At 56.0% G+C, this 56,390-nt stretch carries 55 protein-coding genes, 3 tRNA genes, 1 pseudogene and 1 riboswitch (2 of these 60 only partly in view); of the genes and pseudogenes, 23 read left to right on the forward strand and 36 right to left on the reverse strand.

Going from position 1 to position 56,390, the window contains the following annotated elements; translation table 11 throughout:
• The 4 genes in view from terL to F6V25_RS08045 are tightly spaced (at most 15 nt apart) and all read left to right on the forward strand, a layout consistent with a single transcriptional unit that may run on beyond the window.
• Positions 1-1,279, forward strand: partial view of a phage terminase large subunit gene (terL, locus tag F6V25_RS08030; protein ID WP_151128102.1) — the 3' portion only. 356 nt of this gene lie to the left of the window's left edge; 1,279 of the gene's 1,635 nt are visible here — the last part of the coding sequence; the start codon falls outside the window, past its left edge; it ends in the stop codon at positions 1,277-1,279.
• A 15-nt stretch (positions 1,280-1,294) separates the two neighbouring features.
• A complete protein-coding gene (locus tag F6V25_RS08035) occupies positions 1,295-2,026 on the forward strand; it encodes a phage tail fiber domain-containing protein (protein WP_151128103.1) in 732 nt (243 codons plus the stop codon).
• Between the two features lie 12 nt (positions 2,027-2,038).
• Positions 2,039-2,680, forward strand: coding sequence for a hypothetical protein (locus F6V25_RS08040; protein WP_151128104.1), 642 nt, complete (start codon positions 2,039-2,041; stop codon positions 2,678-2,680).
• A 13-nt stretch (positions 2,681-2,693) separates the two neighbouring features.
• On the forward strand, positions 2,694-4,787 hold the full coding sequence (locus tag F6V25_RS08045) for a hypothetical protein (protein ID WP_151128105.1): 2,094 nt from the start codon (positions 2,694-2,696) through the stop codon (positions 4,785-4,787).
• 81 nt (positions 4,788-4,868) lie between these two features.
• Here F6V25_RS08045 and F6V25_RS08050 read toward each other — a convergent pair.
• From F6V25_RS08050 to F6V25_RS08115, 15 genes are all read right to left on the reverse strand, one after another.
• Positions 4,869-4,945: transfer RNA gene (locus F6V25_RS08050), tRNA-Met, on the reverse strand.
• 83 nt (positions 4,946-5,028) lie between these two features.
• Complete coding sequence (locus F6V25_RS08055) at positions 5,029-5,796, reverse strand: SPOR domain-containing protein (protein WP_151128106.1); 768 nt, start codon at positions 5,794-5,796, stop codon at positions 5,029-5,031.
• A gap of 11 nt (positions 5,797-5,807) precedes the next feature.
• The gene (gene argS / locus F6V25_RS08060; protein ID WP_191966144.1) at positions 5,808-7,496 is read right to left on the reverse strand and encodes an arginine--tRNA ligase; all 1,689 of its coding nucleotides are present in this window, start codon (positions 7,494-7,496) and stop codon (positions 5,808-5,810) included.
• A gap of 40 nt (positions 7,497-7,536) precedes the next feature.
• Positions 7,537-7,665 (reverse strand): hypothetical protein, encoded by a 129-nt coding sequence (locus F6V25_RS17405; protein ID WP_274596125.1) that lies wholly within the window; start codon positions 7,663-7,665, stop codon positions 7,537-7,539.
• 31 nt (positions 7,666-7,696) lie between these two features.
• Entirely contained in the window at positions 7,697-7,990 is a 294-nt protein-coding gene (locus F6V25_RS08065; protein WP_246167000.1) for an FtsB family cell division protein, read from the reverse strand.
• Positions 7,991-7,994: 4 nt separating this feature from the next.
• Complete coding sequence (locus F6V25_RS08070; protein ID WP_151128108.1) at positions 7,995-8,930, reverse strand: UDP-glucuronic acid decarboxylase family protein; 936 nt, start codon at positions 8,928-8,930, stop codon at positions 7,995-7,997.
• Positions 8,930-10,288 carry a UDP-glucose dehydrogenase family protein gene (locus F6V25_RS08075; protein WP_151128109.1) on the reverse strand — a complete coding sequence of 453 codons (1,359 nt, stop codon included), beginning with the start codon at positions 10,286-10,288 and terminating at the stop codon, positions 8,930-8,932. Before F6V25_RS08075 ends, F6V25_RS08070 begins: the two co-directional genes overlap by 1 nt.
• A gap of 68 nt (positions 10,289-10,356) precedes the next feature.
• On the reverse strand, positions 10,357-11,199 hold the full coding sequence (gene rsmI, locus F6V25_RS08080; RefSeq protein ID WP_149306257.1) for a 16S rRNA (cytidine(1402)-2'-O)-methyltransferase: 843 nt from the start codon (positions 11,197-11,199) through the stop codon (positions 10,357-10,359).
• Positions 11,200-12,471, reverse strand: coding sequence for an N-acetylmuramoyl-L-alanine amidase (locus F6V25_RS08085; RefSeq protein WP_151128110.1), 1,272 nt, complete (start codon positions 12,469-12,471; stop codon positions 11,200-11,202).
• A gap of 203 nt (positions 12,472-12,674) precedes the next feature.
• Entirely contained in the window at positions 12,675-13,256 is a 582-nt protein-coding gene (locus tag F6V25_RS08090) for an LOG family protein (RefSeq protein ID WP_151128111.1), read from the reverse strand.
• Positions 13,257-13,335: 79 nt separating this feature from the next.
• Positions 13,336-14,046, reverse strand: a complete 711-nt coding sequence (locus F6V25_RS08095; protein ID WP_151128112.1) for a hypothetical protein — start codon at positions 14,044-14,046, stop codon at positions 13,336-13,338.
• 265 nt (positions 14,047-14,311) lie between these two features.
• Complete coding sequence (gene mutS / locus F6V25_RS08100) at positions 14,312-16,924, reverse strand: DNA mismatch repair protein MutS (protein WP_151128113.1); 2,613 nt, start codon at positions 16,922-16,924, stop codon at positions 14,312-14,314.
• Between the two features lie 222 nt (positions 16,925-17,146).
• Positions 17,147-17,824 (reverse strand): outer membrane protein, encoded by a 678-nt coding sequence (locus tag F6V25_RS08105; protein WP_151128114.1) that lies wholly within the window; start codon positions 17,822-17,824, stop codon positions 17,147-17,149.
• Positions 17,825-18,091: 267 nt separating this feature from the next.
• On the reverse strand, positions 18,092-18,331 hold the full coding sequence (locus tag F6V25_RS08110; RefSeq protein WP_151128115.1) for a hypothetical protein: 240 nt from the start codon (positions 18,329-18,331) through the stop codon (positions 18,092-18,094).
• A 78-nt stretch (positions 18,332-18,409) separates the two neighbouring features.
• Positions 18,410-18,682, reverse strand: coding sequence for a cytochrome c3 family protein (locus F6V25_RS08115; RefSeq protein ID WP_151128116.1), 273 nt, complete (start codon positions 18,680-18,682; stop codon positions 18,410-18,412).
• A 225-nt stretch (positions 18,683-18,907) separates the two neighbouring features.
• Here F6V25_RS08115 and F6V25_RS08120 point away from each other — a divergent pair, with 225 nt between their 5' ends.
• A complete protein-coding gene (locus F6V25_RS08120) occupies positions 18,908-19,462 on the forward strand; it encodes a Slp/YeaY family lipoprotein (protein WP_151128117.1) in 555 nt (184 codons plus the stop codon).
• An 87-nt stretch (positions 19,463-19,549) separates the two neighbouring features.
• On the opposite strand, the gene wrbA is transcribed toward F6V25_RS08120, so the two are convergent.
• The gene (gene wrbA, locus F6V25_RS08125) at positions 19,550-20,161 is read right to left on the reverse strand and encodes an NAD(P)H:quinone oxidoreductase (protein ID WP_151128118.1); all 612 of its coding nucleotides are present in this window, start codon (positions 20,159-20,161) and stop codon (positions 19,550-19,552) included.
• 498 nt (positions 20,162-20,659) lie between these two features.
• Here wrbA and F6V25_RS08130 point away from each other — a divergent pair, with 498 nt between their 5' ends.
• Positions 20,660-21,355, forward strand: a complete 696-nt coding sequence (locus tag F6V25_RS08130; RefSeq protein ID WP_191966129.1) for an XDD4 family exosortase-dependent surface protein — start codon at positions 20,660-20,662, stop codon at positions 21,353-21,355.
• A gap of 96 nt (positions 21,356-21,451) precedes the next feature.
• Positions 21,452-21,733, forward strand: coding sequence for a PilZ domain-containing protein (locus F6V25_RS17520; protein ID WP_151128120.1), 282 nt, complete (start codon positions 21,452-21,454; stop codon positions 21,731-21,733).
• A gap of 113 nt (positions 21,734-21,846) precedes the next feature.
• On the opposite strand, the gene F6V25_RS08140 is transcribed toward F6V25_RS17520, so the two are convergent.
• Entirely contained in the window at positions 21,847-22,152 is a 306-nt protein-coding gene (locus tag F6V25_RS08140) for a YceK/YidQ family lipoprotein (RefSeq protein ID WP_275095491.1), read from the reverse strand.
• A 356-nt stretch (positions 22,153-22,508) separates the two neighbouring features.
• On the reverse strand, positions 22,509-22,946 hold the full coding sequence (locus F6V25_RS08145; RefSeq protein ID WP_151128122.1) for a hypothetical protein: 438 nt from the start codon (positions 22,944-22,946) through the stop codon (positions 22,509-22,511).
• 560 nt (positions 22,947-23,506) lie between these two features.
• Here F6V25_RS08145 and F6V25_RS08150 point away from each other — a divergent pair.
• Together F6V25_RS08150 and F6V25_RS08155 are read left to right on the forward strand one after the other, a co-directional pair.
• The gene (locus tag F6V25_RS08150) at positions 23,507-24,076 is read left to right on the forward strand and encodes a hypothetical protein (RefSeq protein ID WP_151128123.1); all 570 of its coding nucleotides are present in this window, start codon (positions 23,507-23,509) and stop codon (positions 24,074-24,076) included.
• Positions 24,060-24,431 carry a polysaccharide deacetylase family protein gene (locus tag F6V25_RS08155; protein WP_151128124.1) on the forward strand — a complete coding sequence of 124 codons (372 nt, stop codon included), beginning with the start codon at positions 24,060-24,062 and terminating at the stop codon, positions 24,429-24,431. Before F6V25_RS08150 ends, F6V25_RS08155 begins: the two co-directional genes overlap by 17 nt.
• A gap of 269 nt (positions 24,432-24,700) precedes the next feature.
• Here the strand turns inward: F6V25_RS08155 and F6V25_RS17270 are convergent.
• The 4 genes and pseudogenes from F6V25_RS17270 to F6V25_RS08175 all read right to left on the reverse strand — a co-directional run.
• Positions 24,701-24,934, reverse strand: a pseudogene (locus tag F6V25_RS17270) (tyrosine-type recombinase/integrase); the annotation flags it as partial.
• A gap of 628 nt (positions 24,935-25,562) precedes the next feature.
• Positions 25,563-25,660 (reverse strand) — tRNA-Sec (locus F6V25_RS08165).
• Between the two features lie 162 nt (positions 25,661-25,822).
• Positions 25,823-27,496 carry a diguanylate cyclase gene (locus tag F6V25_RS08170; protein WP_191966130.1) on the reverse strand — a complete coding sequence of 558 codons (1,674 nt, stop codon included), beginning with the start codon at positions 27,494-27,496 and terminating at the stop codon, positions 25,823-25,825.
• Between the two features lie 227 nt (positions 27,497-27,723).
• Positions 27,724-28,077: a hypothetical protein gene (locus F6V25_RS08175; protein ID WP_151128126.1), complete on the reverse strand. Its 354-nt coding sequence runs from the start codon at positions 28,075-28,077 to the stop codon at positions 27,724-27,726.
• Positions 28,078-28,149: 72 nt separating this feature from the next.
• A riboswitch (cyclic di-GMP riboswitch) is annotated at positions 28,150-28,225 on the reverse strand.
• A 273-nt stretch (positions 28,226-28,498) separates the two neighbouring features.
• Between F6V25_RS08175 and F6V25_RS08180 the strand changes: the two genes are divergently transcribed.
• Both F6V25_RS08180 and F6V25_RS08185 read left to right on the forward strand, forming a co-directional pair.
• Positions 28,499-28,837: a cytochrome c3 family protein gene (locus tag F6V25_RS08180; protein WP_151128127.1), complete on the forward strand. Its 339-nt coding sequence runs from the start codon at positions 28,499-28,501 to the stop codon at positions 28,835-28,837.
• Positions 28,838-28,992: 155 nt separating this feature from the next.
• Positions 28,993-29,853, forward strand: a complete 861-nt coding sequence (locus F6V25_RS08185) for a diguanylate cyclase (RefSeq protein WP_151128128.1) — start codon at positions 28,993-28,995, stop codon at positions 29,851-29,853.
• Between the two features lie 18 nt (positions 29,854-29,871).
• Here the strand turns inward: F6V25_RS08185 and F6V25_RS08190 are convergent, their stop codons facing one another.
• Positions 29,872-31,851 (reverse strand): asparagine synthetase B family protein, encoded by a 1,980-nt coding sequence (locus F6V25_RS08190; protein WP_151128129.1) that lies wholly within the window; start codon positions 31,849-31,851, stop codon positions 29,872-29,874.
• A 318-nt stretch (positions 31,852-32,169) separates the two neighbouring features.
• On the opposite strand from F6V25_RS08190, the gene F6V25_RS08195 reads away from it, so the two are divergent.
• Positions 32,170-34,014 (forward strand): carbon starvation CstA family protein, encoded by a 1,845-nt coding sequence (locus F6V25_RS08195; protein ID WP_151128130.1) that lies wholly within the window; start codon positions 32,170-32,172, stop codon positions 34,012-34,014.
• A gap of 70 nt (positions 34,015-34,084) precedes the next feature.
• On the opposite strand, the gene F6V25_RS17525 is transcribed toward F6V25_RS08195, so the two are convergent.
• Positions 34,085-34,936, reverse strand: a complete 852-nt coding sequence (locus tag F6V25_RS17525) for a cytochrome c3 family protein (protein ID WP_151128131.1) — start codon at positions 34,934-34,936, stop codon at positions 34,085-34,087.
• 125 nt (positions 34,937-35,061) lie between these two features.
• Positions 35,062-35,643 carry a DUF4337 domain-containing protein gene (locus F6V25_RS08205; protein WP_151128132.1) on the reverse strand — a complete coding sequence of 194 codons (582 nt, stop codon included), beginning with the start codon at positions 35,641-35,643 and terminating at the stop codon, positions 35,062-35,064.
• Between the two features lie 651 nt (positions 35,644-36,294).
• Between F6V25_RS08205 and F6V25_RS08210 the strand changes: the two genes are divergently transcribed.
• Together F6V25_RS08210 and F6V25_RS08215 are read left to right on the forward strand one after the other, a co-directional pair.
• The gene (locus F6V25_RS08210; protein ID WP_151128133.1) at positions 36,295-38,100 is read left to right on the forward strand and encodes an Eco57I restriction-modification methylase domain-containing protein; all 1,806 of its coding nucleotides are present in this window, start codon (positions 36,295-36,297) and stop codon (positions 38,098-38,100) included.
• Positions 38,097-39,221, forward strand: a complete 1,125-nt coding sequence (locus F6V25_RS08215; RefSeq protein WP_151128134.1) for a DNA cytosine methyltransferase — start codon at positions 38,097-38,099, stop codon at positions 39,219-39,221. The genes F6V25_RS08210 and F6V25_RS08215 overlap by 4 nt, the downstream gene beginning before the upstream one ends.
• Position 39,222: 1 nt before the next feature.
• Here the strand turns inward: F6V25_RS08215 and F6V25_RS08220 are convergent, their stop codons facing one another.
• From F6V25_RS08220 to surE, 8 genes are all read right to left on the reverse strand, one after another.
• Positions 39,223-40,080: a hypothetical protein gene (locus F6V25_RS08220; protein WP_151128135.1), complete on the reverse strand. Its 858-nt coding sequence runs from the start codon at positions 40,078-40,080 to the stop codon at positions 39,223-39,225.
• Between the two features lie 2 nt (positions 40,081-40,082).
• The gene (locus F6V25_RS08225; protein ID WP_151128136.1) at positions 40,083-41,756 is read right to left on the reverse strand and encodes a hypothetical protein; all 1,674 of its coding nucleotides are present in this window, start codon (positions 41,754-41,756) and stop codon (positions 40,083-40,085) included.
• Positions 41,757-41,769: 13 nt separating this feature from the next.
• Positions 41,770-42,297 carry a DNA-3-methyladenine glycosylase family protein gene (locus F6V25_RS08230; RefSeq protein WP_191966132.1) on the reverse strand — a complete coding sequence of 176 codons (528 nt, stop codon included), beginning with the start codon at positions 42,295-42,297 and terminating at the stop codon, positions 41,770-41,772.
• 374 nt (positions 42,298-42,671) lie between these two features.
• A tRNA-Arg gene (locus F6V25_RS08235) sits at positions 42,672-42,748 on the reverse strand.
• Positions 42,749-42,827: 79 nt separating this feature from the next.
• The gene (locus tag F6V25_RS08240; protein ID WP_149306232.1) at positions 42,828-43,343 is read right to left on the reverse strand and encodes an adenine phosphoribosyltransferase; all 516 of its coding nucleotides are present in this window, start codon (positions 43,341-43,343) and stop codon (positions 42,828-42,830) included.
• A gap of 224 nt (positions 43,344-43,567) precedes the next feature.
• On the reverse strand, positions 43,568-44,548 hold the full coding sequence (locus tag F6V25_RS08245; RefSeq protein ID WP_151128138.1) for a sigma-70 family RNA polymerase sigma factor: 981 nt from the start codon (positions 44,546-44,548) through the stop codon (positions 43,568-43,570).
• Between the two features lie 17 nt (positions 44,549-44,565).
• The gene (locus tag F6V25_RS08250; RefSeq protein ID WP_149306230.1) at positions 44,566-45,228 is read right to left on the reverse strand and encodes a protein-L-isoaspartate(D-aspartate) O-methyltransferase; all 663 of its coding nucleotides are present in this window, start codon (positions 45,226-45,228) and stop codon (positions 44,566-44,568) included.
• 61 nt (positions 45,229-45,289) lie between these two features.
• Positions 45,290-46,039: a 5'/3'-nucleotidase SurE gene (surE, locus tag F6V25_RS08255; RefSeq protein ID WP_151128139.1), complete on the reverse strand. Its 750-nt coding sequence runs from the start codon at positions 46,037-46,039 to the stop codon at positions 45,290-45,292.
• A 391-nt stretch (positions 46,040-46,430) separates the two neighbouring features.
• Here surE and F6V25_RS08260 point away from each other — a divergent pair, with 391 nt between their 5' ends.
• Positions 46,431-47,417: an NAD(P)H-quinone oxidoreductase gene (locus tag F6V25_RS08260; protein ID WP_151128140.1), complete on the forward strand. Its 987-nt coding sequence runs from the start codon at positions 46,431-46,433 to the stop codon at positions 47,415-47,417.
• 229 nt (positions 47,418-47,646) lie between these two features.
• Complete coding sequence (locus F6V25_RS08265) at positions 47,647-48,180, forward strand: YkgJ family cysteine cluster protein (RefSeq protein WP_151128141.1); 534 nt, start codon at positions 47,647-47,649, stop codon at positions 48,178-48,180.
• Between the two features lie 6 nt (positions 48,181-48,186).
• On the opposite strand, the gene F6V25_RS08270 is transcribed toward F6V25_RS08265, so the two are convergent.
• Entirely contained in the window at positions 48,187-48,897 is a 711-nt protein-coding gene (locus F6V25_RS08270) for a hypothetical protein (RefSeq protein WP_151128142.1), read from the reverse strand.
• 51 nt (positions 48,898-48,948) lie between these two features.
• On the opposite strand from F6V25_RS08270, the gene F6V25_RS08275 reads away from it, so the two are divergent.
• Complete coding sequence (locus tag F6V25_RS08275; RefSeq protein ID WP_151128143.1) at positions 48,949-50,130, forward strand: class I SAM-dependent rRNA methyltransferase; 1,182 nt, start codon at positions 48,949-48,951, stop codon at positions 50,128-50,130.
• A 36-nt stretch (positions 50,131-50,166) separates the two neighbouring features.
• Positions 50,167-50,472 carry a HigA family addiction module antitoxin gene (locus tag F6V25_RS08280; RefSeq protein WP_151128144.1) on the forward strand — a complete coding sequence of 102 codons (306 nt, stop codon included), beginning with the start codon at positions 50,167-50,169 and terminating at the stop codon, positions 50,470-50,472.
• Positions 50,473-50,480: 8 nt separating this feature from the next.
• On the opposite strand, the gene F6V25_RS08285 is transcribed toward F6V25_RS08280, so the two are convergent.
• Together F6V25_RS08285 and F6V25_RS08290 are read right to left on the reverse strand one after the other, a co-directional pair.
• On the reverse strand, positions 50,481-50,861 hold the full coding sequence (locus F6V25_RS08285) for a tautomerase family protein (protein ID WP_151128145.1): 381 nt from the start codon (positions 50,859-50,861) through the stop codon (positions 50,481-50,483).
• Positions 50,862-50,913: 52 nt separating this feature from the next.
• A complete protein-coding gene (locus F6V25_RS08290) occupies positions 50,914-51,219 on the reverse strand; it encodes a hypothetical protein (protein ID WP_151128146.1) in 306 nt (101 codons plus the stop codon).
• Between the two features lie 306 nt (positions 51,220-51,525).
• On the opposite strand from F6V25_RS08290, the gene ltaE reads away from it, so the two are divergent.
• From ltaE to F6V25_RS08315, 5 genes are all read left to right on the forward strand, one after another.
• On the forward strand, positions 51,526-52,557 hold the full coding sequence (gene ltaE / locus F6V25_RS08295; protein WP_218043535.1) for a low-specificity L-threonine aldolase: 1,032 nt from the start codon (positions 51,526-51,528) through the stop codon (positions 52,555-52,557).
• 139 nt (positions 52,558-52,696) lie between these two features.
• Positions 52,697-54,025 (forward strand): glycerate kinase type-2 family protein, encoded by a 1,329-nt coding sequence (locus tag F6V25_RS08300; RefSeq protein WP_151128147.1) that lies wholly within the window; start codon positions 52,697-52,699, stop codon positions 54,023-54,025.
• Entirely contained in the window at positions 54,022-54,702 is a 681-nt protein-coding gene (locus tag F6V25_RS08305) for a metallophosphoesterase family protein (protein WP_151128148.1), read from the forward strand. The genes F6V25_RS08300 and F6V25_RS08305 overlap by 4 nt, the downstream gene beginning before the upstream one ends.
• 58 nt (positions 54,703-54,760) lie before the next feature.
• Entirely contained in the window at positions 54,761-56,047 is a 1,287-nt protein-coding gene (locus tag F6V25_RS08310; protein ID WP_151128149.1) for a putative DNA modification/repair radical SAM protein, read from the forward strand.
• A protein-coding gene (locus tag F6V25_RS08315) for a TIGR03915 family putative DNA repair protein (RefSeq protein WP_191966133.1) crosses the window boundary here: on the forward strand, positions 56,044-56,390 show its start. It continues 460 nt past the right edge of the window; the window shows 347 of its 807 coding nt (coding positions 1-347); it begins with the start codon at positions 56,044-56,046; the stop codon falls past the right edge of the window. Before F6V25_RS08310 ends, F6V25_RS08315 begins: the two co-directional genes overlap by 4 nt.

The raw sequence follows: 56,390 nt of genomic DNA on the forward strand, positions 1-56,390 counted from the left end.
CGACGATCCGCGCAACCCGTCCGTGGTGGCCTACGGTATCAACAGCAACCTGACCGGCGGCCGCGCCGATGAATTTATCAACGATGACGTGGAGGTGCCAAAGACGATCCGCACCCCGGCGTTGCGCGAGGCGATCCGCGAGAAGTTGAGCGAGGAAACGCATATTTTGGTACCGGGCGGGAAGATCCTCTATGTCGGTACCGACCATTGCGTGGATAGCATCTATAAGGAGCAGATCGAGGACGGTGCCGACCTTTTGGAAATCCCCCTTTTCCGCAAGGGGATCACCCATATCTCGAAAGATGGGCTTTCCGACAGCTTTCTTTTCGACTTCCGGGTGCAGACGGCCAGCGACCTGTATGTGTGCATCGGGATCAATAAGCCCCGCCTGTTGGGCGATGATGAATACCAGGTGCACGGCCTGCGGGATTTCAAGGGCGGGTTCATCAAGCTGAAAACCGCGCCCGCGCCTGATGAACGGGTCAGCATCTACAGCGGGAACATCTGGCCGAAGCGTTTCACCCGGGCGGAAATTACCTTCCGTATCAAGCGTTGCCGCACCTGGGGAGAGTGGGACAGTCAGTACATGCTTAAGCCGGCGCAGTTGACGAAGGTGCGCCTCGACCCGGCCCGCATGATCCCCTATGACGCCATGCCGGAAATCAGGAGCGCCAACGGCTCTATTTCTCTTTGGATCAACGGCATTCGCATGGTGGGCGCGAAAGCATGGTGGGATTGCTCCCTGGGTAAAGTGAACAGCGACGCCAGCGCTCTGGCGGTGATCTTCACGTGTGCCGCCGGTTACCTGTATTGGCAGGTTGCCCAAGGCATGACCGGGGAGATCGATGAACAATGCCAGCAGGTCGTTCCGGTTGTCAAAGCGTTCCAGTTGCGGAGCATCGACGTGGAAACGAACGGACCCGGTGGATTCGTCCCGGCGATCCTGCGGCGCCACCTTAAGTCCGCCGGCCTGGCCTGCGCCGTAGTGCCGAAGTGGAGCAAGCAGAATAAAAATCTGCGTATCCTGGACGCCCTGGAAACCCCGTTGTCGGGCAGCTTCCTTTATGCTCACCAGAGCGTGCTACAGGGGCCGGTACCGGCGCAAATGCGGGAGTGGGATGCAACTAACCCGGACAATGAGGATGATTATCTCGACGCAGCAAGCGGGGCGATTTCAACTACTCCGGTGAGGATCGGCAACCATGTCCCGCCTGTTGGAGATGCTGGCGACGATTGGCGGCCGGGCAGCGGTACCCACGAGGCCCAGAGTGATTATTGAGAAAGGAGTTTGGATATGATCGAACAGCAGGAGATTTATTTCTCCTACCTCGGAAATGGTGTAATCGCGCAGTTTGCCTACGGCTGCCGGATCTTTGAGGCCAACGATCTGCGTGTGTCGGTGGATGGTGTTGTCAAAGCCCTTGGGGTTGACTACACCATTACGGGTATCGATGACGTCCAGGGAGGGGAAGTTACGTTTGTCGCTGCCGCCATACCCGTGAATGGCGCCGTGGTTGAATTGCAGCGCGTGCTTTCTTACAAGCGGGCAGTGTCGTATATCCAAAATGGTGATTTCAGACCGCAGACGGTCGATGCGGACCAGGACTATCAAACGGCCTTGTTGCAGCAGATGGAATTCACGTTGCGGCGGGTGCTGTTGGTTCCGCCGGACGCGAATGCCGATGATCTTACCTTGCCGCCCCTGGCCACGCGAAAGTCAAAGCTGCTCGGATTCGATATCAATGGTAAATTCGGGCTGTTTGATGCGTCATACACCGTTGTCGTCCAGCAGGGGATAGCAGAGGCGGCGACACTTATTCGTGCTGATGCATCCGCTGGCCCGGTTAATATTGATTTGCCTGAATCCGGCGAGGTCGTTGTCATAAAAACCGATGACACGGCTAACCCTGTGATTATTATTGCGACCGGTGGAAAGACCATTTTGCGGCAAGCGTCGGTTGAGCTTTCCGTCCAGGATGAGGCGCTAAGGCTTAAGGCGGACGGCATGAATTGGTATCGTGTTTAAATAGGGGGGGATATGTACAAATTACTGGCGTTGTTATTCTTCTGTTTTTACGCGGATCACTTAATGGCGGCAGACGCTATCATAAGCCAGGGGAAGCTGGATAAGGCTGTTTTTTGCTTGTACACAGGAGTTTCCAGAGTTCCTGCGTCCCGCACCGTCAACGGCCATCCGCTTTCCGGCAATGTTACAATATCTGCCAGCGATTTAACTAGCGGGGTCTTGCCACGCGGTCAACTTCCTGCGCTCGTTCCTTCGGACGTGGGAGCGGCGGCCCTGGCCGGAAGTTCGACGCAGGATTTTTCAACGGCGAAACTCCTGGCCTTCGGCTATGTGAGCCAGGGCACCGGGAATGCTTCTACCTTGTTGTTCGGGAGAATCCTGCAATTTTACAATGTCAGTGTCGGAGCGGGTTATCTTCAGGTATCAGACGATGTTTCTACCTTCAACTCGATAAGCCTCACAAAGAACCAAGTCGGGTTATATGCCCAAAATAACCTTGTCGGTTCAATCACACCGTCAGGCATTGACGTGACAGGGCACTTGAGCGCCACGGTTGGCGGATTGACAAACCATGGCGCGTGCTGGAAAACGGGGGGAGTCCTCGGGTACTGCTCCACAGTGATAACTTCTGACGGGTCATGCACTTGCAACTAAAAAAGGAGATCGTATGAAACACTTTTTACTTGTCGCCCTGTTCATAACCATGCTGGCCGGATATGCCGACGCCGCTATTCAGGTTATCAGCAAAGAGGGTATTTATACTTCCAAGCCCGATCTTGCCACAGCGGCAAAATCGAAGGACGGCGCCGGGCAAACATTCATTGTCACGTCTGCATTGTCGGCGGTGCAGTCCAATATTTCCAGCGCGACACTCCATGGCTGGCCTGCCGATAGATCCCTGCGGGTTGAAAAGGGAGGTTCCATAAACAACACCACGTCATTCGTCACTTTTGGACATGTCAATATGAATGGGGGGACGTTCGGAGGCACGGGCAGGGTCACCATCAACGGTTCGTTTGAGTCGGGTCAGTACGATGTGTTTCCTGGCGGGGGGCTGGTGACGTTTGGGCCCAAGGCTGCAAAATATATCAACCCGCTGATATTTGGCGCAGACCCTACGGGGGCAACTTCCAGTAGAGCGGCGTTTGTTAAATCCATAGGTGTCGCGCTGCGCCTGGCCCCGCAACTGACGGCCATAGGAGGGGGCGCGCCTTTTGTAACAATAAAACTGCCAGGAGGAAGGTACTCCATCCCTGAACCGGACGGTGTAGTGGTGCAAAACCCAGGGGGGTTTCTCTTCAACCTCGCAGTCGAGTCTGATGAGGGCGCCAATATCGTGGGCAATGCGGCAAGTAATGCTACAGGGACTAATAAGGGGTTCGATTTCCAGGGAAGTGCGTTTAAAAATATATTCAGGAAGTTGGTGTTTAGTGGTTTCGGTACTGCCATAAAGTTTGACAGTTCGAATAGGGACCAAAGCTTTTTGAGTATAGAAAACTGCGAGAGCAATTTTAACGATACATTCCTTGATACGGTTAGCTTTGAAAATTCTCGAAGTACCATTGTCACTATAGAAAAAACAGACGCTTGGTCTACTAGGGTTTTTGTAAAATCGTATACCGATGGCATGACTATAAGTAATAGCTGGATCTATGCAGGTATAAACGGAGTTACATCGCCAGACGCCTTGTTGTATCTTTCGGGTGAAGGTCTGGTAAAACTGGAAAATTCGTTTTTTATCCCAAATATTGGGGAAAATTCATCGTCTGCCCGCTGGATAGATTTTGTCAATGATACGGCGCAGAGTACTGGCGGGAATAGATCACTCCATAACGTGATAGTAACTGGGAGCCGAGTCGGTGCAGAAGGTTCGCGGGCTTTTATATGGACTTATGATAATTCGTCCTTCCCTTTATCGGGCGGTGCCAACACCTCAAGTGTCGTTGTTCAGGACTCATTTTTAGGCGGCGTCGGGGGATATCCGGTTGTCACGTATAAAACCGGGTATCCGGGTAGTGTGAATCTTCGCAACTGTCAGGCTGTAAGATCTAGCAAGATTGTTGCGGTAGATCCGGCAAACACGACGTATCCAAAACCTACCGTCCCAAGCACCGGCCCGGTGGGTCACGTTATTATGATTGACGAAGCTACCCGGTTGTCACAAGCAAATTCCAATAATACTGCTTCGCTCATTGATCCCCTGCTTGAGCCATTTACTTACGATACGACCTCTCAAACAAGTAAGTACAAGCGGAGCATAACAAAGAACATTGACTATCGCCTCGCGGCGGTAAATGCCCCTGGAGCAGGGACAAATAAGGTCAAGGTTACAATCCCCATTTTCTTTGACTCGGCGTCTACCACCGTTCCAAACCGGGATATTTTAACTTTCTTGTTGGTTACTGTCGGTGACGGTTTGGGTTATGCTACGGCACACCCTGAATATCGTTCGACCTCTGTTAGCCTGGTAAGCATGATCGGTGGTTTCAATGGAGCGACGTCGGAGAAAAAAATAATTGTTACACCCATCCAGGACGCCATGGGCGGGGTCAGTTATGGTTCGAGCGCGACTCCCACCGTTTTTTTTGGCACTGGCGATACAGGAAGTGCCGTGATTTCTCCCACCAGCACCACGGGCACGGAAAAAAATATGACATTCGTATGGACGTCTTCCGACCCGCCGGCTTCGTGGGCGTATATTGTGCCAATTTCGGGGATAAGGGAGAATCAGCAGGATAAGGCGCAGTATACAGTATGGTGAGAAGTGCACCAAAGTGCACCACAACGAGTGAACCACAACAAAAAAAGCGATACGGCAAGGTGCCGTATCGCTTGAGTTTTTTGGTTGCGGGGACAGGATTTGAACCTGTGACCTTCGGGTTATGAGCCCGACGAGCTACCAGACTGCTCCACCCCGCGTCAATTGAAGAATCCCATTTATAGTCCAAACTGGATTCGCTGTCAATGGAAAAAATGGTTGATGGCGAAAAAAGCGGTATACGTCAATCCTTGTCCGGGATGACGATGGCTCCTTTGCCGACCTTGCCGGACAGTTCCTTGGCCGCGTCCTGATCCAGCCTTCTGCCGACCCGTACCCGGTACCAGGTACCCTTGTCCCCCTGGTTGGACTCGCTGAGGAAGACGTTGTACCCCTTACCCGCCAGTTTGCTCCGCATGGCCTCTGCCTCGGATTTCAGGCTGTAGGATGCGACCTGCACCGTGAAGCCGCCCGCATCGCGCCGTGCCGGTTTTTCCGGAGCCTTCTCCCCGGCCGGTTTGGCGGCGTCACCGCCGTCCTGCTGGGGCTGCCTGTTCACGTTCGTCGGCATGGCGGCCTGGAGCGGCTGTTTTCCCTTTTCTTCCTTGGTATTGACGCCGCTCCCCATGACGTTGCTCTTCTGGCCGCTGGGCAGGGTCTTGTAGAAGCTCAAAGGGGGCTCGGGCATGGTCTGGCCGTTGGGGGGCGGGGTTGCACCCGCCTGGGGCGGCTGGGTGGGCGTCGGTGCGGCCGGTTGGGGCGGCGCCGATTTGGCCGCACTAGCGTCCTGGCGCGGCGAGCTTTCCAGGCTGGTCTGCTCCATGGCGGCCTGGAACGATTTCTTGGCTGCCCGTTGGGAGAGGAACCAGCCGCTGCCGAAGCCGGCGGCGAAGGTGGCCAGGCCGGTGACGACGATGATGACCGAGAACCGCGCAACCGGCTCCTTGCGGGGACGGTTGCCGGTGGGGGGGGTGACGAATGACTTTTTTGGTTCGCTGTAATCGATCCTCATGGGAGACTCCGCTACATCCGTTCAGGTGCTGATATTCCCAGGACCGTGAGGGCGTTTTTCAGGGTCTGGGCGGTGCGTTTGAGCAGGTAGAGGCGCGCGGCGGTCAGGGCGGTGTCTTCGGTGATGACCCGGTTCTTGTTGTAGAAGCTGTGGAAGCAGCCGGCCAGTTCGGTCAGGTAGTAGGTGAGGCGATGCGGCTCGAAGTGGACGGCGCTGTCGTCGATGGTGTCCGGGAGGGCGCACAAAAGCTTGATGAGCTGCAACTCCTCCGGGGTGGAAAGGCAGGCCAGCGCCTCCGCTGCCGGTTGCTCGGGGGCGGTGAACCCCTTTTCGGCGGCGTTCTCGAAGATGCTGCAGATGCGGGCATGGGCGTACTGGACGTAGTAAACCGGGTTCTCGTTGGTCTGCTGCTTGGCCAGGTCGATGTCGAACACCAGCTGGGCGTCCACTTTGCGCATCAGGAAGAAGAAACGGGTCGCGTCGCGTCCCACCTCGTCGATCAGGTCCCGCAGGGTGACGTAGCTGCCGGCCCGTTTGGAGATCTTGACCTCTTCGCCGCCGCGCATGACGGTCACCATCTGGTGCAGCACATACTCGGGCCACCCCTGGGGGATGCCCATGTCCAGAGCCTGCAGGCCGGCCCGCACCCTGGTGATGGTGCTGTGGTGGTCGGCCCCCTGCTCGTTGATGACCCGGGTGAAGCCCCGTTTCCATTTGCCCAGGTGATAGGCCACGTCCGGGATGAAGTAGGTGTAGGCGCCGTCGCTCTTGCGCATCACCCGGTCCTTGTCGTCGCCGAAATCGGTGGTGCGCAGCCAGAGTGCGCCGTCCTGCTCGTAGGCGTGCTTGTTGGCGATGAGCCGCCCAACCACCTCGTCCACGCTGCCGTCGGCGTACAGGGCTGATTCCAGGGAGTAGACGTCGAAGGCGACGTCGAAGGCGGCCAGGTCCAGGTCCTGCTCCCGGCGCAGGTAGGCCACGGCAAAGGTGCGGATGGCATTCAGGTCGGTGGGGTCGCCGTTGGCGACGGTGTGCTGGTCGCTGGCCTCCACGGTCTCCCGGCCCAGATAGGCGTTGGCCACGTCCTTGATGTACTCGCCCCGGTAGCCGTCGGCCGGCCAGCGGGGGTCCTCCGGCTCGATGCCGAGGCAGCGGGCCTGGACGGAGAGCGCCAGGTTGCTGATCTGTTGACCGGCGTCGTTGTAGTAGAATTCACGGGTCACCGCCCAGCCGGCGGCCCCCATAATGCGGCAGAGGGTGTCGCCGATGGCGGCGCCGCGGCCGTGGCCGATGTGCAAAGGCCCGGTGGGGTTGGCGCTGACGAATTCGATCTGCACCTTTTTCCCGGCGCCGGTCGCGGTGCGGCCAAAGGCTGCGCCCTGGCTCTCGATCTCCAGGAGTGCGGACTGCCAGGCCCCTGGGGCGACGAACAGGTTGATGAAGCCGGGGCCGGCGATCTCGGCTTTGGCCAGGAGGCCGCCACCGTCGCCCAGGTGGCGGATGACGATCTCGGCTACCTGGCGGGGGGCTTTACGCTCGCCCTTGGCCATCTGCATGGCGATATTGCAGGAAAAATCCCCGTGATCCGGGTTGTCCGGCGTACCGATGATAACGGCGGGGAATGGGGACGAGAGAAGTTCTTCTGCGGCGGCAGCGGTCTGTAGGGCGGTTTCGACAAGGGCGGCAATTCTGTTTCGCATCATTGTGTGGGTGGTTCCTTACGATCGGCTTGTTGTATGTTTATTCGCCGCAGTCACGGATACTGACGTCGCGGGAGAAGTCGGGGCAGTGCGCTCCTCCGTCGGAGACACTGAATCTTTTGGCGCATGTTTCGCGCCAGGCGCAGACGGCGCAGCTTTGTCGTGACATGGCACCTATCCTGAAAAACGGTGGATTTCGGTTATTTCTTTTCCTGGGGGAACTGGTAGATCACTTCGTTCGAACGCACAAACCCGAAATCCTTGCGGGCGATGCTTTCCAGGTAACGGCGGTCGGACTTGAGGGCGACGATCTCCCGCTTCAGGGTTTCGTTTTCGAGCCTGGTGCCGTTCAGCCGTTCCTCGACGCCGACGATGTCCTGGCGAATCTCGTAGATGCGCAGGAGTCCCTTGTCGCCGAAAACGGTAAAGAAAAGGATGAATGCAAGGCATCCGGCGGGAAAGAGGTACATCCTTTTCTGGAAAGGCAGGTTCACGTGGTCATCCTTTGCCGATCCGCGCGGCAAAATACTCGGCCGTCCTGGCCAGCCCCGCGTCCAATTCCACCTGGGGTTTCCACCCCAACCGCTCCCCGGCCAGCGAGATGTCCGGCCGGCGCTGTTTGGGATCGTCCTGGGGGAGGGGACTGAAGATCACCTTGGACTTTGATCCTGTAATTGTAATGATTTTTTCGGCAAACTCAAGGATTGTATTTTCAACCGGGTTGCCCAGGTTGACCGGTCCGGTGAAGTCGTCGCACTCCATCATGCGGCACATCCCCTCCACCAGGTCGGAAACGTAGCAGAAGGAGCGGGTCTGGGAGCCGTCGCCGTAGACCGTGATGTCTTCGTTGCGCAGCGCCTGGAGGATGAAGTTGGACACCACGCGGCCGTCGTGTTCGGCCATGCGGGGGCCGTAGGTGTTGAAGATGCGGATGAGGCGGATATCCACCTTGTTCTGGCGGTGGTAGTCCATCATCAGGGTTTCCGCCACCCGTTTCCCCTCGTCGTAGCAACTGCGGATGCCGATGGGGTTGACGTTGCCCCAGTAGGCCTCGGTCTGGGGATGTACCTGGGGGTCGCCGTAGACCTCGGACGTGGATGCCTGGAGGATGCGGGCCTTGACCCGTTTGGCCATTCCCAGCATGTTGATGGCGCCCATGACGCTGGTCTTCAAGGTCTTGACCGGGTTGTACTGGTAGTGCACCGGCGAGGCGGGGCAGGCCAGGTTGTAGATGCGGTCCACCTCCAGAAGGATCGGTTCCACGATATCGTGGCGGACCAGTTCGAAGCGATGGTTGTCCATCAGGTGGATGATGTTGTCCTTGCTGCCGGTGAAGAAGTTGTCCAGGCAGATGACGTCGTGTCCTTCGGTAAGGAGCCGTTCGCACAGGTGCGAACCGAGGAATCCGGCGCCGCCGGTGACCAGGATACGCATTATTTCACCTCTCCGCAGATCCCGACGCCGCAGCGCCCCAGGGGGAGGTAGCGGAAGCCGGCGGCCGCCATGCGGTCCGGCTTGTAGAGGTTGCGGCCGTCGATGACGAGCGGACTCTTCAGCGCGCTCTTGATGCGGTCGAAGTCCGGGTTGCGGTACTCGCTCCAGTCGGTGATGATGGTCAGGGCGTCGGCGTTTTCCAGGATCGCGTACTGGTTCGTGCTGTATTCGATGCGGTCGCCGAAGTGCTTCTTGGCCTCCTTGAGCGCTTCCGGGTCATGGGCGCGCACGGTGGCGCCGGCGGCCAGCAGACGTTCGATGATGGTGATGGCGGGCGCTTCCCGCATGTCGTCGGTGCGCGGCTTGAAGGAAAGGCCCCAGCAGGCCACGGTACGGCCGGTGAGCGGCTGCTCCTCGTCCGGGGAGCCTAAGGCCGTGATGAGCTTGTCCGCCAGGACCTCTTTCTGACGCTCGTTCACGTCCTCCACGGCCTTGAGCAGCAGGAAGTCGTAGTCGCACTCCTCGGCGGTCCTGATCAGGGCCTTGACGTCCTTGGGGAAGCAGGAGCCGCCGTAGCCGGGGCCGGGGAAGAGAAAGTCGTAGCCGATGCGCGAATCGGAGCCGATCCCCTCGCGCACGGCGCTCACGTCGGCCCCCATGCAATCGCACAGGTTGGCGATCTGGTTCATGAAGGAGATGCGGGTGGCCAGCATGGCGTTGGCGGCGTACTTGGTCATCTCGGCGCTGCGGATGTCCATGACGATCAGGCGGTTCTGCTTGCGCATGTAGGGGTCGTACAGCTCCTTCATGATCTCGGCGGTGCGCACGTTGTCGGTGCCGATGACTACCCGGTCCGGTTTCATGAAGTCGTCGATGGCCGCCCCCTCCTTGAGGAATTCGGGGTTGGAGACCACGTCGAACTCGAAGGCGACCTTGCGGGAGGCCAGTTCTGCCTTGACGGCCTCCCGGACCTTGTCGGCCGTGCCGACCGGGACGGTGGATTTGTCCACGATGATCTTGTAGCCGTTCATGGCTTGGCCAATATTGCGGGCAACGCCCAGAACGTATTTCAGGTCGGCGGAGCCGTCCTCGCCGGGAGGGGTGCCCACGGCGATGAAGCAGACCAGGGACGCCTGGACCGCCTCGGTCATCTCGGTGGTAAAGGAAAGGCGACCCTCGGCCTGGTTGCGCAGTATCATTTCTTTCAGGCCCGGTTCATAGATCGGGATGATGCCTTCTTTAAGGCCGTCTATCCTGGATTTGTCCACATCAACGGCGATGACGCTGTTGCCGCTTTCGGCAAAACAGGCCGCAGCCACAAGGCCAACATAGCCGGCACCAAAGATACAAATTTTCATTCAATTGCTCCGGACAGTTAGGTTAATTGCTCTTCTATAACACATATCCACTTGTAATTCCAGCACAACTAATGCTCATTCATGCCATTTTGCACCCGCAGGGCCTCGGAATAGGCCGTGTTTTTGGAAACCCCGGTCATTTCAGCGGCTTTCCGGGCGGCATCCTTGACCGTCATCCCCTCGTCGTGCAGCAGGCGGTGCAGCAGCTCGGGCAGCGGTTCGGTCTCCTGCTCCACCGCTTCGCCCGGCGCCACCAGTATGACCACCTCGCCCCGCACCTTGCCCTGGGCGACCGTTGCCAGCACCTCGCCCACCGTGCCCCGCATGAACTCTTCGTAGATCTTGGTCAGCTCCCGGGCCACCACGATCTGCCGCTCGCCCAGCACCTCCCCCATATCCCGCAGGGTTTCCTCCAGCCGGTGGGGCGCCTCGTAGAAGATCAGGGTCCCCGGCTGGGAGGCCATGGCGGTCAGGAACGCCCGGCGCTTGCCCTGGCGATTCGGCGGGAAACCGGCGAAGGTGAAGGTGTCGCTGGGGAGCCCGGAGGCGGAGAGGGCGGTGATGGCGGCGCAGGAACCGGGGACGGGGATGACCCGGATGCCCTCGGCCACGGCGGCTCGCACCAGGTTGAAGCCGGGGTCGGAGATGCAGGGGGTGCCGGCGTCGGAGATCAGGGCCACCGAACGTTCATCCCGCAGCGCCTGGAGGATGCGCTCCCCCTTGAACTGCTGGTTGTGGTCGAAATAGGAGGTGAGCGGCTTGGAGATGCCGAAGTGGTTGAGCAGCTTGAGGGAGTGGCGGGTGTCCTCGGCGGCGATCAGGTCCACCTCGCCCAGGATGCGCACCGCCCGGTAGGTCATGTCCTCCAGGTTGCCGATGGGCGTGGCCATGATGTAGAGGGTGCCGGCCATCTATTTGAGGCTGGTGATATAGGCGCGGATGCCTTCCATGATACCTTCCGCGGTCTGTTCCTGGTAGGCGGGGTCCGTGAGGCGGGACTCTTCCTGCACGTTGCTGACAAAGGCGGTCTCCACCAGGATGCTCGGCATGGTGGCGCCGACCAGGACGTAGAAGGGGCCCTGCTTGACCCCCAGGTTTCTCACGTCGGCGTGACGGCTTTTGATCTTGCCGTGCAGGGACCGCTGCACTTCGTCCGCCAGATGGGCCGAGTCGTTGAGCTTGTAATTGGCCATGAGGTCGAAGAGGATCGCCTGCAGGACGCTGACCTTCTCCAGGGTGGTGCCGTTCTCCTTGGCGGCCAGCTGGGCGGCCTTCTCGGTCTTGGCCAGGTTGAGGTAGTAGGTCTCGATGCCCGAGGCCCCGCGGTTCAAGGCGGCATTGGCGTGCACCGACACGAACAGGTCGGCGTTCACCTTGTTGGCGATGGCGGTGCGCTCCTCCAGGGGGATGAAGACGTCGGTGGCGCGGGTCATGACCACGTCCAGCCCCAGTTCATCCTTCAGCAGGTCCCGCAGCTTCAGGCCGATGGCCAGGACCACGTCCTTTTCCTTGACCCCGTTGGGACCGAGGGCCCCGGAATCATGCCCGCCGTGCCCCGGATCGACGACAATCCGGCGGATCTTGGCGATGAGCGGCTTTTTATGGGGCTTGACCTTCTTTTCCACAACCGGCGGGGTCGCGTGTTTCGGCTCCGGGGCCGGCGGGGCAACCGCAGATTGAGTCGGGGCCGGTTTGGCGGCGATGGTGTTCTCCAGGCGGGAGATCTCGGCGCGCCGCTCCCCGCGAACGTCGATGACCAGCCGTGCAGGCTCGGAGAGCGGGAAGATCTTGTAGTCCTTGATATTCTCCGTATCCAGCACCACCCGCACCACGTCCAGCTTGTGCTGGCCCAACCGGACCCCCTTCAGGAGGCCGTCGCCGATGGTGATGTCCTTCGCCCCCGACCCCAGCTTGGCCCGGTTGATGTCGATGTAGACCCGGCCCGGCTTACCGCGGCTCCCCTTGCCCAGTTCATGGGCCTCCCAGGTGACGTCCCGGTCGAACTCCAGGGAGATGCGGGTGTAGTCCGGGTTCGACCAGTGCTTCATCTCGCTCAGCAAGGCCAAGGGGCGGCTGTCGGCCGTCTGGTCGCCGTTGGTCTTTTTCTTGGCCGCCAGGGCGGGGTAGGGGAGGAGGAGCGTGAGGATGAGAAGGTTTGCAACTATGTGAAGAAATCGGGTCATTGGGTCGCTTTGTGCCGCAACGGAATCGGATTGAAAAAGTAACGTATTCTTTTAACAGAAATAATTGAATGTTTCAACCTTCAGGGGGCGGTGGTTCGGTAATCTCACTATTATTATCGCTCAGGCGGTCGAATGGGCTGATCGCAGGGTCGCGCTGCTGTTCGCCCAATCGGGGCGCATGCAATGCGCCCCGACAGCCGGTTTCATGTATCCGCTTTCTCCACCCACTTTTGAATAGTCGGCGGTTTGTAACCGGCGAACCGGTCCAGCAGCGCCTCGGGGGCCTGCTCCACGAGCAGCATGGAACGGTGCGGCTCCCTGACGAACTGTTCCGCCACGGTGTGATCCAGAAACGCAATCAGCGCGTCGTAGTACCCCGCGATGTTGAGCAGGCCGCACGGTTTGGCGTGAAAGCCCAGTTGGGCCCAGGTCCAGATCTCGAAGATCTCCTCCAGCGTGCCGATCCCTCCCGGCAGGGCGATGAAGCCGTCGGAAAGCTCGGCCATCATGGTTTTGCGCTCGTGCATGGAGCGGGTGACGTGGAGTTCGGTCAGGTTCGGGTGGGCGATCTCCTTGCGCATGAGCGCATCGGGGATGACCCCCACCGCCTCGCCGCCCAATTGCAGCACCGTATCCGCCACTATCCCCATGATGCCGACACTGGCACCGCCGTAGACGAGTCGCAGGTTTCGCTCCACCAGGGATTTTGCCAGGTCGCGGGCGGCGTTGGCATAGGCCTCCCGGCGACCGGGGTTGGAACCGCAATAGACACAGATGCTTTTCATGACGACTAATCCTTTATTAAAACGGTTCTCGCATGCGTGGACAGATATTCTTAACGCCCGGTTGCGCCCCGAGTCCTGGTTAGCGCTGATCCAGATACAGTTTTAGCCCCTCAAAGTTGCTCATGCTTTTGGGATATGGCTCACGACACTTCGCGCACACGGAGCGATATGTCGGCCCTCTTCGGTAGAAAAAACGATAGAGTTTTTCCGGCAGCCATGGTTTGTCGATTTGTTCCAATGCATGTTCCCCCAAATATCCGCATTTTTGGCAAAGATACATGCTGAAAAGATTTTTGGGCAATTCAACCTTGGTAAGTCTCAGAAACAGTCCTGCAACATCCCTTATGTATGATCCCAAGTTTTCTCTAGTGAGGTCGGAATTAAATGTGCAGTCGAACCTGTTGTTAACCGACCACACATCTTCGCCCAGCGTATCCCAGATGCTGTATATTGGTTCATCATAGTTGCTACAGGAATAGAAAGCTTCCAAGATGCTGAGGCCCTTCTCCGGCTCAAGCTCTCCGGCAACAATTTGCTTACAGAGGTACTCGGCATAGATTCTCAAGCTCTCTTCGTGAGGAGGCAGACTTAAAGCCAACTCTTTCAGGCTTTTTTGGAAGTACTTTTCAATCTCCTCTGAGCCCGTTTCTTTATCCAAACCAATACCTGCAAGAATCGCGACGCTTTCTGAATCGCATCCTTCACAGAGTAATGACACAGCCCAATCTGTGTAGTCCTTCGCTTGGGCGCTACCGAGCGCACGTTTTCCCGCGAGATGTTCGAATTTCATAGGCCTGTCCATGTTGTCCGGTTTAGTCTGGAGAGAGGGTGGCAATAGTAGTGACCAGCCTGTTTTATCCCCTCACCCGGCCTTCGGCCACCCTCTCCCCCTGGGAGAGGGGAAGATGAGCATCCCTTCTCCCTAAGGGAGAAGGTGCCCCGAAGGGGTGGATGAGGGGTATTTTGACTTGCCGCAAAAACCTAACGGGACATTGCTGTCATTTAATACAATTGTATTGTTGTGCAATACAATTTCGAGAGCAACCTCGACCTTCTTACACCATCCGCTTCAACTCATCCAATAAATTGAGCGCTTCCAAAGGGGTGAGGGTGGCTATGTTGAGCTTCTTCAGGCGCAGGCGCAACTGGTCTTCCGTACTCTCAAACAGGGAAAACTGGGGCGAAGGTTCCTTGGGTGGGGCTTTTTTGCTCTTGGCCAGGCGCGGGGCACCCTCCTCGAACTCGCCGTGCTCCAGGTTGCGCAGGATCTCCTTGGCCCGCTCGATCACGTCCGCCGGCATGCCGGCCAGCCGAGCCACCTGGATGCCGTAGGAGTGGGAAGCGCCGCCGGGGATGATGGTGCGCAGGAAGATGACCTGATCGTTCCACTCCCGCACCGCCACGGTAAAGTTTTTGATCCGCTCCCTGGTTGAGGCCAGTTCGGTCAGTTCGTGGTAATGGGTGGCGAACAGGGTGCGAGCCCGGCAGCCGGGGGTGTCGTGGATGTACTCGGCCACGGCCCAGGCGATAGAAACGCCGTCGAAGGTGGAGGTGCCCCGGCCGATTTCGTCCATGACGATCAGGCTCTTGGGACCGGCGTTACGCAGGATGTTGGCCGCCTCCATCATCTCCAGCATGAAGGTGGACTGGCCCCGGGCCAGGTTGTCCCCCGCGCCGACGCGGGTAAAGATCCGGTCGGCGATGCCGATGCGGGCCTCGGTCGCCGGGACGAAGCTGCCGGCCTGGGCCATGAGGCAGATCAGGGCCACCTGGCGCATGTAGGTGGATTTACCGGCCATGTTGGGGCCGGTGATCATGAGGATCTGGCTCTCGTCGGCGTCCAGGCGGGTGTCGTTGGGGACGAAGCGTTCGCCCAGCTTCATGGCCTCGATGACCGGATGGCGGCCATCCTTGATGTCGATGACGTCCGTATCGTCCATCTGGGGCTTGCAGTAGTTCCGTTCCCCCGCCACGATGGCCAGGGAGATGAGCACGTCCAGCACCGCCAGGCCGTCTGCGGTGCGGCAGATGCGTTCGGCCTGGGCCGCCACCTGCTCGCGGATCTCCTGGAACAGGGTGTATTCCAGGTCGCAGATGCGCTCTTCGGCCCCCAGCACCTTTTCCTCGTAGTTCTTCAACTCCTCAGTGATAAAGCGCTCGGCGTTGGCCAGGGTCTGGCGGCGGATGTAGTCGGCCGGCACGGAGCCCAGGTTGCTCTTGGTCACCTCGATGGAATAGCCGAAGACCCGGTTGTAGCGGATCTTGAGGGTGGAGATGCCGGTGCGCGCCTTCTCCTGGGCCTCCAGGCGGGCGATGAACCCCTTCCCCTCGCTGCTGATGGCCCGCAGTTCGTCCAGTTCGGCATTATGCCCGTGAGCGATGATGCCACCCTCCCGCAGGGAGAAGGGCGGGTTCTCCACGATGCCCCGTTCCACCAGGCTGCGGATGTCGTCCAGGGGGTCGATGGTGCCGGACAGGGAGTGGAGGAGCCCGGACTGCATCGGGGCGAGGCGTTCCAGGAGCTGCGGGAGGCGGCGCAGGGAATCGTGCAGGGCCCGCAGGTCGCGGCCCGAGGCCGAGGCCATACCGATGCGACCGTTCAACCGTTCCAGGTCGGCGATCTCCCGCAGTTGGGCCGTCAACTCCTCCCGTACCTCCGCAGCCTCCAGCAATTCCTCCACCGCGGCCAGGCGTTGGCGGATCGGCTCCAGTCCCACCAGGGGGTAGCTGAGCCACTGTTTGAGCCTGCGCGCCCCCATGGCGGTGGCGGTCCGGTCCAGGCACCCCAGGAGCGATCCGGCTTTCTTCCCCTCGGCCATGGTGGCGGTGATCTCCAGATTGCGGCGGGTGGCCGGGTCCAGGGCCAAGTGCTCGGTCCGCTCGTACACTTGAATATCCCGGATATGGGGGATGGCGGACTTGCGGTTCTCCCGCAGGTAGTACAGGGCCGCCCCGGCCGCCGTGAGGCCCGCCGGCATGGCGCCAAGGCCCAGGGCCTCCGCCGAGGCGGCGCCGAACTGGCCGCAGAGAAGCGACGTGGCATAGTCCCGCTCAAAGACCCAGCCGGGCGCGCGGGAGACGATCCGCTCTCCCAGAAAGGCCCGCAGGTCGGCGGGCAGGTCGTCCAGTTCCAGATTGTCGGCCAGCAGCACCTCGCGGGGGCTGATGCAGGCCGCCTCGCCGGCCGCCGCCGTGGCGCCCGCCAGCTCCGTTACCCGGAATTCGCCCGTGGACAGGTCCAGCCAGGCGCAGCCCCAGGTGTTATTGGCACCCATGGAGAGGGTGAGCAGGTAGTTGTTCTCGTCCGGCGACAGGCTTTCGGTTTCGATGAGGAGCCCCGGCGTGACCACCTTGACCACCTCGCGCCGCACGATCCCCTTGGCCTGCTTGGGGTCTTCCACCTGCTCGCAGATGGCCACCTTGCGGCCCGATTCGATCAGCTTGGCGATGTAGGGGGAGGCGGAGTGGAAGGGGACGCCGCAGAAGGGGATTTCGTCCCCGCTCCCCTTGTTGCGCGAGGTGAGGGCGATGTCCAGGATGCGGGAGGCGGTCAGGGCGTCGTCCAGGAACATCTCGTAAAAGTCCCCCATGCGGAAGAAGAGGATCGCGTCCGGGTATCCCGACTTGATCTCCAGGTATTGCCGCATCATGGGGGTCTGGTCTGCCATGCGTTGTGAACCTTCCGTTTCGTAAAATGGGTGTTGGTGGTTGTAGCACACGGCCTGCGGCTTTTCAAGGCCAAGGGGGGAGGCGGGCGCTGCTGCTGAACTGCGGCCGGTTTCGTGTGCGGTAGAACGTGGGTGGCGAATTGTACCGACAAAAAAGCCCCGGATTGAGGTCCGGGGCTTTTTTTGCGTTTGGCTGGCGTCGTTACCGAGGAACGGCCGGGGTTAAAACTTTGCCCTGAAGCCGACCATGGCATTGTGGCTTTCAAAGCGGATGCCGCTGGTTGTCAGCAGGTCCCCGTTGAAGCTGGCCCGGTCGGTGTTGAAGTAGCGGTAGCCCAGATCCAGGGAGTATCTGCGGTTGAGAGCGATGTCCAGACCGGCGCCCACCTGATAGGCAAAGACGGTGTCGTTATCTTGGGGGTACATGTGAAGCCGGCTCGTGCCGCTGGTGGCAAAGGTGTCGGTCATATACAGCGACGCAAAGCCGATGCCGCCACCCAGGTACGGGGTGACGGGGGTGTCGTTGTGGATGTCGAAAAATGCGTTGGCCATGAAAGCGAGCGCCCCCAGGCTGCCGTCGATATTACGAAACTGACCGCCGCCGGCATTGTCCGTAATCGACTTGATATCGGCCTGTTTGTACGAAAGTTCGCCTTCCAGGCGCATGAAGCCGAAATCGTATCCGCCCGCACCGCCGACGTAAATGCCCGGGTCGAATTCTATCCGTTCGTCGGAGGTTGTGTTGTTGAAGAAGTCAGTCGTTGACGAGTCCGTACTCCGGGGCACGGTTATGCCGAGGAAGCCGGTGACATAGGGACCCGGCCGCATGGGTGCCGCCTGGCTTGCGGCTGGGATGGCAACGGTTATGAGGAGTGCAAGGGTGGTCAATGTCTTTTTCATGGTTTGTCTCTCCTTTGTGCATTCTGGATTCGACAGGCATCGATCTCGACAGCCTGCCTGGCCGATGTGGCGGTGCAAGGCTAACCAATAGTTTGATACATCACTATACTACACATGCGCCGCGTTGTCATGGGTTGAGAGACAATCCTTGAGGTTGATCTTCCGGCCTGACAATTTTATTTAATGATTGCGGAGTGTTGCGAAGCTGGCAGCGGGAGGGGGATGATTGGGAAAAAGGTGGCTGGCCGGGGGGGACAGGGGGGCGTGTTACAGCGTGTCACATGCGAGACCCATGAAATCGAAGATATTGTTTTCCGGGGCCACGCCCTGCTCGCGCTTGAACATGCAATTCGGCGAGCAGTAGTGAAGGGCGCCGGGGATGATCACTCCATCCATGACCTCCAACAGGTAACCGTTGCGGTCCACGCGGACGGAATAAATACCAGCGGTGCTGCCGGCATCGAAGGCTGCTCCGCAATGGCTGCAATGTGTCCGTATCGTCGGCATGTGCTGAATTTTGCCACTAATTAAATTGCAGCGTCAAGCGGTTAGAGATTATAATAATATAATTTTAAAAAAAGAACGCTAATCCTTCCATTTATGGCAACCCGAACATCTGACGGGGCCTTTTGCCATCTCCACGTGGCACCCTTTGCAGTTCTTGTGCGCCCATTCCTTGCCGAACCCTTTGATCTTGCCGACACCCTCCACGTGGCATGTGATGCACGTGCCGGTAATGGCCATGTGGTCTTTGTGGGGAAAGGTCACCTTGTTTTTGAAATTGATCACCTCGGGCGCGGCAAAGGCCGATCCCGAGAAGGCAAGCAGGGCAAGCAGGATAGCAGCGGTCTGTTTCATGGGCCAATCTCCTCCTGGCTGTGTTTGGGGTGCTCTGCGGACACGGCTGCCGACGTCCGCGGGAAGCGGTGCGCTCCCCTGCCTTTTCCAAATATACTATTTTTTATCCGTCTGCAAGGGTATATCCCTGTTAGTGCGGTATTTTTGCTGCCCGGAGCGGGCGGGGCTCCTCCTTGTCCCGCCCGCGCAAAAGGGGGTATACTGAAATAAAGGAGGCGAATACCCATGAAAGCATTACTGTTATCGGTGTGTTCCCTGGTGCTCCTGAGCGGATGCGTCCATGTCTTCAGCGAACGGGCAGACCTGATGGTGGACCGCACCATCGACTACGAACAGTTCAAGCTGAATCCCAAGGCCTATGTGGGCAAGTTTGTGAAGTTCGGCGGAATCATCGCGTCCACCAAGAATACCAAGGAAGGGTCCCGGATCGAGGTGGTGCAATTTGACCTGGGAAACGACGACATGCCCTATGAGGAACATGCCTCGGGCGGGCGTTTCCTGGCCACCAGCCCCGGCTATCTGGATGCCCTGGTCTTCAAGGCGGGGCGGCCGGTTGCAGTCATCGGAGAGGTGAAGGGGGAAAAGGTCCTGCCCTTGGGCGAGATCAGTTATACCTACCCGGTAGTCTCGATTGTGGAGATTCATGTCTGGAAACGGTCCGACCTGTATCCGTACCCGCCGGGGTACTACGATCCCCCGTACTATTATTACGGTTACGGCCCCGCCTATCCCTACGGGTGGGGCGGCCCCTACTGGTACGGGCCGCGTCACTGGAGATAGCTTTTTCCGGGAATGAAACAGGTAGAAACACGCGCCGGAGGCGCACCATGGGGTGACGCCTCCGGCTGTTGCGTGCGCGGGGCGGTCCTACTTCAGTTTGAGGGCGATGCGCGCCACGTGGGCGCCCTGGTAGCGGGCGCCGGCCAGTTCATTGCCGCTGGGCAGGCGCTCGCCCTTGCCCCCCGCGATGGTTGACGCGCCGTAGGGGCTCCCCCCGGTGATCTCGGAGATGCCCATCTGACCGGCAAAGGCGTAGGGGAGGCCGACCACCACCATCCCCTGGTGGAGCAGGGTCGTGTGGAAGCTCAAGATGGTGGATTCCTGTCCGCCGTGCTGGGTGGCGGAGCTGGCGAAGACGCTGCCCGGCTTGCCTACCAGCGCTCCGCTCATCCAGAGCTGGCCGGTGGCATCCAAAAACTGGCGCATCTGGCCGCACATGTTGCCGAAACGGGTCGGGGTGCCGAAAATGATGGCATCGGCCCCAGCCAGATCGTCCACCGTAGCCACCGGAATATGGGCCATGCCTTTCTGGGCTTCCAACGCCCCCATCATCCCCAATACCTCATCGGACAGGGTCTCCGGCACGCGCTTGATGACCGCCTCGCAGCCCGCCACCTCGCGAACCCCCTCGGCTACCGCTTCGGCCATCTTGTAGATATGCCCATACATGCTGTAATAGACGATGAGTACCTTGCACATCTGTTTAATCTCCTTTCCAAGTAGAAAGATATTTGCCACAGAGCCACCGAGGCCGCAAATGTCGTCTCATGTCGTGGTGGGGTGCCCCCGCCCCGGCGATGTTCCCTGCGCCTTCGTGGCTCTGGGCCTGGCTGCCATTGTATGATTAAAGGATAGCAGACAATCGTGGCTGCGCAACCGCCCGAACGGGCCGATCCACGCGAAGGCGGGTGAGCCTGATATGCTCTTATCTGGAATCCCCGGGGCAATAACACGCGACAAATATTCAGAACTTTACACGTGTTGTGCAGTTCATGTCTTGGTATGATTTAAGTAATTGATAGTATTGAAATAGCCGGTCAGATGTTAAAAAAATGTTTGTCGAAATATTTTACATGCTCTGGGCCATTCTTGTAAGATGCTTGTTATTGTTTGATTTTTTGCATTGGTACAATATCTGCATTTAAAAATTACCAGTAAGAATATATTGGTAGACTCGTTTAAAAGAGGATGAATATAATGAGAAAAACACTGATCGGCATGCTGGTCGTCTTGGGCATGGCAACAAGCGGGTGGGCAACGACGTACAGCGATTATGCGTATTCCGATGCGTCCGGCCGTGCGGCAACCGCAGACTTTACCCTGGACGGGACAAACCTCACATTGCTGCTCACCAACACTTCGACCTCGGCCGTTCCCAATCCGACCTATATCCTGACCGCGCTGCTGTTCGGCACCAGCAGTTCCTTGACGGCGCTGTCTGCGATAGTGCCGAGCGGCAGCACCGTCATTACTAAAAAGGGGACCTTGTACCCTGCCGGCACGAACGTCGGCAGCCAATGGGCCTATAACGACAACGGCGTTTCAAGTGCCGGTCTTGGTATCTTCGGCCCACACGACATAATTGGTGGTCCTGGTCTCATCTCCGCTCCCGGCAACGCTCCGGCCGGCCTTCCCTACGGCATCGCCGGTACCGGCACCATCAACTTCAAAAACGGCGACCTGGGCAATGCACAGTTGATTCAGGATGCGGTGCAGTTTACCTTCACAACCGGCAACGATTTCACCCTGGCAGATATCTCAAATGTTAAATTCCAGTATGGTACGAGTCGAGGAGGGTATCCTGCGAATCCGGTGCCGGAGCCATGCACCCTCCTTCTCCTGGGCGGCGGTTTCGGTGCGGCCGCCCTGGCTCGGCGTAGAGCGGGTAGGTGATTTTAGATTGGCCGACGCCGATGCAACTTAAAAGGGCTTCCACAAGGGAGCCCTTCTTTGTGGGGCTCTTTGAGCGCAGACGGTTTGGAGGCGTAGATGGAAAACAGAGGATTTGTTCGGGTGGATTTCTCTGGAGAAGCCTCGCTAGCATATAATGGACAGCGCGTCTCCGGCAACACGGGGAATGTCAGCCTGGGGGGAATCTACTTCAAGACCACCCACGAGGTACCGCTGAATACGCCGGTCATGCTTACCATCTGCCCGTCTGCCGCATCGTCGATAAACCTGTATGCCAGCACCGTTCGCACCGATAGGGGCGGGGTAGCCTGTCAATCAATACTATTGATGTGCATTCGTTTGTCAGGCTTAGGGAAGTAGTCGCTGCAAAGTATGATGATGATGTCATCATGGGCGAGACGTACAAAATAGCCCGTTTTATCCAATAAGTTCGAAAGCGGCCCCGCCCCGCCGCCGCTTGCTTGGGCTTTGCTTCATTTTGGCTTATTTTCTTCGGGACTTGATCCATCTACTGTTTTATCAGGTTTAACAAAGCTAGCCGGAACTGTGTAAGGAAGGTACAAGGTATCCATAACAAGTGATAAGGGCATATCTACAAGTCCAAGAAAATATGCCTGCCATTTTGTGCTTTCTGGCGGGTTTGGGTCAGAATAGGTATCTATCCATTCTTTTGTACCAATGTAAACTTTGTTCTCTCCTTCAGCGGTCTTAGCAAAAGTTCTTATGGAACTTGCACACCCTGTAACCATAAGCAAAATAAAACAAATCAAAAAATACATTCGTCTCAAGAAAATTCCCTCTTCTCTGCTGACCAATAAATGAATAATTTAGGTGTCAGCTCTGCACATTGACATCAAGTATATTGCACCCCTCCCATAACTCGCCTCAACCCACTCTACCGAGCCATCCACGCCCCTACAACCGGCCATCGTTACAAAATAATCGAAAAAAACTGGTGAGATAATTGGCGGAGCACATGGGAATACAAAAAATAATAAATATGCGTAATTTTAAAATAAAACTAAATAAGATTTTTGCACTTACCCGGAAAGTTACCCAGATAATTCCGCCTCGGGTCTTGCGTTGCCGGGCGGTTTCTTGCCCGATCACGCTTCGAGGGCTTGATTGGGTGCGATTATTTTAGAGTCATTTGCGATACTTTAATATGGCCGAGATTAAGTCCTCCATAAGGCATAACCTCAAAAAATCCTGTCACAGACGCAGTCTTTCCCCTATGCCTGTTTAAAGACATTGTCACTATAAACTGCCTCCATTTATTGGCAATGCCATCAGTGGCGTATGGAATTCGGAGCGCAGGATCGTCAAGCCCCAGAAATACAGCCTTATTTGAGTTTTTCTTCTCAAGATCGGCCCTTGTTAGGTAAATTGCATCCCCTTCTAGTTCGTAGATAAAAAAACCATCAACTCGAATTTTCTGCTTATTCCATTTTGCGGGATTGTTAAGAAGATCAGCTAATGGAACGCTTGGAACACCAGCGGACGGTGCTCCATATTCACTGATACAGCCACATAGACAAAGCGACAAGATGGTTATGGGGATTAATCGGTTCATTTTCTATTATCACCCTCCGGCTTTTTCAGTGGAAGATTAGAGAGAAAGATGAGGGTCAGGTTTCCATTCTTCAAATTTGAAATTTGGAGACGCGGCCCTTTGATTTTCCTTGCCAGGACGGCAGGTCGGGGACTGGAAAGGTGTGCGATAAGAGCCGGTGTTTTTTCTGGTGTTTGAGGATGTCTGGTATCTCGCGGGCGAAGGCGGCTATCTGGGGAGCACACAGGGCGATGAGAGGATGTCTGTTCTGTGACCATTTTTCTACAGCAAGCATAAAATTTCCTTGATTCGTTGAGGCATTATCAAGACTAGTTATGAATACCACAAATCAATGCAAAGAATAGGTTATATTTGTGTTTGCGCCTCGGTACTTGCATCTACTTGCATTCGGGCTTAAAAACTCCAGGGAGTAAGCTCTGGCCCCGCTCGGCCTCCGCACGCTAGCAGGACGGCCACGGATAGTGTGAATATCTTCTTTATATTTAGAGACTACTATGATATTGAAAGGACATTTGTATCCCCCTGTGCTAGCGCTACTGGGTATATGGAGATGGGCAAGAATGCCGACTGATCCCGGACACATTGAAACATTATTAAAATCTATTATAAGCGGAATCAATGTTCCTTTTTGGGTAAAAGGGGATTTTTGGATTTTCTTAGTGATTGGAGTGTTTGGTCTTCTCTTCTCGGTAATGGCATTCATTGAGGCAAGGCGTGCAAAGCAGGCTGCTACGGAAGCAGCAAGGAACGTTAGGATTCAAACCATTACCATAGACTTGACCGAACTCTCACAGAGACTCGACAAGCTAAGCCCTGACATCAAATTTACAGAAGCACGGGACATGATGGCTGAAATGTCGAGACGAATAAGAAGACTTACGTCTCCATTCAAGAGCGATAACGGTCTTTCGGAACCAGTTAATTTGCTTTGGGAAGCATTGAGTAACGCAAAACAATCTCTTAAGGCAGTTAAGCCAGCGAACATTGAGCTTGAGTCAGAGACGCCCCTTGCTGTTTATAACGCTATTGAGTCTGATATTTCAGATATTAATGATAGAATTGCTGACGTACTTGGACTTCTTGAAAGAAGAACTATAGATTTTGGAGATAATGATGGAAGCAAAAAATGAACTTCTCGATTATTTAAATCGATTGTTATCAGCAACAGTTGACAAAAGTATGGAATGGTTTAAAGCTAATCCAACAACCTACATGTGGACAACGAATACCCCAAAGCCAGGGAAGGTAATTATTCAACGTGTTAATAAGCGTGCCTTTGTAATCGTAATGGGGCGTCGAGTCCCAAGAGAGATCACTAAACATCTTTTGCAGGTGCTCGATGGAAAAGGAAATATAGTTTTTTCAGTTGATGGTATGAGTAATAGCACTGCTGAAGAGGTATTGATAAAAGTTTATGAGGCTATACTGTCACGCGAAACAGAAAAAGGATTTGAATTCTTTAAGGACATAATTCCACAAAAGTAACAATCAAATCGTTTTGACTGAAATAAATCAACAAATTTTGTTTTCAATACTTTATTTCGATTGCGTTGTGGGGCCAGTTGCCGATTGAAAAGCTGTTCCTATAATCCCTGTACTGGTATGAATTTGTTTGAACTTATATGAATTCTGACACACCGTAGAGATTAATAATTATTTGAAATTATATTTATATTGATTTGCTGTAATGTAATTAGTTTATTTTTATTCTTTTTTCGGACCCCGTTTCCATAGGCCCAACCTTGCTTTACCAATCACACCGACCGCTTCAGTGGTGTCATCTTTGCCCCTCCCTTTAATCCATCCAAGTAATCGGCCCAAAGTTGCATCATCTTCTTGCGCTCCGCGAGGTGAGCAGTCCTGTTATAAGCACGCCCATTCGGGTCTTTTACAGCATGTGCAAGCTGGTGTTCGATGAAATCAACGCGCTGGTTTAGCACCTCATCAAGGATCGTCCGGGCGGTTGCTCTGAACCCGTGGCCGGTGATCGGAGAAAGATGAGGGTCAGGTCTCCATTCTTCAAATTTGAAATTTGGAGACGCGACCCTTTGATTTTCCTGTCATATCAAAAAAAGCCATCAATTCCATACGATATATATTTATTCAAAGTTCCACATTCTTCTATTGAAGAAATAATAATCGGAGCGAATGCAACCCAAGACCTGATAGACAAAATAGTAGACTACGGGAAAAAGCTAAAATCACAATTTACAGTGCGATCATATCGGAGACAAGTTTTGATATGAACAGAGTTAAGCTGAAGAGTTGAGGAAGACGTTGAAGATAGTCTAACAACCGGCGGCAGACTGATAAGCCGGTCACTGCCAAAATCGTTAGGCACATTACATGAAATTGATAATATTTGGATTCGGGTTTGTTGCTTTCGTTTCTTTTTTAGTCATAGCAGCTAACAAAAGAGACCCAAGATTTGTCGGCTATAAGCTTGGTATCAAGGGCGTACTTTTGTTCGAAGAAAAATTTAGGTGTCAGGTCTGCACATTGACATCAAGTATATTGCACCCTCCCATAACCCACCTCACCCCACAATGCAGAGCCATCCACGCCCCCACAACCGGCCATCGTTACAAAATAATCGAAAATACGTGAAGAGATAATTGGCGGAAGCACATGGGAATCGAACCCACCGGGGAGATTTCTCATCCCCCCCACCGGTTTTGAAGACCGGGCGGCCCACCAGCGACCGACGTGCTTCCGAAGAGGTTGTGACGAGCCGGCTGCAATCGGCCCGCACGATTGGGGAAGGGCTTTCTTATACACTCAGTTGCGGCACTTTTGCAAGCGGTGTTGTAAACGGACCCGGTGGTGCGTAGGAGGGCAGGGAACTGATTCCCGGCCTTGACGGGAGGGGGGATGGTTTACGCCATATCCTCGCAGCCGACGGCTATGACCCGGTTGCGTCCCTCTTCCTTGGAGATATAGAGCGCCTCATCGGCGGCCTTGTAGAGCTTTTCCGCCGTGCCGAACTTGTCCAGGGAGGCGACGCCGCAACTGAAGGTGGAGTTGAAATACTCCTCGCCGGCGGGAAAGCCGATGGCGGCGAAGCTCTCCAGGATCTGCTCCAAAAGGTGCCCGGCCTCCATGATGTCGCAGGCGGGAAGGATGACGGCAAACTCCTCGCCCCCGGTGCGGCCGACCACGTCGCACGTGCGGAGCCGCTGCCTGAGCAGCCGGGCCAGGGCCATGAGGACCCGGTCCCCCGCGTCATGGCCGTACTGGTCGTTGATCTCCTTGAAACGGTCCAGGTCGATCATGGCGAAGCAGAGCGCCTCCTCCCCTTTGAGGGCGTCTTCGATGGCCAGGTCGAGATGCTTCCTGGTGGCGGTGTGGTTGAATAGCCCGGTCATGGCGTCCGTGGTCATGGAGGAGCGTATGACCTTCATCCGCTCGGCCAGAACGGTCACGGTGGAGATCAGGTGATCCGGCGTGATCGGCTTGAGCAGGAATTCATCCCCCCCCATGCGCCGCGCCTCGAACTGGGCGTCCGCATTGGTTTCGCTGGAGAGGAAGATGATCGGGATGCTGAAGTAGGCCTCGATCTGCCGGATCGTCCTGGCCAACTCCGTGCCGTTGCAGCCGGGCATGTACATATCCATGAGGATCAGGTCCGGCTTGAATTCGAAGAGCAGCGGTAGCGCCTGCAAGGGGTCGTTCAGGCTCCGGGTCTCCATGCCCGCGTCCTGGAGAATGAGGGCGGTCATCTCCGTCAGGAGCGGGTCGTCGTCCACGATCATGATGCGGTACGGTTCGGGGGCCTCCCGGGTGGTAAGGGCGTGAAGGGTCGTGCAGAGGCCGGTGATGTTGACAGGCTTGACGAAATAGGCGTCGGCCCCGGCCCGGAGCGCCGCGAGACGGGAAGAAAGGTTGCCCAGGGAGGAGATGAAGACCGTGGGGATAGTCCGTTCCAGCTCGGGGCGGATCTCCTTCATCACATCCGCCCCGCCGGTCGGCTGGCCGGGGTAGACCAGGTCCATGACGATGACGTCCGGGTGCCCGCCGCGGACGGCGTTGCGGAACTGCTCCAGCTCGCCGAAGGTCAGCACCTCGAAGCCGAAACAGCCGATCTGGGTGGCCAGGTTCAGGCGTTGCAGGGGGTCGTGCTCGCAGAGGTAGACGACCCGGCGCTCCATCCCGTGGAAGGTCTCGGCGGCCGCCACGACCTCCAGGGCTTGCAGGTCCATGGCCCGGGGCGCATCGGTGCGGGCCGCCTCGCGCTCCATCCGGCCGACAAGCTCCTGCAGCAGGGGGCGCCAGGCGCTCTCGGGGCCGGCCTCTCCCTTGCGCACCTGCCGCGCCAGCCGCTCCCCCTCCGCGGCCAGGTCGCTCAATGCGTGCAGGCCGAAGTTGGCGCTCTCCCCCCGCAGGGTGTGGAAGCAGCGGTACAACTCGTTGACCGCCTCGTTGGCCGGTACCCCCTGGCCGAGGGCGGCATGCGCCTCCCCGACGGCGTCCAGCTTGGCGGGGAGCTGCCGCATGAACGTCTCGCGGAAATTCTTCAATTTTGTCGCTATTAAGGTTGATTTGCCGCCCATAACGCCTCTGTGGGGAAACAACGCCCGCGGCCCGGGTCTCAGCCCTTGGGCCGCGGGCATCCGTTGCCGGTGAAGATCGTACGATTGTCCCTGGTGCGGGCAACCGTATGCCTTCTGCTATACCACACCAGGTTTCCATTAACAAAGTCTATTTGTGTGTTCCCTCAGGCGGGTTCTGCGGGTGGGACTCGGGGGGGGCGGTAGCTCAGGGAGGGGGGAAGGAGCGGCTAAAAGGCGACGCCGAATCTGACGCTGAGGCCGCCCAAGCTGGCGACCTCCTGGCGGGGAGGAGGGGCTTTTATCCGGCTTTCCTGGGGACTGCCCCCCGCTTCGTAGCTGAAGGTGAGCGATACCCCGTTGTTGTAGTGGACCATGACGTTGCCGTCGTCGTTCAGGGTCAGGAGGGCTTTTTTCGCGGCAGGGAGCTGGGGAGCGGGTTGCTCCCGGAGTTGTTGATCCGGGGCCTGGAGGAAAAGCACGTTTTCCGCGCGGGCGGGGAGGGGGGCGAGCAGCAGGGAGAGCAGGGCACAGACCGCAGCGGCCAGGAACAAGCGGGGTGTTGCTTGGTGGTGTGCTTGCATACGTTCTTCCTTTTCCTTATTCCATCTGTGGGCACAAAAAAAGCCGGGTCGCCGATATCATCATTCTGATATTTCGGCGACCCGGCTGTCTCTGTAAGACCCGTGGGCTTTCCGTCCCACCCTCGCGGATGGTTTAGTATTGTCGATACCCTATGCAATTGTTGATTCACTCTACCCCTGCCCGGGTAGATATTATGTGACGGCCGTCACATTTTGGGAGAATGTGCGTCCCCCTTCCCGGGACACATCCAGAGGGACATCCCTTCACGGCGCACCCGCTTGCCGCTCCACCGGCCTTATCGGCCATGTCCCGCATGAGGCCGGGCAAGGCGCACCGGCCGCGCTTTCTTGCGAGTTTTCATTTGTGCATTACAATTAGCACATCGCTTTCATACCGAGCCCCGAAAGGAGGCGTCACATCATGAAAAAGCTCACCGTGGTTCTCGCCGTGGTTCTCGCGACGGCCGGGACGCCCGCCGCCCTTGTTGCGGCGGATGCGCCCCAAAATGCCGGTCCTGAGATCATCAAGCTCAAGATGGGCGACCTCTATCTGATCTTCAAACACTGGCGGCATCAGAAGTGGAGCAATCGTGAATGTCTCCGCTGCCATACGGCCCAGGAGTGGAAGATCAAAAACTGGGACAAGGAGGTCGCCCACCAAATCTGCATCCCCTGCCATGACCAGGGCAAAAAGGGGCCGGTGGACTGCAAGGAATGCCATGGCCCCACCTACACCTCGATGAAGAAGGACGCTCCATGAGATGGCTGCCATGCATGGGGACGGGGCTTGAAAGGCCGGGACCGCGCCCGCCGGGTGGTGTTGTAAGATTTAAGTTGATACATTTAAAATGTTTCATCGATTGAAATAGGGGGAAAACATGGCATGATTTATCCAAATAACCTCTCTGGGTGAACATGGTGCATAAACAGGAAACCATCTCGTCCCGCTTTTTCGACTACCTCTACCGGCTGGGGAGCACCGTCAATGCCGTTATAGGGCTCATATGCTGTGGGCTCCTCGGGGCTTTGGACGTTCTGACGCCGCCGGAATACATGTTTTCCTTTCTCTATCTCTTCCCCATCTCCTTTACCACCTGGTTTGCCGGCAAACGCGGGGGGCTGCTGGCTTCCATACTGTGCACCGCCATTCTGACGCGGTACAACTATCAGGCGAACATGCTCGCCGCCGTATGGAACAACCTGTCGACGCTCGGCATCTTCTGCGTCGTCGCCGTCATGGTAGGCAAGATCCACCAGCTTCTGGACAACGAACGGATTCTGTCCCGCACCGATGCGCTGACCGGGGCAATGAACCTTCGAGCCTTCACCGAGCTTGTGGAGTATGAAATATTGCGCTTGCGGCGCGACTACAGACCCTTTTCCATTGCCTATTTCGATATCGACAACTTTAAAAAGGTGAATGACAGGTACGGGCACCGGAAAGGCGATGAACTGCTCAAGTCGGTGGTAAACTGCCTGAGGGAAAAAATACGGAGGACGGATATCATCGCCAGGCTGGGCGGGGACGAATTCACCATCTTTTTCCCCTCGACGGACCATGAGGCGGTGAAGACGGTAACGCTGGATCTGGTGAAGGCACTGGACCGGCTGGCGAAACTCAACAAGTGGCCCACCACCATCAGCATGGGAGTCGTAACCTGTTCGGACGGGGCATGCGAACTCGATGACCTCATATCGACGGCGGACAAACTCATGTACGACGTAAAACGTGCCGGGAAAAACGGCGTTGAATATGCCGTGTATCCGCGGGCCTAACGGGACAGACCTGAAAGGCTATTCCTGATACCCCAGAGCATTCACCCCGGCCAGATAGTGCGCAAATCTCTCCGCCGCTTTTATTTTCAGGAAAGTTGTGGTCGTCAAATAATGCGTGGACAACGGGTCGCTCAGCACCTGTCTACCATACGTCTCCATAATCTTATTGCTCTTGAGCTTCCTGTCATCTGGCAATAGCACCTTTTCGCGTTCCTTGTTACCTTTTACAAAGTGGTACACCTTTTTTGCCGGTTCAATACAGGCTGAAGGTAAAACGGCATGTGCAAGGCGAGACAGAAACGCTTGCTTATAAACATCCAGGAATTCCAACTCGAAAGTCTTGAGATTAATTTTTGCCGGCCTATGCGTAGTGCATACGGGCAGCTCTAAGAGCTCTGGCATCAAGGTATGAATGAGCCGTATCTGGAATGCATCGTTCGATCGATACTCGAATGGCATCTCTAACAGTGAATCGTGCAGACACTTCAACGCTAGTGGGTCAATATAGTGGCAAAACTCATTGGCAAAGTTCAGAAACCTTGCATCGGTGCGGATGTAAAGGAAAAGGGCGGCTTTTACGAACGTTTCTAATGGTGCTTCATCAGGAAATTCTATCCCGCCATGGCGCAACCCCTCTCTCAGATCCTGGATGAATTCGGATCTATATAGCTCCCGGCAAGGAAGATCTGGGCTCTTGCCTTCGGAAGACATATTGAATTCAATGAGGTCGTTGATCGTATAGTTTCTCTGCGCTTGTGCCCATGGTCTCCTGCATGCCGTAATAACGCCACGCCCACCGAGCAGGAGATCAGGATAAGGTGAAATGCCGCCGCTTAATTCCTCTAACAACGACCGGGAAGCTCCATAAACCTCATACTGGAAGCCGTAAGTCTGGAATAACTCTTGTAAAATGTTTTGATCGTATGGCTGTTCCCCGGACCAGTCCAGTAGCTGGAAAGGGAGGTTGAATGTTTCGGCGATTTTTGTTGCAATCTCAAGATCAATTGGGCGGTCGTCAGTCAGGTCGCTGTTTCCGACTCCATACATGATTTTAGGAGCCGCCCCCTGATCCAATAATGCCGCCAGGACGGTTCTTGAATCGCGTCCACCCGTTCCGAAAAGCCCAACAGAGCCGACCGCCGTTATCTCGCGGAACACCGCCTGAACCTCAGATTTATAACCTTCCACCGCATCGGAAATCGATGAATATTTTTGCTTGGCGGTATGGGTATCTGGCAGGTTATTTACTTTGAATACTCCATCGTTGAGGTCGACAGTTATCGTCTGGGTGCCGAAAAGTCGTCTCACTCCCCTGTAGAAAGTCTCTTCTCCCAGGGTGCAGCTCTCAAATGCGGTCATGGCCAGTTTTATTGGATTTATTTTTCGCTCTGGCAACATCTGCGCACAGATATCGAGCGAATTTGAAATATTCCAGCACGAATCCATGTTTGAGTAATACAGAGAAATCGCACCCTGAGGATCGGTGAAGACGGTTATTTTATTGTTATGCCTGATCGCGACGGCGTAGTGGCCGATTGCCTTTGAGCGTACAGCTTCAATGCCACTGTTGACGAAATCGGAATAGAAGTCTCGAAGCGCCGAAGGACCAAGCCTGGACCGGTAAATGATCGTGCCGGCTGAGCAGATCCAATCGTCTTCTCCACATGTCACAAGGTTGTTGGTGTCAACGGCACGCTTTAGGTATGCCTGAACATGGCAATTATGGGTGGAACGATGCCCTGAGGAGTTCAGTCCCGCTCTCCTGCATGCGTTTTCGGCTTGTCGATGTGAATTCTCGTTTGATGTCATGTACCATCGAGCCATTTTCCCCTCCCACACACCTGCAAACTTTTTGCCTGTTAAGGGTTCGCTTACTCCATAAGTACTTCTATCGGGATAGCCGCCGATGACGGGCCATTTTTGAGCTGCCCCCATCACCCCCTGCCGCCCATCAAACTCATGGCTATTAATTTTACCCCATATAAGTACTGAATTCAAATGCAGTTTCAATATGTTAGAAATGTCGCCCCGATCCAGAAAATGTTGAAATAATTACCGCCGGATGCCGATCCACCAAACCCCCTGTTATCACACAAAGAAAGCCCCTTGGAACATCTCCAGAGGCCTTTCATTGTGCCAATTTGACACATTCATCTCACAGTTGTATGCTCCTCCTGCACGGATGAACACTCGTTAACCGAATTTCGACGTTAGTGCCGTGCTGGCTTTGCCGAATTGTTCATCACCGCGTAAGTGCAATCCCCAAATAAGGGAGCAGGGTAAAGCTCCCAAAACGTCGCACGAAAGGTCTGACCCATGAGTGTCCTCTATCTCCTCATATCCTCCCTCTGTATCCTCGCCCTGGCGTACCGCTACTATTCCGCCTTCATTGCCGCCAGGGTCCTGATGCTCGACGACCGCAACATTACGCCGGCGGTTACCTGCAACGACGGTAAGGATTATGTCCCGACCAACAAATGGGTGGTCTTCGGCCATCACTTCGCCGCCATTGCGGGGGCGGGGCCGCTCATCGGGCCGACGCTGGCGGCACAGTACGGCTGGGGGCCCGGATTTTTCTGGATTCTGCTGGGATCGGTCTTCGCCGGGTGCGTCCACGACATGATCATACTCTTCGCCTCGGTCCGCCATCAGGGGCAGTCCCTGGCGGTCATCGCCCAAAAGGATGTGAGCAGGCTCACCGGCATTACCACCGCATTCGTCACCCTGTTTATCATCATCGTGGCCCTGGCCGGCCTGGCCGTGGCCGTGGCCAATGCGCTGTTCAACAACCCCTGGGGCGTTTTCATCATCGCCATGACCATCCCCATCGCCATGATCACCGGCGTCTACATGTTTCGGATCAGACCGGGAGCCATTCTGTCCGGGACGACCTTCGGCGTTGTCGCCATACTGGCCGCCGTCTATTTCGGGGGACCGATCGCCGAGTCATCCATTGCCGGATGGTTTACCTTCAGCAAACAGAATCTGTCGATCATCCTGCCGCTGTACGGCTTTTGCGCGGCGGCCCTGCCGGTGTGGCTTTTGCTTGCGCCGCGCGACTATCTCAGCACCTACATGAAGATCGCCGTGATCGGGGGGCTGGCCGTGGGGCTGTTCTTTGTGAATCCCACCGTGCAGATGCCCTTCGTGACCCGTTTCATTGCCGGCGGCGGCCCGATCATCCCCGGCCCGGTCTGGCCGTACGTCTTCATCACCATCGCCTGCGGCGCCATCTCCGGGTTCCACGCCCTTATCGGCTCCGGCACGACCCCCAAGATGCTGGAGAGGGAAGGGCAGGTCCGTTTGATCGGCTACGGCGCCATGCTGACGGAGGCGTTCATCGGCGTGATGGCGCTCCTGGCCGCCGTGACGCTGGTGCCCAACGACTACTTCGCCATCAACTCCTCGGCCGCAGCCTTTGCCAAGCTCAACATGCCGGTGCAGAACCTGCCCGAGTTGTGCCGGCTGGTGGGCCTGGACGTTGCCCACCGCCCCGGCGGCGCGATCTCGCTGGCGGTCGGCACGGCGTACATATTCTCCCACGTTGGGGCGGGGTTGCAGCATACGATGAAGTATTGGTTTCAATTCATCATCATGTTCGAGGCGCTGTTCATTCTGACCACGATAGATGCGGGAACCCGGGTGGCGCGCTACATCCTGCAGGATATTCTGGGAAAGGTCTATGCCCCGCTCAAGCAGACCGACTGGATACCGGGAGTGGTGTTGACCAGCGGCGGGGTGTCCTTTGCCTGGGGGTATATCCTCTACACGGGCGATGTCTCCTCCATCTGGCCCCTGTTCGGCGTGACCAACCAGACGCTGGCGGCGCTGGCGCTGGCCATCGGGACCACGATCATCCTCAGGACCTCGGCCAAGAAGCGGTATGCGCTGATCACTGCGGTGCCGTGCGCCTTTGTCACGGTGACCACCTTCGCGGCGGCCTTTATGAATATCCAGCTCTACCTGGCCCAGGGCATGATACTCAACACCATACTCAGTGCCGTCATCATCGTTCTGGTGACGATCATCATCGTGGAAAATGTGCGCGTCTGGATAACCCTGCTCAAGACGGAGAAACCGCTCGGCATGAACGATGACCGGGAACACATCTACTGTCCGGTGGTCCCTGCCCATGCGCCTGACGATCTGCCCCTGGCCTGAAAAGCCGGCAGGAAAGCGCCGTTATGATTCCATGAGGCCCGATCCCCCGGGAGGGCCGGGGTGCCGCAAACTAATGGCACCCTATGCAAACGTTCTCGTCCCTGAGCCTGTGGACCGAATCCGCCCCCGCGGCTGAAGGCCCATAGGAAATGATACCTTCCTGATGGGGGTTGTGACACGTTGTGCACGTAATGCGTCCCCGGGGGACCAGCGGCAGCGAAAACCTTTCCTGGATTTCCGGTCTGGCGATGTTTTTCTTGATTTCGTCCGGTGGCGTTAGCAGGAAATGCTTTTCAAAATAGCCTGTATGCATCAGAGTGTGGCACCTCATACAGAGAAATGACACATCTGCTTTGAATAACACCATATTCGCCCGGTCCTGCGAAGGGTCCGGCTCCAATTCATGGCAGTATAGACATACCACCTTGCCATTGACGACGGTTTGACTTCCATCATCCTGCCTCATGACATGAGGATCTATCGTGGCGTATTGCTCAGCAGTATGACAATTGAAGCATATCGTTCTCACGTCAGTGTACGGGCCTCCCCGTAAGAGCATCGGTGTCCCCTTGTGTTGCGGGCCGCCATGCATTTCATGGCACGTGAGGCACTCGATTCTGCCGAGATAGAGTGGAAACTGCGGCTTGATTTGCATGGTTGGGATAAAGTTTACCGGGTGGTGGTTTGTCGTGTAGTTATGACAGTCGAGACAAAAATGCGAGGGGTCGACGTAGGAAGGGAAAAGCGCCGTTTCCCCTTCCGGTTTGGCAACCGAGTGGCAATACAGGCAGTCGGAATGCGGTGCCTTGGCGGCCGGATCGCTGTTCTGTTGAACATCGATCCTTAATTGGCTGCATGACGTGAGAACGAGCGCGAGGATAGTCAGACGAATCAGGCAGTTAAACGTTGTCATAACGGCCATCCCTCTCTTGCGATACCTGGCGCGGATTGGTATCTTCGCAGAGCCAATAAGGGGACAGGCTACTTATGGTCCCCTCGGTGACGTATTTGTTGCCTGTCCCCTTATTGGCCGGGCCGTTTGCCTCTTTATTGAAACATTGGCCAGACAAAGAGTATTACGCCTACTCCACCGGCGAGCAGCGAAGCAAACCAGACCAATCTGTAGCGCGTAAGTGCCGCCACGGCGCCCAAGGCAATAGAGACCTGAAAGAGGGCGACCGCACTTGCAAAGCCATGGTGTTTATGGAGAAGGTGATCGGATTCCTTTAGCCGCTCGTCCCGTTCTCGTTCCTTCTCCAGTGCCTTGCCCTGAATCTCTTTTTGCTCTTCGATGTAGCGGTGCATTTTTTCTTCATAAGCGGCGGGAGGTTCTTTGCCAATGGCCAACCAGGCCGTGCGTGACGCTTCCTGGACCGCTGCCTTAATGCCTTTGGCTTGGTAATAGGCCCACTGGTCCGATGCCTCGGATTGTAGTCGCGTCGCTTCCGTCTTCAGTACCAGTGCCATGTTGACAGTAGCTCCGGCCTGAAGCGATGCAATAGCGGCGAGAACTGCCAGAATTGCAGTGGTAATTGAAATGAGCCTGAGAAATGTTCCCCCCTCCCGTTCCAGTTCTTCTTTAATTGCTTCGTGCAAATTTTCAGTTTCGATCTCTGGGCCTTCAGGCATAAGACGTCTCCCTTCATCTGCATGTACGAGAGCAATGAAAAGTGCTACAGAGGCAGCATGGTGTGGGAAAATAGTTGATTAATGATTATCTCAGAATACACCGATGTCAATCGGCATTGGATTTTGACCCACCGAGGCGAGAGCCAATAAGGGGACAGGCTACTTATTGGCACCTCGGTGACGTATATGTTGCCTGTCCCCCTATTGGCCGCCGCACATGACCATCCTGCCTAGTTATTTAGGGCGCGTCGATGTTTCTTTGTTGTTACGATACCTTCAAGTATTCCAAATTCAAGGGCTGACCCAGTTCCTTACCTCAAACAGGTATCGGATGGGTTGCCGTTCAGGAATGGGACAATGTTGCCAGTGAGTATCGGCACCTCTCCACATACCGAAGCATGGGTGAGGCAGAGGCCTTTATCAATGGAGATTACTTAAAAGACAGAACCGGCAGGGAGGCTTTCTAATGGGAAACCGTGTGAAAAAATGCTATAGTGGCTCCTCGGCAAGCTGCAGATTCTGACATTTGAATATACGTGCAATTTTTCAAATGACTTATTTTGTCACACCTCGATGGTATTCTGAAATGAACATCCCCCTTAGTATACTAAGTAATAGAGATACTTCATTTCTGAAAGCAGGGTAAATTAAATGAAAATGACTCATGCCATTGATATTATAAGTAAACTGTCAGTCTCTAAAGATTTAGAGCCATCAATAATAAAAATTGGAGACTTGAGCAAATCAGTTGATATTACAGATATCAGCCAATACGATTTATCACACACTTATTTTGATCAGGCATTGATAGATAATAGTAAATATGATGATGGCGTAGTTGAGACACCTGGCTATGTAGCCGAGTTTATGGTCAAACTCGCTACAGAAGAATATTTCAAATCTAAATTTGAAGAAATTGATAAGCAGTCACTACTTTTGTTGAAGTGGTTTGACCCTTGTGTCGGTGCTGGATCTTTTCCAGTTGCTATAATTGACGTGTATTCAGGCGCATTTGGTAAGCTATCAAGTGTCAATGAACTTCCATGGATCTCAATTACTGATACATCGCCAGCAGGTGTTTTTTTAAGTCTTTGTGCGATAAAAATTGCATTGAGTGAAAAAGAGCTATCTTTATCTGAGTACCTAGATTCAGGTCGGCTTATTTATTCAATTGGAGATACTCTCGAAATCCATAGTGAAAATTATGGGTTTAACAGCGATACCAAACAATACGATATAGTAATTGGAAACCCGCCATACGTACGTGCAACCAGAATACTAAATAGCTATAGAAATTTTATAAAAGGCCAATTTCCGAGTTGTTATTATGGTTCTGCAGATCTTTACATGTATTTTATTGCAAGTGGCGTTCAGTCGCTTGTAGAAAAAGGGGTGCTTTCATTTATATCACCTATTGGTTTTACTAAAACAAAAAGCGGCTCACGATTGAGGACATTCTTAAAGAAAACATCTGCAATAACTGCTTTAATTGATCTTGATGAAATAGAGGTGTTTGAGAATGTTTCTATCCATTCTGCTATTTACACCCTTCGCAAAAAAACTGAGCAACCACATTTAATACGTTATTCGCACGTTAATGACTTAGATACGCTTAAACTCTTATCTTCTGGCAAGCTACAAATTGGTACCGCAATTGCTGATATACCCGATTCTTATGGATGGTCCATACATGAATCTTCAGAGGTTCTCTCTGAATACAATGAAACTTATAGAAATTGTAAGCCATTAAGTGATTTTGGCCTAAACGTATATTCTGGGATAAGGCCTGGATGTATTAAGGCATTCATTCTCACATCGGATGAATTAAACAACTTTTCAGAAGATATCCAAGAAAAATGGCTCAAGCCCATTGTTTTACCTGCAGATATAAATCGCTGGTGTGGATCTAAAAAAATGAGCTATCTGATATTTACTCCTCAAAAAACAGACGCTCCACCAGATGAGATAATAAACTACTTGGTTGGCTTTAAAAATAAGCTGTTACAACGACCAGAGGTAAAAAATGCTGACGATTGGTACAAATTACGAACTTGTGCTTATTATGAAAAAATGTTCCATAACAAAATAATTTTCCCTGATCTGTCATCTCAACAGCGTTTCTCTATTTGCTCTAGTAATGTGCTTGTCATTGATGGGTCCTATTTTATTGATTCTGATGATTTGGTATTACTTGCAATATTGAACAGCAGTATAGCTAAAAAATATTTTGTTAATATATGTTCTAGCGTTGGGAACCTATCTTCAGGTGGTAGATTTAGATTTAAAAAGAATTTTGTAAAAGACTTTCCGTTACCATCAGATCTGTTTGAACGAATTGATTTGAGAAAACGTATAATTGATCAAGTTAACAATATCTTAAATAGTGGTGAGACGTTGGATGATACGTATAAGCTAGATAAGCTCGTAGAGGAATTTTATATGGATGGAAACCAATGAGTAGCCTAGCTGAGCGGATAAAATATACTTCAAGTGCTAAAGTACCGACCTGCTTGGACCTCTTCTCAGGAGCCGGTGGCATTAGTATTGGATTTGCTATGGCTGGTGGCCGCCCTCTAGGTGCTGTTGACTTTGATAAAGACTCAATAGACACCTATAGTAGGCTATTCCCTGACGCTATAGATGTTGCATGTTGCGATATTGAACAATGGCGACCCAAAAGTAGCCCTAGTGAAGTTGACGTAATTATAGGAGGTCCTCCATGCCAAGGCTTTTCATTAGCACGTGGATTACGGTTTGTGGACGATCCTAGAAATCATTTATATAAACATTTTGTAAGTATGGTTGCCTACTACAAGCCAACTTGGTTTGTAATGGAAAATGTCGAAGGAATTATAAACATAGGAAATGGCGTAATTCTGAAGCAAATTCATGAGGATTTCGCTACGGCTGGTTACTCATTTGATTACAAAGTTGTCAATATGGCCGAATACGGTGTGCCCCAATTGCGTAGAAGAGCCGTTTTCGTGGGAAACAATTTGAATAAAACATTCAAATGGCCTGAACCTTGTTTTTATGACAAAAAGAAAGCGACCACACAGCAAAATCTTTTCAATAATGATCTTAAACCATTCAACTCAGTTAATTCTGTTCTAAGCGATCTGCTACTACCTCAAGGCAATTATTTCGCACACAGAGCAAACTCTCAAATGCGAGGTCCAAGAAATCGTGATGCCCACACTGAGCCAGCTTTTACCCTTCGTGTCCGAGGTGACGAGTTTGCGTTATGTGAACTCCCTGCCACTTCAGCTTTCATACCTGGGCCAATTCCTGAAGAAGAAGTAAAGTTTCGCAAACCACAAAACGAATTACAGGAATGTTTGCGCAACATAATTCCACCTTGGATTCAGAAATCGAAAGTAGCTAATTCACGTCAGACAACTTTACCAGAGCTTAAAGGGACACGGAGACTAACAATTCGTGAACAGGCCAGACTTCAGACATTCCCAGATTGGGTTTCTTTTGAAGGGAAAATAACTTCACAGGCGAGACAAATCGGCAATGCCGTACCGCCACTCTTTGCGTTTCACTTGTTCAATGAGATTTTTAGTCACATGTAAATCAATTGAAAAGTTTGCTTGCATACGAATCCATAGTGCCAGACAACATGCTACAAAAGTCATCAATGCTTGTACTTGCCATGTCCACACATGATTCAAAATCATATGAATCACATCGTTTATTTCTGCCATTTACTAATAATGACAGTGGGATGTCGCTGCCAGAAAATATTTCCAAATATCTATTGAGCTGTTTTTCTGCGTGATAATTCCCTTTACCGACACTACATTCAATAATTCCCTTAATCGGCAGCACACCAAGTAAGTCCGAGTTGTACGATATTATTGGTAATGATATATCGTTTTTTACCCTTAATGTTCCATTGCATTTACCCAGCGAACATGCGTAAGTAAAATTTACTTTGTCCGAACTCTCTAATATAGCAGCCACACTACCTTCAACTATTAAAATATCAGGACGATCAAAATATTCAGCTTTTTTATTCCTCAATGTATGAATCAGATGAATTGGAAATCCTTCCCTATAAACTCCATATACACGAGATCCTATCTCGACCAACAATCTAGGAGTCATTGCTGCAACGAACCTATCTTCCAATAACAAGTTTTCGATTGTAGCTTCATGCCCAGGCTGAGCACCATGGTGTCGTGGGATAACATTTCTCACATAATATAAATCAGGCTTGTTCACGAACAGATAAGGTACATGTATATTTGCCCCAAGATTCTTTGCTGACGATGCTAAGGCACACAAACTCAGCATCTCAATTGCCTTACCAGTTTGTAAGCTGGTTAACCATGTAGATTGAGTAATCTCTGAGTCATGTTCAATGATAGCCGCTAATTCAGGGCAAAAAACAGCTGCAGCATCTCTCAATGTCTTTAACGTTATTGACATCCTTAATATGATACCGATCTCTGTTTTTTAAGATAGCTTATTAAATTATCAGTTGAGAAAGTGATATCCCAACCGAAGCACATCAATCTTCTAACTGCATATTCAGGCACATTACAATCGGGAGCCATGTCTATAAACATGATTAGAGGAATATTTAGCTTTTTGATGAAATTATCGTGAAATGAATATTTCAGTGTCAATCCGACAAATGCCTCTTCTTTGCATCTTCTCGGAAATTCTTGTTGCCTCAGATATTTAGCTTTAAGCACACACAAATTATTAGAATTTTGATCACGAATGATCTTCAGATTAGTATATGGCTTCACTGTATCTTGAACTATTTGCGAATGATAGCCGATAGCATTGAACCCAGCTTGTGTGGGTGACAGAACATTAAAACCCGCAGAAACAAGTGCAAGTTCAACATAATCAAAACTTGGCTTTAATTGAGTGCCATTTTTAGATTCAAACCACCGTGCTTGATTAACTATCAACTTACCTCTTGAGCGTATCCTTTCAAAGAGTATTTCTGGAGTTGATATACCCGCACGAATCAAGCCGGTCACAATTTTTGCACCAATTTGTCGTGTTATAAGATCAGAGTATTCACCAGCATACAATTTATGCTCTGTTACTCCGTCGATATCCATGTCTTGAATATATGTTATTGCTTCGCTAGCATGTATCCTAAGCAGTAGTCTTCTTGTAACAAGTCGTAAAGGTGCTGGAGTATCCCAAATTTCTTGGACGAAACTTTCAAGTGATGATGTTTTTGTTTGAAGTTCATATATTTTTGCAATGAAAAAGTCCCATTCTCCAATAACTTCGATAGCAGCAGCCAAGAAAGGATTTTTCTGTAGTAATTTTGCCGCGGTTTTCGGAATCAGAGGGTCCGTCTCTGTAATTTCTTCATCAAAGATAAATTTGTTTGTACGCCCTTTTATGTCAGCACCGTGAATGCTTGAAAAATCAGGCCAATTTATGGAATGTTGCTTTAATTCATTACCGACCATATTCCATTGGAGATCTGCCATAATAGATTTTGGAAAACCGTCTGTGAACCACCAACTTTTCAGCTCACTGATTGTAGAATATATAAACTTGCCAATTTCATCTTTCTGCTCAACACAATATTTTAACGCATCATATTTTTCTTCCTCAGTAAATGATTGTCCTAGCGCACCATTAATAGCATTAAAAATGTCAAAACCACGTTGACCAATATATAGAGACTTATCAAAAGATGCGTTTTTTAGTCCAAGAAACCACTTGTATGTATAATCACTATCTCCTACCGTGAAATGAATAGTTCTTAAATCAATATTAGAATCAGTTTCAGCTAGTTGTCGAATAGATATTGCTTCAACTAGTGTTTCACGAACTTCATATGTCTTATTTGGCTCAGGTTTGCCTGTACCATTACCTTTATAGCATGTTGTCTGACACCAAATTTGCATTTGAGGGCCATCATCGAAACGCTTTAAGCATATATAGTGATCCCAAATATCACTCGCTATATCCGATTTGAACTGTTTTTGCTGCGTTATTTCGTATTCTAAAATAGCCTTACTTTCTAGTAAACATTTGCAAAAATAATCAAGTATGAAGTGAACAAAATATTCCACTTGTGAATTGCGCTCTGTTGCAAAAGTCTGAACTCCCATATGTGATGGCATGTTATCTTGCCCCCTATTTGCTATCTAATATGCTCCATAAATACCATGCCGCATGCGTCCTGAAAGGTATGAATCTCTCTCCAAGAGCCATAAATTCACTAACACCTTGAATTCCATACAGCCTGTTTGCTGACCTCAATAGTCCTGCATCATCGCAAGGCCAAACATCTTCTCTGCCCAAAGCGAAGATAAGAATCATCTCCGCAGTCCAGCGACCAACCCCCTTCAGCTTGACCATTGCCTTAATAGCTTCATCATCTGAGAGCGTTTCTATATCATTCAGTGTTCCATCTAATGCAGCTTGAGATATTCCTTTGATGTAACCGACCTTTGAAGAACTGATACCGCACTTCCTTATAGACTCCAGATCCAGAGCAATAAGAGCATCAGGGGTAATTTCCGCAATGGCGCACAACCTCTTGAAGATTGTTGACGCTGCGGCTTCTGATAACTGTTGACTGATTACCGCCCGCACCAGAGAAAAGAAAACCGGATTTTGTCCGATTCGTGGGGGATCATGTGCGCCAATCAGTTTACGCATGATCGGATCAGCAGACAGAACTTTTACGGGGGAATTCTGGCAAACCATCAATTACGCCTCTGAAATCATGGAGAGTCAGCGCGTAACAATACGATTATTTGACAATCTTTGCAATGGAAGAGACTTGAAACCGTGGGGGACTGCCATGAGACATACTACTATCTTCACAAAAGAGGGGTTAAGCTGCCAAATTTGACAACCAGAGCATTTACCAGAAGCACCCCATATCATCCCTTCTATTACGGCCACAACAGCCCCAAAAGGCTACAGTCTCTTATGCAAAAGCTGTGCAATTAACGGCAACAAAGCGGCAACGTTTTTATAAATAACAAAAACAAAGGCACCTACAAATCAATGTAAGTGCCTTATTTTATTGGCGTCCCCGAGACGATTCGAACGTCCGACCCCTTCCTTAGGAGGGAAGTGCTCTATCCTGCTGAGCTACGGGGACAGATAGAAATAAAGAACTTTTATAGCAGAGTTACGCCCCGGTTTCAAGCAAAACGCTCGTCCGGTGTCCCGTACTGCCCCTAAAACTTGAGCAGCGAGAAAACCTTGCCCTCGGGCAGTCTTTTACGCCCTTCCAGGAATTCCAACTCGGCCATGAAGCAGCAATCAACCAACTCCCCCCCCATGCTCTGCACCAGATCCACTACTGCGGCCATGGTGCCGCCGGTGGCCAACAGGTCGTCGGCGATCAGGATGCGCTCGCCCGGCTTGATGGCGTCCTTGTGGATCTCCAGGGTGTCGGTGCCGTATTCCAGGGCATAGGTCTTGCTGAAGGTCTCCGAGGGGAGCTTGCCCGGTTTGCGCACCAGCACGATGCCGGCCCCCAGTTTGTAGGCCAGGGCCGAACCGATGATGAAACCGCGGGCCTCCACGCCGATCACCTTGTCCACGTGCTTGCCGATGTAGTGGTGGGACAGCAGGTCGATCATGCGGTGATAGGATTTGGCGTCCTGCAGCAGGGTGGTGATATCCTTGAAGACGATCCCCTTCTTGGGAAAGTCGTGGATGTCGCGGATGATGCTCTTCAACTCGTCCATCAGGTTTGTGCTCCTTATCGGTAGGTAAATTCGCTACGTGTGCGTAGTGCCAAACGGTTTATCCGGGAAAAACATCTGCCACGGAGAGAGGGGTAAAATCCAAGAAACTCCAAAAATATCTGGTTGGAATGGTACTTTTATCCAAAAGTTTTTTGCTTTCTCTGTGGACCTCTGTGTCTCCGTGTCTCTGTGGCAGATGTCAGCCTTTTTCTTTTCTCCAGGTCTCAGCTCTCCGAGAGCTTGCGCAGTTTTTCCAGACACTTGGCCTCGATCTGGCGGATGCGCTCCCGGGTGACGCCGAAACTCTGACCGATGGTGTCCAGGGTCTGGGGCTCCTTGTCGTCCAGGCCGAAGCGCAGGGTCAGGATCTTCTGCTCGCTTTCGGTCAGATCCTCGAAGAGGCGGGAGATCAGCTCGAAGCGGTTGACGTTCTCCAGCAGGTCCGACGGCGACACCAGGGAGTTGTCCTCGATGGTGTCGATGAGGAAGAAGTCGTTGCCGTCCCCGATGGGGGTCTCCATGGAACAGGTGCGCCGCAGCAGGGTCATGAGCCGGCGGGTGTAGGCCACCTTGGCCTTCATGGCGTCGGCCACCTCCTGGACGGACGGCTCCCGTTGCAGGGTCTGGGAGAGGGCGCGGGTGACCTTGAGCATGCGGTTGATGTCGTCGGAGACATGTACCGGCAGGCGGATCGTCCGTGACTGGTTGACCAGGGAACGTTCGATGGCCTGGCGGATCCACCAGGTGGCGTAGGTGGAGAAGCGGCACTCCTTGGCCAGGTTGAACCGTTCCACCGCCTTGATCAACCCGAGGTTTCCCTCCTCGATCAGGTCCAGGAAGGGGAGGCCGCGGTTGATGTAGCGTTTGGCGATCTTGACCACCAGCCGCAGGTTGGACTCGATCATCTTGTCCCGGGCGGCCTTGTCGCCCTTTTCGATGCTGCGGGCCAACGCCTTCTCCGCCTCGGCGGTCAGCAGGGGGGTGCGCTGGATGTCCCGCAGGTAGATCTTGATGGCGTCGTCGAAGCTTTCCAGCTCTTCCGGGGGGAGCTTCTCTTCAACCGCCTCCTCTTCTTCGTCGGCCGCCTCGTCGTCCGGGAATACCTGCGGCTCGTCCACATCGTCCAGAGCCAGGGTCACACTGACCGTGGGCTCTTTTTCCAGGAAGGCGCTACTTTCAATATCCAGAAGGTGGTCACGTTGCATGGTCGCCCCTCGCTCTTTTACGTGCGCTCTATCTGCCATCCTTGTCGTCCGATCAGGGGGACGAACCGGCAGCCGACCGATGATTCGGTCACCAGGGTGCCGTCCGGCTCCTTCACGATTCTTAACAGGCGCTGCTCGATCTCATTTCCCACCGGGATCACCAACCTGCCCCCCACGGCCAACTGGTCGGTGAGCACGCTCGGCACGTCGGGAGCCCCGGCCGTCACCATGATGGCGTCGAAGGGGGCCTCTTCCTCCCAGCCGATGGGGCTGTCGTGACTGTCGTTAATTTTTAATTTTACATTGAAAAGTCCGAGGGAATCCAGGCATTTTCTGGCCCGCATGGCCAGGGGGCGGATGCGTTCGGCGGTGCAGACACGGTCGGCCAGGGTCGCCAGGATGGCGGTCTGGTAGCCGGAACCGGTGCCGATCTCCAGCACCTTCTCCGTGCCGGTCAGGGCCAGGAGTTCGGTCATCAGGGCCACCATGAAGGGCTGGGAGATGGTCTGCTTTTCGCCGATGGGCAGGGGGTTGTCACTGTAGGCCTGGGCGGCGAAGGCCTCTTGGACGAAGATGTGGCGCGGGATCTTGAGCATGGCGTCGATGACCCGGCGGTCGTCGATGCCGCGCGCGATGAGTTGCTCCTGGACCATCCGTTTTCTGGCGATATCGTAGTTCATGGTTGTGCGCCCCGTAAGAAGGCGGCACTATACCAAAGGCGGGTGGGTATGTCCAGTCGCGTCACAGGGGCCATTGGGAAAGAACCTTCATGGAGTCGTGGTTGGTCAGGTCCAGATGGAGCGGCGTGACGGATACGTGCTTGCGGTTGACGGCATGGAAGTCGGTCCCCTCTTCGTCGTTGAATGCCGGCTCCACACTACCGATCCAGTAGTATTTGCGCCCCCGGGGGTCGGTCTTGTCGATGATCGTGCCCACGAAGGAGCGTTTGCCTTGGCGGGTGATGAGGGTGGGCTGCATCTCTTCGGCCGGGCAGTTGGGGATGTTGACGTTGAGGAAGGTATCGGCCGGCAGGCCGTTGGCCGTGACCTGGCGGGCGATGCCCAGGGCCACCCGGGCGGCGTTGTCGAAGTGCCCTTGGCGTTCGAAGGCAAGGGTGGCCAGGGAGACGGCGATGGCCGGGATGCCCATGAGGTTGGCCTCCATGGCGGCCGCTACCGTGCCCGAATAGGTCACGTCGTCCCCCAGGTTGGCGCCGTGGTTGATGCCGGAGACCACCAGGTCGGGGCGATGGGGGAGCAGGCTGTGGATACCCATGTTGACGCAGTCGGTGGGGGTGCCGTCCACGGCGTAGAACCCCTTGCGCAGTTCGAAGACCCGCAGCGGCGCGTGCAGAGTGAGGGAGTGGCCGACGGCGCTCTGCTCACGATCCGGGGCGACGACCGTCACGGTCCCCAGTTCGCCCAAGGCCGCAGCCAGGGCGATGATGCCGGGAGCGTTGATACCGTCGTCGTTTGTGACCATGATGTGCATGGAATAGATCCTGTGTGGCGTGTTGCGAGACCAAATAGTTATCGCACAGAAACGGGGCATAAATCAAGGTGTGGATTGCCCGCGCCGGAAGCCGCGCCTGAACCGGTGACGCCCTCGCGGCTTCGTTCGCTCCCATGCCTCTGTCCTGCGTGGTCGGCCATATCTCTTCCAGGGCGGAGGACGAACAGCACGGGAGATATTGCCATTCATGGGCGACGTTTGACCCCGGCATGTCGCTCGCTTCGCCGTTCGGGCGCCACGGGTTCAGGCCTGCCGTGACGAACCCGGTCCACGTTTTTGTGTTTACAAAATAATCCTAACTGGGTACATTCGGAAGCAAACATGGTTTTGAAGGATGGGACATCCATACGCATATCGGGAGGTTAGGGCTATGAAAGCGGTTTTGATGGAAGGTTTCGGCGGTGTGGAGGTGCTCAAGGTGGGCGAGGTGGAACGCCCGGTCCCGGGCGAGGGGCAGGTGCTGATCAAGGTGCATGCCACCAGCATCAACCGTCCCGACCTGGTGCAGCGCGAGGGGAAATATCCGCCGCCGCCGGGGGATTCGGAAATTCTGGGCCTGGAGGTCGCAGGCACGGTGGAGGAGTTGGGAACGGGCGTCACCGGCTGGCAGAAGGGGCAGCGGGTCGTGTCCCTGGTGGGCGGGGGCGGATATGCCGAGTACGCCGTGGCCTATGCCTGCCACCTGATGCCCATCCCGGAGTCCATGTCCTTCGAGGAGGCGGCCTGCATCTGCGAGTCCTACATCACCGCGTTTCTGAACGTCTTCATGATCGGCGAGTTCCAGGACCGGCAGACCGCCATCCTGCACGGCGGGGGCGGCGGCGTCAACACGGCGGCCATCCAGCTCTGCCGGGCCCTTGCCCCGGCCAGCAAGCTGATCGTGACCGCATCGCCGGAGAAGATGGAGCGGGTGCGTCAGGTGGGCGCGGATTTCCTGATCAATTTCCGGGAGACCCCGGATTTTACCGAGGTGGTGAAGGAGTACACCAACAAGAAGGGTGTGGACCTGATCCTGGACCACGTGGGGGCCAAGTACCTGGCGCCCAACATGAACTCCCTGGCCTACAAGGGGCGTCTGGTGATCATCGGGGTGGTCAGCGGCATCAAGGCCGAGCTCAACCTGGCCCTGATGATGGTGAAGCGGCAGCAGATCATCGGTTCGGTGCTCCGGTCTAGGCCGGTTGCGGAAAAGGGGGAGATCGTGGCCGAGTTCACCCGCCGTGCCCTGCCAAAGTTCGCCGACCGCACCATTGTGCCGATCATCGAGAAGGTCTTCACCATCGACCAAGTGGTGGATGCCCACCGCATGATGGAAGAGGACAAGCACTTCGGCAAGATCGTACTGAAGATCCAGTAGCGCCGTTGGCCTGAATCCGTGGCGCCCTCGCGGCTCCTCTCGCTCGTATGCCTCTGTCCTGGCGTTGTCGGCCGCATCTGCTCCCCGGCGGAGGACCCACGACACTGGCTGGTTGGTATTTCATGGGCGGCGATGGACCCCGGCATGTCGCTCGATCCGCCGTTCAGGCGCCAGGGATTCAGGCCAACAGCCCTTTTTATTTTTCAAAGGATGTGGTACCTCATTGCCTATGGATGATCTCTTACACAACTACCGCCAATTGATCGCGCGCATCGACGCCCTCTGCCGCGGCATCGTGGACGCCCTGGGGGAGCAGATCACCTGCTCCGAGGGGTGTAGCGACTGCTGCACGTCCATCAACCTCTTTCCGGTGGAGGCGGCCTCGCTGGCCGCGGCCCTGGAAGCGCTGCCCGAGGAGGAGGCGGAGGAGATCCGACGCTACGTGGCCGAACACGCGGAGGATGAGCGGTGCCCGCTGCTCCGCAATCACCGCTGCCTGCTGTACGCCGCCCGTCCGGTGGTCTGCCGCACCCACGGCCTCCCCATTATCTACGGCACGGGGCAGGAGCGGCGCATCGACTACTGCCCCCTCAATCTGACCGAGAGCGAATCGCTCCCCGGTTCCGTGATCATCGACCTGGATAACCTCAACTCGCTCCTGGTGGCGGTCAATGCGCTCTTCCTGTCCCAGTCCGACTCCCTGGATACGCCCGAACGGCTCACCATCGTCGAGGCGCTCTTGAAACGCACCGATCCCCGTTGACCTGTTTTACACCTTTGCCGGGTAATAGTAACTCATGCACAGGTCGCACAGGCCGTGGCTGGTCCGCTCCGGCGGCTGGCTGACCCACGCGGGAATCCAGTCCCAGCGGCCTTCGAGTTGCTGGTGCCTGATGCGGCGGCAGGCGGCGCACTGGATGACCAACTCGTGTTCGTTGTGGTAGGGGACCGAACCGGCGCCCGGTTCCACCGGCACGGTGCCCCGGACCGCGTGGGGCATCTCCACCACCAGGGAGTTGGCAATCAACAGGCCCTGGCCCCCCTCCAGCCGAAAGAGGAGCATGGCGAATTTCCGGTAGACTTCGGCGCTTGAACACTCGTACTCGTGGCTGATGCTGTAGGGGCGGGCCGTTACGGTGGTAATGGCCCTGGTGAAAAGTTCGCGGTAGAAGGGGCGCAACTCCGGGGTGGTGACATCCAGCACCGACCTGCCGAGGCACTCCGGGGACATGAGCCATGGGGCGCCGCCGTTTTCCCGGGCAAAGCGCACCCACCCCTCGTTGAAGTACGCCAGCCTGAAATCGGGCCAAATCCCGTAGATGATCTCGGTGCCGTCCCCCTGCCATCCTGTTTCCATGAAATCCAACAGCCGGTCGAAACCGGGGGCGCATACGCCGTTCATGCCGTCCTGCCTTTCCGGCGTATCGCCGATAAGTGCTGATTTATCATCAATAATGGTGTACAAACGACAGGCTGTCAAGCGGCCGCGCCCCTTTCGGCGGCAATTGCCAATCTCAACCAAGGATACCTTATGATTCGCATTGTTTTGAATAAGAACGAGGACAAACGCATCAAGTCCGGCCACCCCTGGGTGTTCAGCAACGAGATCCGCGAGGTGTCCGACAAGGGCGCGGCCCCCGGCGCTGCGGCGGAACTGTACGACGCCGGCGGCGGTTTCATCGGCTGCGGCCATTACAACTCCCGCTCCCTCATCGCCTTCCGCCTTCTCTCGCGCCGGCAGGCGGACCTGGACCAGCCCGAATTCTACGAACAGCGCGTGGCCGCCGCCCTGGCCCACCGCCGGGCTCTCTACCCCGGGATGGCCACCTTCCGTGCCGTGTACGGGGAGAGCGATTTCCTCCCCGGCCTGGTGGTGGACAAATACGGCGACCACCTGTCGGTGCAGTTCCTCTCCGCCGGCATGGACGTGCGCCGGGAACTGGTAGTGGAAGCGCTGCAGCGGGTCTTTGCCCCGGCCGGGATTATCGCCAGAAACGACGTGGGGGTGCGGCAGCTTGAAGGGCTGGAGGAACGGGTGGAACTGCTGGCGGGGGAGATCCCCGACCTGGTGGAGATGGAGGAGAACGGCCTCCGCTTCCAGGTGAACCTGCGGGAGGGGCAGAAGACCGGCGGCTTCCTGGACCAGAAGGAGAACCACCTGCTGCTCAAGGGTATCAGCGCAGGGAAGGCGGTGCTGGACTGCTTCTGCTACACCGGGAGCTGGGCCGTGCATGCCGCCTCCTTCGGCGCGGCGTCGGCCTTGGGGATCGATATCTCGGCCCGGGCCGTGGCCCAGGCCGCCCGCAACGCGGAGCTGAACGGACTGACCGGCCGGGCGACCTTTGAGGAGTGCGACGCCTTCGAACGCCTCCGCTCCCTGCACCACGAGGGGCGGCGTTTCGGGGTGGTGGTCATGGACCCGCCCGCCTTTGTGAAGAGCCGCAAGAACATCGCCGAGGCCACCAAGGGGTATCTCACCGTCAACCGCCGCGCCCTGGAGTTGCTGGAACCGGGCGGCTACCTGATCACCTGCTCCTGCTCCTTCCACATGGGGAGGGAGCCGTTCCGCGACCTGCTGACCCAGGCCGCCCGCCTGGCCAAACGCGAGGTGCGCCTGGTCTCGGCCCGCGCCCAGGCCCCGGACCACCCGGTTCTGCTCTCCTTCCCGGAGTCGGAGTACCTCAAGTGTTTCGTGTTGCAGGCGGTGGGGTAGGGGATGTTTTTGACGAGATATTTGAGAGGTGACAGTATGACAAAGCGCGATTTTCCACCTATCCATCCCGGTGAAATCCTATTGGCGGAGTTTTTGGAGCCCCTGGGGGTCAGTCAGTACCGGTTGGCCAAAGACATCAGCGTGACCCCGTGTCGCATCAATGAAATCGTCCATGGCAGGCGGGCAATAACCGCCGACACCGCGCTCCGCTTGGGACGCTTTTTCAACATGGAGGCGCAATTTTGGCTGAATCTCCAGACGCATTATGACATGGAAGTGGCGTTGGAAGCTTTGGAGGACAGGCTTGATAAAGAGGTGCATTCACTTCCGCTTGCGGCGTAGATGCAAAATCACACATGAATCAACCGCCCCCCGCCGAATGACCAGTTTCCCCACGTTGTTTCCTTGAAGCAGACCATCACATTCTCCGGGTGTACCCTGGCATGTTCCAGGCTTGCCATCAGTTCGGCAAGGAGCTTCTTCTTCACCTTCACGCTGCGCCCCACGGACCAGAGGATTTCGATGAGGACGAAGTCGTCGTTGCGCTCGGTTTTCAGATCGGGATAGCTCGGGTCAAAGAGGAAATCCTCCGCGTCCAGTTCCAGAACCCGCTGGAACCGGTCCGATTCAGGAACGCCCGAGGAAACGAGCGCGGCGTGGACCAGGTCGAGCACCGTTGATTTGAACTCGCTGGATTTGGGTTTGCGGACGGTGAGGGTGACGAGAGGCATGGGGAGCTCCTTTGGGGATTTCAACCGATTTTGGCCATTTACACAATCTTTTTTACAGGCTCCTTTTTTTGCGTTTTTTTCTTGGATTGCAAACTTCAAATGATCTCATCGGCTGTCCCGAAAAGAGCCGTTGCCCCAATCCTGGCAAAACAGGAAGCCCCCAAGCCAATAAACATACTCCTGTTGTAATTCCCATCGCTTGTAAGTAGCCTTCGATTATATGTTTTTTCTCTTCTATAGCATTAGGTGGCTTTTTATTAGCCTGTTTGTATTGATCATATGCTCCATACGTCACCACACTAACCGCCAGTATCCATACGACAATTGCGAATGCCTGTAATTTAGACTTGAAAATCATTATTCATCTCTTTTTTGGCATAACCGGTAATTAGACTACCCATAATCCACAGTATATCATGGACGGTGTTCACTAAATGACCATCCCCGCCTTAGATATGACCATGTTACATTGATTACTCGACAAGCCACTCTGGAACCATATACCGCTTTCTATCGAAAGAGTATATCGCAATTATTAGAGCCGCCACGAACAATTTATCCTGTCTGAGCCATCGACGCACCACCCGCTTTGGCAACCTATCCCCACATACCGGCTTGCACTCCAGTCAATGGTCGTATAACCTTATTTACAAGGAGATCATCCATGACCGGACATATCATCGACCTGCGTAGCGACACCGTGACCCGGCCCGGGCCTGGGATGCGGGCCGCCATGATGGATGCGCAGGTGGGGGACGACGTGTGGGGGGACGACCCCACGGTCAACAGGCTACAAGACGTGGTGGCGGAACGGAGCGGCAAGGAGGCGGCCCTGTTTCTGCCCAGCGGCACCCAGAGCAACCTGGCGGCGTTGATGGCCCATTGTGAACGGGGCGACGAGTATATCGTGGGCCAGGTGGCCCATACCTACAAATACGAGGGGGGCGGCGCGGCGGTGCTCGGCTCCATCGTGCCCCAGCCCATCGAGAACGCGGCCGACGGCACCCTGCCGCTGGACAAGGTGGCGGCGGCCATCAAACATCACGGTCCCGGTATGGGGGTGCACTTTGCCCGCACCCGGCTTCTGGCGTTGGAGGACACCTTCAACGGCCAGGTGCTCCCGGCGGATTATATACGCGAAGCCGCTGCCCTGGCCCGTGACCGTGGCCTTGCTATCCACCTGGACGGGGCGCGGGTCTGCAATGCCGCGGTGGCCCGGCATGAAACCCTGGCCCAGGCGTGCGCGCCCTTCGATTCCGTATCCATCTGCTTTTCCAAGGGGCTGGGGGCGCCGGTGGGATCGGTGCTGGTCGGCTCGCGCGGCTTCATCGAGCGCGCCCACCGCTGGCGCAAGGTACTGGGGGGCGGCATGCGCCAGGCCGGTTTTCTGGCCGCGGCATGCCTGTACGCCCTGGACTATCACTTCGACCGGCTGGCCCAGGACCACGCCAATGCCGAGCATCTGGCCAGGGGGCTCGGGGCCGTCGACCAGGTCACGGTAACGGGGCAGGACACCAACATGGTGTTCGCCCGGTTCCCGGAAGAGGCGTGCGCGCCGTTGCAGGCATACCTGGCCGAGCGAGGGATACTGGTGCAGGTGACCCCCACGACCCGCCTGGTCACCCACCTGGATGTGACGGTAACGGACATGGACGCCCTTGTCCGTGCCGTGAAGCAGTATTTCAGCCGGGGGTGATCGCTCGTCTTGGCTGCTTTCCGGCAGCTGATAGAAAGGATATCGCCATGATAAAGGGGAGTGAAAAACGCCGGGGGGATACCCCCGGCGACCGGCGCAAGCCGACCCAGACCGTATGCGAAGGACCGTTCTGCCCGTGATGGAAACGGACGGACATACCCTGCACACCATCTTCAAGGCCGCCCTGGGGGCGGTGGAGCCGGGTGCGGCCCTAGCCCCGCACCTGGATCGGGTGGGGGAGCGCCTGCGCAACGAGGGGCTCCAACGCCTCGTGGTGGCCGGTTTCGGCAAGGCGGCCATCCCCATGGCCCTGGCCGCCCAGGAACGGTTGGGGGACCTCATCTCCTCCGGGCTGGTGATCGCCCCCCACGGCACTCCTCCCCTTAAAAAAGGGGAACTGGAAACCATGGAGGTCGCCTTCGCCGGCCATCCCCACCCGGACAGCGCCGGGGAGGCGGCGGCCCGGCGCATCATGGCCCAGGCCCACACCTGCGGCGAGCGCGACCTGCTCCTCCTTTTGATCTCCGGCGGCGGCTCGGCCCTGCTGGCGGCCCCGGCCGAGGGGATCACCCTGGAGGAGAAGCGGACCACGGCCCAGCTCCTCATGGCGGCAGGGGCCGATATCTTTGAGTTGAACTGCGTGCGCAAGCACCTCTCCGCCGTCAAGGGGGGGCAGTTGGCCCGCCTGGCCTTCCCGGCCCGGGTCATGGCCCTCATGATCTCGGACGTGCCGGGGGACCGATTGGACGTGATCGCCTCCGGCCCGGCCGTGGCCGACCCGACCACCTTTGGCGATGCCCTGGGGGTGTTGGAACGCTTCGGCCTCACGGCCCGGGTGCCCCCGGCCGTCCGCCTGCGCCTGGAGCAGGGGAACGCCGGGATGGTGGCCGAGACCCCCAAGCCGGGTGACCCACTCTTTGACCGGGTGGAGAGTGTTATCGCGGCGCGCAACCGGGACGCCCTCTCCGCTGCCGCCGGGACCGCCCAGGCCCTGGGGTTGGAGGTGAACATTTCGGAAGAGATCGTGGCCGGTGAGGCGCGGGAGGCGGGCCGGCGACTGGCCCACGAGGCGCTGCGCTGCCGGGCGAACCTGCCGGCGAGGCAGCGGGTCTGCCTGGTGAGCGGCGGCGAGACCACGGTCACGGTGCGGGGAACGGGCAGGGGAGGGCGCAATCAAGAGCTGGCCCTGGCCTTTGCCCTGGAGGTCGCCGGTACGCCGGGCATCACCCTCCTGTCCGCCGGTACGGACGGCATCGACGGGCCGACCGACGCGGCCGGGGCGATCGTGGATGGTGATACCGTCCCCCTGGCCCGGCGGGCGGGTCTGGACCCCGTGGCCAGCCTTGCGGACAACGACGCCTACCCGTTGCTGGATGCCTGCGGCGCACTGCTGAAATGCGGGCCGACCGGGACCAATGTGATGGATCTGCAACTGGTTCTCATCACCGCCGGGAGCGTGACGCCATGAGCCGCCGCGTTTTCGTCATCGGCGACGTGCACGGCTGCGCCCGCACCCTGCGGGAGCTGGTCATCAGGGGGGTCCGCCTTACCCCCAGCGACACCCTCTACCTGCTGGGAGACCTGATCGACCGGGGACCGGACAGCAAGGGGGTGCTGGACTTTATCTTCGAACTGACCGCCGCCGGTTACAACGTGGCCTCGGTGCAGGGGAACCACGAGGAGATGTGCCTGCGCGCCCCCTACGGCCGGCCGGCCATGGATATGTGGACCTCCAACGGCGGCCTGACCACCCTGGCCAGTTTCCTGGCCGACGGTCCGGGGGACATTCCCCACCGCTACCTCCAGTATCTCGGCTCCCTTCCCCCTTATATCCTGCTGGACCACTTCGTCATCGTCCATGCCGGGCTCAACTTCGACCGGGAGCCTCCCTTCGGACCCCTGGACGATACCGAGGCCATGCTCTGGACCCGCTCCGACGTGGTGGAACGGCAGCGCATCGGCGGCAGGCGGCTCATCTGCGGCCATACCATGGTCACACGCCAGCGGCTGGAGGCCTCCCTGAAAAGCGACAAGATCATGCTGGACAACGGCTGCGTCACCGCCCGGTTTCCCGACATGGGATACCTGGCGGCCCTGGAGCTGAACAGCATGCGGGTGGTCTTTCAGGAAAACATCGACCAATAGGACATATCCTGTCGTACTTCTCCACCATACTCCTCCGCACAACGAATGCGGGGCCCCCATGAACAATCGGACTTTCGAACAACGCCTGGAAATACTGGCCGACAGCGCCAAATACGATGTTTCCTGCTCCTCCAGCGGCAGCAACCGCCGGGGCGCGCCCGGCGGGGTGGGGAGCACCGCCGTCGCCGGGATCTGCCACACCTGGACCGCCGACGGCCGCTGCATCTCCCTCCTCAAGATCCTGCTCACCAACGCCTGCATCTACGACTGCGCCTACTGCGTCAACCGCCGCAGCAACGACATCCCCCGGGCCGCCTTCACCCCGGCGGAGGTGGTGCGGCTGACCATGGATTTCTACCGCCGCAACTACATCGAGGGGCTGTTCCTCAGCACCGGCGTCACCCGCTCCGCCGACCACACCATGGAGCAGTTGATCGCGGTGGTGCGCAAGCTGCGGGACGAGGAGCGTTTCAACGGCTATGTCCACCTCAAGATCGTGCCGGGGGCCGACCCGCTGCTGGTGGCCGAGGCGGGTCGCTACGCCGACCGGGTCAGCGTCAATATCGAGCTCCCCACCCGCCAGAGCCTGGCGCTTCTGGCGCCGGACAAGCCGCGGGAGTCGGTGATCGCCCCCATGCGCCAGGTGAGCGGCCTCATCGCCTCGGCCCGCGAAGAGCGCAAGAAATCCCGCACGGCGCCGCAGTTCGCCCCGGCCGGACAGAGCACCCAGTTGATCGTGGGGGCCACCCCCGAGAGCGACCGGGAGATCGTCACCCTGGCGGAGGGGCTCTACCGCCGCCTGGACATGCGGCGGGTCTACTACTCGGCCTTTGTGCCCGGCTCCAGCGACCGTCGCCTGCCGGCGCTCCCCACGCCGCCACTGTTGCGGGAACATCGCCTGTACCAGGCCGACTGGCTGCTGCGTTTCTACGGCTTTGCCGCCCACGAGCTGCTGGACGAGGAACGCCCCAACCTGGACATGCGTTTCGATCCCAAGAGCGACTGGGCCGTGCGCCACCTGGGCCTGTTCCCGGTGGAGGTGAACAGCGTCGAGTACGAGGTGCTGCTCCGGGTGCCGGGCATCGGCGTGCGCTCGGCCCAGCGCATCGTCGCCGCCCGCCGCCATGCCCGGCTGGGGGAGGCGGAGTTGAAGCGGTTGGGTGTAGTGCTCAAGCGGGCGCGCTATTTCCTGACCGCCGGCGGCCGCTACCTGGGGGGAATCCGCCTGGACGGGGCCACCCTGGTGGCGCGGCTTCTGGCGCCGGAGCGGCGTCCGGCCCGATTGGATCAACTGGAACTGTTTCCGGAGACCCCCGACGCCTCGGCCCTGACGGGGGAGTTGTGACCGCGTGCTACCGCTACGACGGGACCCTGGAGGGGTTCCTCTGCGCCCTGGCTCTGTGCCTCGAATCCGGGGGCGGGGAGGCGGAGTTCCTGCGGCCGGGGGCCGAGAGCGGGGCGGGGCTGTTCGCGGGCGTCCCCCGCGATGTGGTCACGGAGCGGGAAACGGCGCTCCGCTTCCGGGAGCGGTTTGTCACAGCGGTATCCCGGGATGCCTTTGCCACCCTGCGCTACGCCTTTCACAGCGAGGCGGCCGGGGTGGAGGAGCTGCTGTGGCGCTATGTGCTTGCGGGGTTGAAACAGGGAAAACGTCTGGAGCGCATGCTGGCCCAGGAGCCGGTCTGCAC

The sequence above is a fragment of the Oryzomonas japonica genome (assembly GCF_008802365.1).
GTDB lineage: Bacteria > Desulfobacterota > Desulfuromonadia > Geobacterales > Pseudopelobacteraceae > Oryzomonas > Oryzomonas japonica.

Coding starts and splice junctions, on each gene's coding strand:
- F6V25_RS08155 (WP_151128124.1), top strand. CDS start 24,060: ATGGAAGCAAAAAATGAACTTCTCGATTATTTAAATCGATTGTTATCA.
- F6V25_RS08280 (WP_151128144.1), top strand. CDS start 50,167: ATGACAAAGCGCGATTTTCCACCTATCCATCCCGGTGAAATCCTATTG.
- F6V25_RS08205 (WP_151128132.1), bottom strand. CDS start 35,643: ATGCCTGAAGGCCCAGAGATCGAAACTGAAAATTTGCACGAAGCAATT.
- F6V25_RS17520 (WP_151128120.1), top strand. CDS start 21,452: ATGGAAAACAGAGGATTTGTTCGGGTGGATTTCTCTGGAGAAGCCTCG.
- F6V25_RS08215 (WP_151128134.1), top strand. CDS start 38,097: ATGAGTAGCCTAGCTGAGCGGATAAAATATACTTCAAGTGCTAAAGTA.
- F6V25_RS17405 (WP_274596125.1), bottom strand. CDS start 7,665: ATGTCACGACAAAGCTGCGCCGTCTGCGCCTGGCGCGAAACATGCGCC.
- F6V25_RS08275 (WP_151128143.1), top strand. CDS start 48,949: ATGATTCGCATTGTTTTGAATAAGAACGAGGACAAACGCATCAAGTCC.
- F6V25_RS08045 (WP_151128105.1), top strand. CDS start 2,694: ATGAAACACTTTTTACTTGTCGCCCTGTTCATAACCATGCTGGCCGGA.
- F6V25_RS08040 (WP_151128104.1), top strand. CDS start 2,039: ATGTACAAATTACTGGCGTTGTTATTCTTCTGTTTTTACGCGGATCAC.
- F6V25_RS08225 (WP_151128136.1), bottom strand. CDS start 41,756: ATGCCATCACATATGGGAGTTCAGACTTTTGCAACAGAGCGCAATTCA.
- mutS (WP_151128113.1), bottom strand. CDS start 16,924: ATGGCAGACCAGACCCCCATGATGCGGCAATACCTGGAGATCAAGTCG.
- F6V25_RS08175 (WP_151128126.1), bottom strand. CDS start 28,077: ATGCAAGCACACCACCAAGCAACACCCCGCTTGTTCCTGGCCGCTGCG.
- F6V25_RS08305 (WP_151128148.1), top strand. CDS start 54,022: ATGAGCCGCCGCGTTTTCGTCATCGGCGACGTGCACGGCTGCGCCCGC.
- F6V25_RS08220 (WP_151128135.1), bottom strand. CDS start 40,080: ATGTCAATAACGTTAAAGACATTGAGAGATGCTGCAGCTGTTTTTTGC.
- F6V25_RS08055 (WP_151128106.1), bottom strand. CDS start 5,796: ATGAGGATCGATTACAGCGAACCAAAAAAGTCATTCGTCACCCCCCCC.
- F6V25_RS08195 (WP_151128130.1), top strand. CDS start 32,170: ATGAGTGTCCTCTATCTCCTCATATCCTCCCTCTGTATCCTCGCCCTG.
- F6V25_RS08120 (WP_151128117.1), top strand. CDS start 18,908: ATGAAAGCATTACTGTTATCGGTGTGTTCCCTGGTGCTCCTGAGCGGA.
- F6V25_RS08285 (WP_151128145.1), bottom strand. CDS start 50,861: ATGCCTCTCGTCACCCTCACCGTCCGCAAACCCAAATCCAGCGAGTTC.
- F6V25_RS08130 (WP_191966129.1), top strand. CDS start 20,660: ATGAGAAAAACACTGATCGGCATGCTGGTCGTCTTGGGCATGGCAACA.
- F6V25_RS08105 (WP_151128114.1), bottom strand. CDS start 17,824: ATGAAAAAGACATTGACCACCCTTGCACTCCTCATAACCGTTGCCATC.
- F6V25_RS08185 (WP_151128128.1), top strand. CDS start 28,993: ATGGTGCATAAACAGGAAACCATCTCGTCCCGCTTTTTCGACTACCTC.
- F6V25_RS08035 (WP_151128103.1), top strand. CDS start 1,295: ATGATCGAACAGCAGGAGATTTATTTCTCCTACCTCGGAAATGGTGTA.
- F6V25_RS08210 (WP_151128133.1), top strand. CDS start 36,295: ATGAAAATGACTCATGCCATTGATATTATAAGTAAACTGTCAGTCTCT.
- F6V25_RS08290 (WP_151128146.1), bottom strand. CDS start 51,219: ATGATTTTCAAGTCTAAATTACAGGCATTCGCAATTGTCGTATGGATA.
- F6V25_RS08110 (WP_151128115.1), bottom strand. CDS start 18,331: ATGCCGACGATACGGACACATTGCAGCCATTGCGGAGCAGCCTTCGAT.
- F6V25_RS08260 (WP_151128140.1), top strand. CDS start 46,431: ATGAAAGCGGTTTTGATGGAAGGTTTCGGCGGTGTGGAGGTGCTCAAG.
- F6V25_RS08170 (WP_191966130.1), bottom strand. CDS start 27,496: ATGGGCGGCAAATCAACCTTAATAGCGACAAAATTGAAGAATTTCCGC.
- F6V25_RS08140 (WP_275095491.1), bottom strand. CDS start 22,152: ATGTATTTTTTGATTTGTTTTATTTTGCTTATGGTTACAGGGTGTGCA.
- rsmI (WP_149306257.1), bottom strand. CDS start 11,199: ATGGCCGGCACCCTCTACATCATGGCCACGCCCATCGGCAACCTGGAG.
- F6V25_RS08300 (WP_151128147.1), top strand. CDS start 52,697: ATGGAAACGGACGGACATACCCTGCACACCATCTTCAAGGCCGCCCTG.
- F6V25_RS08240 (WP_149306232.1), bottom strand. CDS start 43,343: ATGGACGAGTTGAAGAGCATCATCCGCGACATCCACGACTTTCCCAAG.
- argS (WP_191966144.1), bottom strand. CDS start 7,496: ATGCGAAACAGAATTGCCGCCCTTGTCGAAACCGCCCTACAGACCGCT.
- F6V25_RS08310 (WP_151128149.1), top strand. CDS start 54,761: ATGAACAATCGGACTTTCGAACAACGCCTGGAAATACTGGCCGACAGC.
- wrbA (WP_151128118.1), bottom strand. CDS start 20,161: ATGTGCAAGGTACTCATCGTCTATTACAGCATGTATGGGCATATCTAC.
- F6V25_RS08180 (WP_151128127.1), top strand. CDS start 28,499: ATGAAAAAGCTCACCGTGGTTCTCGCCGTGGTTCTCGCGACGGCCGGG.
- F6V25_RS08095 (WP_151128112.1), bottom strand. CDS start 14,046: ATGAAATTCGAACATCTCGCGGGAAAACGTGCGCTCGGTAGCGCCCAA.
- F6V25_RS08245 (WP_151128138.1), bottom strand. CDS start 44,548: ATGCAACGTGACCACCTTCTGGATATTGAAAGTAGCGCCTTCCTGGAA.
- F6V25_RS08250 (WP_149306230.1), bottom strand. CDS start 45,228: ATGAACTACGATATCGCCAGAAAACGGATGGTCCAGGAGCAACTCATC.
- F6V25_RS08075 (WP_151128109.1), bottom strand. CDS start 10,288: ATGAAAATTTGTATCTTTGGTGCCGGCTATGTTGGCCTTGTGGCTGCG.
- F6V25_RS08085 (WP_151128110.1), bottom strand. CDS start 12,471: ATGACCCGATTTCTTCACATAGTTGCAAACCTTCTCATCCTCACGCTC.
- F6V25_RS08145 (WP_151128122.1), bottom strand. CDS start 22,946: ATGAACCGATTAATCCCCATAACCATCTTGTCGCTTTGTCTATGTGGC.
- F6V25_RS08090 (WP_151128111.1), bottom strand. CDS start 13,256: ATGAAAAGCATCTGTGTCTATTGCGGTTCCAACCCCGGTCGCCGGGAG.
- surE (WP_151128139.1), bottom strand. CDS start 46,039: ATGCACATCATGGTCACAAACGACGACGGTATCAACGCTCCCGGCATC.
- F6V25_RS08150 (WP_151128123.1), top strand. CDS start 23,507: ATGCCGACTGATCCCGGACACATTGAAACATTATTAAAATCTATTATA.
- F6V25_RS08265 (WP_151128141.1), top strand. CDS start 47,647: ATGGATGATCTCTTACACAACTACCGCCAATTGATCGCGCGCATCGAC.
- ltaE (WP_218043535.1), top strand. CDS start 51,526: ATGACCGGACATATCATCGACCTGCGTAGCGACACCGTGACCCGGCCC.
- F6V25_RS08070 (WP_151128108.1), bottom strand. CDS start 8,930: ATGCGTATCCTGGTCACCGGCGGCGCCGGATTCCTCGGTTCGCACCTG.
- F6V25_RS08230 (WP_191966132.1), bottom strand. CDS start 42,297: ATGCGTAAACTGATTGGCGCACATGATCCCCCACGAATCGGACAAAAT.
- F6V25_RS08115 (WP_151128116.1), bottom strand. CDS start 18,682: ATGAAACAGACCGCTGCTATCCTGCTTGCCCTGCTTGCCTTCTCGGGA.
- F6V25_RS17525 (WP_151128131.1), bottom strand. CDS start 34,936: ATGGCCGTTATGACAACGTTTAACTGCCTGATTCGTCTGACTATCCTC.